Source organism: Paenimyroides marinum, from assembly GCF_900108395.1.
GTDB classification, from domain to species: Bacteria; Bacteroidota; Bacteroidia; order Flavobacteriales; family Flavobacteriaceae; genus Flavobacterium; species Flavobacterium marinum.
In genome coordinates, this window is record NZ_FNXE01000002.1 from 57,672 (window position 1) to 115,109 (window position 57,438).

Below are 57,438 nucleotides of genomic sequence, written 5' to 3' on the forward strand. Positions count from 1 at the left end.
ATTGGTGTGCCGTGATAACATATCGCCTACATTAATAACCAATTCGTCATCTGCTGCAATAGCATCAATCCATTCACCGTTGTGATTTTGCACCTGTAAACCTTTTCCCTGAGCCCCCATTAATAAAGTAATTAAATTAATGTCACCATGCGCTGCTGCTCGCACAGCATCTTTGGGTTCTTCGGTAATAGGAGGGTAGTGTATCGGTCTAAGAATAGAATTTCCGTTTTTAACGTACTGGTCAAAATAAAATTCGTCTAATCCCAAATACAATGCTAGGGCACGTAAAACATACACGCCTGTTTTTTCTAACATTTTATATGTTTCTTCGCCGGTTTTGTTAAATTCAGGAAGTTCGTTCACTATGACATTTCTGGGGTATTCTGCTTCTAACTTTGGATTGTTTTCTACATATTGACCAAAATGCCAGAATTCTTTCAGATCCCCGGTTGTTCGTCCTTTGGCAGATTCTTTCCCGAAAGAAACATATCCGCGTTGACCACCAATTCCGGGAATTTCGTATTTTTCTTTTATTTCTAAAGGAAGGCTGAAAAAAGCGCGAACTTGCCTGTACAATTTGTCAACAAGTTCATCGCTTAAAAAGTGTCCTTTTAATGATACGAATCCAATTTCTTCGTAAGCTTTACCGATTTCATTTAAAAATTTTTGCTTGCGTACCGGATCGTCCGATAGGAAATCACGCAAATTAACACTTGGTATGTTTTGCATTTTTAAAACTTTAAATTCAAAGTTACGTATTTTTACGAATAAAGTTTGAAAAATAAATTAAGCAATCGTTTTTTTGTAAGCCATAGAAATAATCTGTGAAATACTTTCTTTGATACGCTTTTCGCCGTTGACCGTATTTAGATTAATTCCACAAAATAAACTTCCGTTAATTTTTCCGTGAAGAACCAAATAGTAAATTCCTGCGACTAAAATGGCCAAAATTCCACGAATATCTACGTTTGAATCTTTAAACTGCGGATCGATGTTTTTAAAAATGGCTTCGCCTATTATTTCCCGTTCATCAGATAAGTTTCTTAAAAAATCCTTTTTTTCGCTGATTCCCCAAAGCATAATGCGTTGCAGAATTTTATCATCTAAAAGTGCTTGAAACTGAAATTGTAACAAAGCCGTCATATCGTGTTCATTCACTTCTTTAGATACGGTGGTTAGATTTTCTATAGAATCTTTTGCTTTAAATTTCCAGAAATCACGTTGGACAATGTATTCTTCCACCAAATTATCCAAACCTCCAAAATACGTCCAAACCAAACTTTTATCAAGTCCTGCTTCTCTTGCAATGGCAGATGCGTTTAATCCGGTATAACCTTTTTTTAGAAGAACTTTGCCAACAGCTTGTACCATTTTGTTTTTAGTACGCTCTTTATCTCTTATAGCCCCCGAAGTGCGTTTACGTTTTTTAGGTTCCTCTTTCATAATTTTTAAAGATTGAAAGTTAGGTATAAAAATAATAAAAAAACTGATTCGTGTAAACAAATCAGTTCTTTTCATAACAACATCCTAAATTCATTAAAATGAATTGCAATAATTCTGTGAGCGTGTTTTATAATTTGATTGAAGCAAAGATACTAATTAAATTTAATGATGCAAGTAAAAATTCACGATATGGAGAAAAAAATTTTTGGAGCCTGTTTAAATTTGTATTGTAAAAATGTTTATAGGTTATTTTTGTCTCAGAACAAGGCAAATTTTCAAAGGATAGCAGGGCTATCGTTTTAAAATTTAACGCAGTTATGACCAAAAAGGAGCATAAACAAATTATTAGATAAATTTTAAACAGGCTCTTAATCCGGTCTAATAAATAATTTTAGTAATTTTAGGCAATTTATTTAAAACCATATATGGAAGTTCAATCTCAAATTTTATCGCAAGATATACTGTTAGATTTATATAAAAAATTGCTGAAACCAAGGTTAATAGAAGAAAAAATGTTGATCTTGATTCGCCAGGGAAAAGTATCAAAATGGTTTTCCGGAATGGGGCAGGAAGCTATCGCCGTTGGTGTAACATCAATCCTTCATAATGACGAATACATTTTACCAATGCACAGGAATTTAGGTGTTTTTACATCAAGAAACATTCCGTTAAGCAGGTTGTTTTCTCAATGGCAGGGCAAAGCCAACGGGTTTACCAAAGGTCGTGATCGTTCGTTTCATTTCGGTACCCAAGAATACAAAATCATTGGTATGATTTCTCATTTGGGACCTCAGTTGGGTATTGCAGATGGTATTGCACTGGCACATAAGTTACGCAGAGAAAACAAAATAACAGCTGTTTTTACGGGCGAAGGAGCTACATCTGAAGGTGATTTTCACGAAGCTTTAAATGTTGCCGCTGTTTGGGATCTACCGGTGCTTTTTATTATAGAAAATAATGGTTACGGACTTTCAACGCCAACCCGCGAGCAATACAAATGCGAAAATTTAGCCGATAAAGGTATTGGTTACGGCATAGAAAGTCACATTTTAGACGGAAACAATATTATAGAAGTATATACAAAATTGTCTGAAATTGCAGAAAATATGCGTCAAAACCCGCATCCGGTATTAATTGAGATGAAAACATTCAGAATGCGCGGACATGAAGAGGCGAGTGGTACCAAATATATTCCGCAGGAATTGTTCGAAGAATGGAAAATTAAAGATCCTATTACTCGTTTCAACAATTATTTGACCGAAATGGGTATTTTGTCTGATGAACTAGACGCACAGCTAAGAAAAGAAATCAAAGAAGAAATTGATACGCATTGGAAAATTACGCAGGATGAAGCAGTTTTAGAAGCTGATTTGGAAACGGAGTTGAACGATGTGTACAAACCTTATGATTATCAACATTTTGAAGCCGGATCAGAAACAAAAAACATCCGTTTTATAGATGCTGTCTCCGAAGGGTTGAAACAATCTCTTGAGCGTCACCAGAATTTAGTTGTGATGGGACAGGATATTGCCGAATATGGCGGTGCGTTTAAAGTTACCGAAGGTTTTGTGAATGAATTTGGCAAAGACCGTATCAGAAACACTCCCATTTGCGAAAGCATTATTGTTTCAACAGCTGCCGGTTTGTCTATCAATAAACACAAAGCGGTGGTTGAAATGCAATTTGCCGACTTTGTTTCAACAGGTTTTAATCCAATCGTAAATTTATTGGCAAAACAGCATTATCGTTGGGGCGAACATGCCGATGTTGTTGTTCGCATGCCTTGTGGTGCTGGTTCTGGCGCAGGTCCGTTCCATTCACAAACAAACGAAGCCTGGTTTACAAAAACGCCGGGTTTAAAAGTGGTTTATCCTGCTTTTCCTGTAGATGCCAAAGGTTTACTGAATACGGCAATTAACGATCCCAATCCGGTGATTTTCTTTGAACATAAAAATTTGTATCGCAGTAAATCACAAGATGTTCCAGCAAATTATTACACCATTCCGTTTGGGCAGGCATCTTTACTTAAAGAAGGAAGTGACGTTACCGTTATTTCTTACGGAGCCGGAGTGCATTGGGCATTAGAAACGTTGGCAAATCATACAGATATTTCTGCTGATTTAATCGATCTAAGAACATTGCAACCTTTAGATTATGAAACCATAAAAAAATCGGTTCAAAAAACCAATAAAGTAATCATTTTACAAGAAGATACATTATTTGGCGGTATTGCCAGCGATTTATCGGCATGGATTATGGAAGAATGCTTTCAATATTTAGATGCGCCGGTAAAACGCGTGGGAAGCATCGAAACGCCCATTCCTTTTATGTATCATTTAGAAGAGCAATATTTACCAAAACAGCGTTTTGAAAAAGAATTATTAGTACTTTTGCAGTATTAAAATAAACACACAACAAACAATGAAAACAATAACTTCTTCAAACTTTAATTTTCCGGGACAAGTATCTGTTTACAAAGGAAAAGTACGCGAAGTTTACAATATTAATAACGATTTATTAGTAATGATTGCCACTGACCGTTTATCGGCTTTTGACGTAATCATGCCAAAAGGAATTCCGTATAAAGGACAAATCTTAAATCAAATTGCTTCAAAATTCATGCAGTTAACACAAGACATTGTTCCTAACTGGTTAATAGCAAATCCCGATCCCAATGTGGCAGTAGGTTATTTGTGTGAACCTTTTAAAGTGGAAATGGTTATTCGTGGCTATTTATCAGGTCATGCAGCTCGTGAATACGCCGCCGGAAAAAGAATTTTATGCGGTGTTGAAATGCCTGAGGGTATGAAAGAAAACGATCGTTTTCCTGAACCTATCATTACACCTACAACCAAAGCGGATCTTGGAACGCACGATGAAGACATTTCAAAAGAAGATATTTTATCGAAAGGAATCGTTTCAAAAGAAGATTATGAAGTTTTAGAAAAATATACTCATGCTTTGTATCAGCGCGGTTCTGAAATTGCAGCAGAACGCGGTTTGATCTTAGTGGATACAAAATACGAATTTGGTAAAACGAAAGACGGAAAAATTGTTTTGATTGATGAAATTCATACGCCGGATTCTTCTCGTTATTTTTATGCCGATGGTTATCAGGACCGTCAGCAAAAAGGCGAAGCTCAAAAACAATTGTCGAAAGAATTTGTCCGTCAATGGTTGATTTCAAAAGGATTTCAAGGTAAAGAAGGGGAGCAAATTCCTGAAATGACTGATGAATATATTGAAACCGTTTCAGACAGATATATTGAATTGTATGAAAACATCATCGGGGAAAAATTTGAAAAAGCAGATGTTTCAAACATTCAGGAACGTATCGAAAAAAATGTAAACGCTTTTTTGACTAATCAAACTAAATAAAAAATGAGTATCATTCCCGCATTGCAGTGGCGTTATGCTACCAAAAAAATGAATGGTGAAAAAGTTGCTCAAGATAAAATAAACAATATTTTGGAAGCAGCACGGTTGGCGCCGACCTCTTCAGGTTTGCAGCCCTTTGAAATAATTGTGGTAACCAGTAAAGAGTTAAAAGAAAAAATTAAGCCCCTTGCTTTTAATCAATCACAAATTACCGATTGTTCACATTTACTTGTTTTTGCAGCGTGGAGTTATTACGATTTAAATAAAATCAACCATTACTTTGATTATTACGAACGGGAACGTGACTTGCCCAAAGGATTTTCAGATAATTATAAAATAAATGTGGCAAAGCAGCTTACTTCAATGCCAATAGAACGTCAGTTTGAGCATGCTTCCCGCCAGGTTTATATTGCTTTGGGAATGGCACTGACCGAAGCGGGAGCCTTAGAAGTTGATTCAATTCCTATGGAAGGTTTCATTAATCACGAATTAGACAAGTTACTGAATTTAGAAGAAAAAGGTTTAAAAAGTGTGGTTATTTTACCAATTGGTTACCGGGATACTGAAAACGACTGGCAGGCAGAATTGAAAAAAGTACGTAAAACCACCGCTGATATGATTACTTTTATTGAGTAATCTGTATATTACTATGGAAACGAACAGACATAATTTTAGTTCAGGCCCCAGCATTCTACCTGATGAAGTGTTGCAAAAAGCAGCACAAGCAGTATTGAATTTTAATGATTCGGGCTTATCACTTATCGAAATTTCACACCGGGATCCTGCTTTTGTAGATATTATAAATTCGGCTCGTAGCCAGGCTTTAGAATTATTAAATCTACAAGACAAAGGGTATTCAGCGTTGTTCTTACAAGGAGGAGCCAGTTTAGAATTTGTACGTGTGGCTTATAATTTACTTTCCAAAAACGGTACGGCAGGATACATAAACACAGGAAGCTGGTCAAATAATGCGCTAAATGAAGCTTCATATTTTGGTAAAATTGTTGAGGTAGCCTCGTCTAAAGACAAAAAGTACAATTATATCCCAAAAAATATTGAAATTCCTTCTAATTTAGATTATCTGCACATTACATCGAATAATACCATTTACGGGACACAATTTAAAGAATTTCCTCAAACCGATATTCCTTTGGTCTGTGATATGAGTTCTGATATTTTTTCAAGAGTTTTAGATTTTACAAAATTTGACTTGATATATGCTTGTGCACAAAAAAATGCCGGAACATCAGGTGTAAATTTGGTAGTTGTAAAAAACGAACTATTAGAACGCATCAAAAAGCCAATCCCAAACATAATGAATTACAGAAAACATATTGAAAGAGAAAGTATGTACAATACACCTTCGGTTTTTTCTGTTTATGTAAGTTATTTAACTTTGAATTGGTTAAAAGATTCTGGCGGAGTAGAGGCAATGGAACGGAAAAACAGAGCCAAAGCACATTTGATGTATTCAGAAATAGATCGGAACAATCTATTTTTTGGCAATGCTTCGGTAGAAGACCGTTCGGTTATGAATGCTACTTTTTTTTTAAAAGACGAGAAATTAGCAACACAGTTTAATACACTTTGCTTAAAAGAAGGAATCTATGGCATAAACGGACACCGCACAGCAGGTGGTTATCGTGCATCTATTTACAATGCTATGCCAATAACAAGCGTACAGCTTTTAGTACAGGTAATGCAGTATTTTGAAGCTCATTTTGGGTAGCATTACTATTCTAAAAGCTATACCAGATTAATTACTTTTTCTTTATATACGTAGCAACTACTGCGTTATTTTCATCAAACAACTGCAATTGGTCTTTTTTAACTTTTATTGATTTTATTTTTCCTAGAGGGACACTATAAATTAAATGTTTCATTTCGTCTCCGCAATAACGCATTGTTGACATTCCTTTGTCAAAACTAATTTCGTTGTCTTTTACGTTAAATTCACCGCCCTGACCATTACATCCGTCACTGGTTCCATAGGTATTATCACTGAAAGAAAGCACTAATTCTTTTTGCTCTTCGGTAGGAATAAAATCTCGGTTTTGGCTATCTAAACGTTTTAAAACCCATGAGGTATTATTTAACGTACTCATTATTTTCTCTGACGAAGCTTTTGTTGAATCAAACATATTTTGTGAGCAACTGCATGAAACTATTCCTAAATTAAAAATTCCGATAAATCCAAATGTCAATATTTTTTTCATTGTTTTTATTTCAAATATAAGAATTTTTAAATTTGAATCTGTTCGATTTTACTTGATTATTTGCAATAGGGTGTTTTAATTATTTTGTTTACAGTTCTGTGCATTTAATTGTTTTACTGTCAAATATGGTGGTTATGTTTTTAAAATTTAACTATTAACATAAATTTTAGAATAATCAGTATAAAAGTTCGTTTTTTTTTTGATTTATTTCAGATTATTAATTGTTTGATATATTTTATTTAAACCACCACATATTCTATCAAAAAATACCATCCAGCCAGAGTAATAAACGAAATGGGAATACCGTAGCCAACCATCATATTACTCAGTTCGGGTTTCAACCCGTAGTTAGATGCTAAAATAGCTCCTGTAATCATGGGAGCCATTGCGGCTTCAATAATGCATACTTTGGTTGCCAAATCGGTTTTTCCTAATACAAAATAAAACAATCCTAAAATAATCAGTGGTACTATAATAAGCTGATAGGTTAAACCTAAAAACAAAAATTTAAAATGCCTGCCGTATGTTTTGAATTTTAATTGGTATCCAACTGATATTAGAGCGATAGGGGACACAGTAGCTGATAATTGTTTAAACGTATCGCTTAAGGCCTCTGGAAAGTCAATTTGAAAAATAACCATTAACAATCCCACTAAAAAAGCTAATAAAGGTGGAAATGAAAAAATCTTTTTAACGATAGAATCGTTGGTTCCTTTTTGATTGGAATATATTGTGGCTACTAAAACCCCAACGGTTGAAAGTGCAACGAATGTTCCGGGTAAATCGATGATGATTAAGGTATTTAAACCTTCATCTCCGTAAAGTGCCTGAACAACCGGAATGCCCACAAACGAGGTATTTCCCAATCCCGAAGTGATGATTAAACAGCCGGTAAGTTTTTTAGACCAGTTGTTAACTTTTCCTAAATAACTAAACAATAAAAACGATAATCCAAAGGTAATCCAAGCGATTGATGCGGGTAATAACAATTCCCAGCTGAGTTTAATTTTGGGTAAATAATACAATGCCATTGCCGGTAATGCCACATATAAAATGTATTGATTGAGTACAATGGCTGTGTTTTTTGGAAAATTGTTTATTCTTTGTATGACAATGCCGATAAACAGACAAAGAAAAAGTAAAATAATGCTTGACATAAATTCTAGGTACTAAAAAACCGAAAGTAATCTTTCGGTTTGGGTGTTATTTTGATATTGGTGCGCCATATAAATCAAATTCGGTGGCATCAAAAATTTCAATATCGGCAAACTCGCCGGTTTTTAAATAGTATTTTGTAGCGTCGATCAACACTTCATTGTCAACATCGGGTGAGTCAAATTCGGTTCTTCCAATAAAATGATTTCCTTCTTTACGGTCAATGATACAACGAAATGTCTGTCCTATTTTTTCCTGATTCAATTCCCAAGAAATTTGTGCCTGAATATCCATTATTTCGTTGGCACGTGCCTGTTTTACATCGGCAGGGACATCATCTTCTAATAAATAAGCATGTGTGTTTTCTTCGTGTGAATAGGTAAAACAGCCCAAACGTTCAAAACGCATTTCTTGAACCCAGTTTTTCAGGATTTCGAAATCTTCTTCGGTTTCTCCGGGATAACCCACAATTAAAGTAGTACGAATTGCCATTCCGGGTACTGCTGCTCTGAAATCTTTTAATAACTGAGTGGTTTTGGCATAAGTGGTTCCCCGACGCATTGATTTCAATACATTGTCGGCTATGTGCTGTAACGGAATATCTATGTAATTGCAAATTTTAGGTTCGCGTTTCATTAATTCCAAAACATCCATTGGAAATCCGGTAGGAAAGGCGTAATGTAATCTGATCCATTCAATACCTTCTACTTTTGCTAAATTTTCTAATAATTCGGCTAAATTGCGTTTTTTGTATAAATCTAAACCATAATAGGTTAAATCTTGTGCAATTAAAATCAATTCTTTAACACCGTCTTTGGCTAATTTTTCAGCTTCGGCAACCAATTTTTCAATAGATTGGGAAACATGTTTGCCACGCATTAACGGTATGGCACAAAATGAACATGGACGGTCGCATCCTTCAGAAATCTTTAAATAAGCGTAATTTTTGGGCGTTGTGGTTAAACGTTCGCCTAACAATTCGTGTCTGTAATCGGCTCCTAAAGCTTTTAACAATAAAGGCAAATCGGTTGTTCCGAAATATTGATCTACATCGGGGATTTCTGTTTCTAAATCTGGTTTGTAACGTTCAGATAAACATCCGGTTACAAATATCTTGTCAACCAAACCCTGATCTTTTCTGTCAACATATTCCAAAATGGTATTTACCGATTCTTCTTTGGCATTGTTGATAAAACCACACGTGTTAATTACAATAATGTTGGCATCATCATTAACGGCTTCGTGCGTAACGTCTTTACCGCTGGCTTTTAATTGCCCCATTAACACTTCACTGTCGTAAACGTTTTTAGAACATCCAAGGGTAACTACGTTGATTTTATTTCTCTTTAAAGATTTAGTTCTCATAGGTTTAAAATTGAGGATGCAAAATTACGATTTTAATTTGTATTAAACCGTTAATAATTACAATTTAAAAATTCCGCCGATCACTAAAATACTTTCTACAAAGGTAAAATCGTGTTTTGCATATTCAGACGAAATGTTAGAAACCGGTGTTTTTAAAATGTTGATATATCCTGCTTTAGCCTCGTACTGAACAAAAAAGTGTTTGAAGAACGTTACATTGGCTCCTATTTTTCCGGAAACACCGTAACCTGCCACTTTAAATTCATCGTTACGTTCTCTGCCCAAAACGGTTGCATTGGTACGTGGAAACAAAATTCCCGAACCCACGCCAGCAACTGCATTAAGTTGTACTTTATCGGTATTGTAAATACCCACAAAACGCGAAATATCTTCGGTTCGTGCTAATTCTAAATTCACGTAATTCAATCCATCGGTGTGTTCAAACTTCAAAAAATCCTCGGTTAATTTGGTATTGCCGTTTTCTAACACTTCACCGTAAGAGCCTTTGTTTGGATACGAACCGCTTACATAAGCTTCTTGATTTTGGGTCAGTACATATTTCATGTGATCAAAACCAAAAGACACACTGTATTTATCGGTAAAATAATAACCTAAACGAAAATTGGTTTGCGGAATGGTCATACGGGTAGGGTTGATGTAATCTGCGTGCCAGCCTTTGGGTTTGTCATGTGATTTGGCATTGTGTACGGTAAAATCGTAATCATTTCCCTTGAAATGGATGTCTGATGACGAATAATATCCTCGGTTTCCGCCCCAATAAATAAATATTTTTCCTTTGTTACCTGAAGTATAAGGGTTTGTTGTAACCTCTTGAGAATAGGTGTTTAATGAGAGTAACGATAAACTACCTAATATGAAAAGTTTCTGCAATGTTTTCATTTTGAAAAATTTTCGCAAAGATACAAATTAAATCCCTTTTTGAATTTCAAAAGGGATTTAATATTTATAGATTAAACAGCTACGTTATGTTCACGTAAAGCATCGTTTAGTGATGTTTTCTTATCGGTACTTTCTTTGCGTTTTCCAATAATCAATGCACAAGGAACCTGGTATTCACCCGCGGGGAATTTTTTAGTGTAAGATCCCGGAATAACTACCGAACGTTCTGGAACATATCCTTTTATTTCGATGGGAGTTTCTCCGGTTACATCTATGATTTTCGTAGATGCTGTTAACACTACATTGGCTCCTAAAACCGCTTCTTTTCCAACGCGGACACCTTCAACCACAATAGAGCGTGAACCTAAAAAAGCATTGTCTTCAATAATCACCGGTGCAGCTTGTAAAGGTTCTAATACACCTCCAATGCCCACACCGCCGGATAAATGAACATTTTTGCCAATTTGTGCACAAGAACCCACAGTCGCCCAAGTATCAACCATAGTCCCTTCATCAACATAAGCACCAATGTTTACATACGAAGGCATTAAGATAACTCCTGCCGAAATATATGCCCCATGGCGAGCGACTGCGTTGGGAACCACACGGATACCTTTTTCGGCATAATTACGTTTTAAAGGCATTTTATCGTGGTATTCAAAAATACCGGCTTCTAAAGTTTCCATTTTTTGAATAGGGAAGTACAGTACCACTGCTTTTTTTACCCATTCGTTAATCTGCCAGCCACCATCAACAGGTTCTGCAGTTCTCAATTTTCCGTTGTCAATTAAATCAATTACTTTTCTAATAGCAATTTGGGTTTCTTCTTGTTGTAACAATGCTCTGTTTTTCCAAACCTGTTCTATGGTGTTTTTTAATTCTTGCATATTAATTGTTTTTTGCAAATATAGAGTTACCTGCCATATTTTACAATCATTTAAAAAAGAATAGCGTATTAATTCTTAATTTATTCTCATAAAAAAAATCCGACTAACTCGTCGGATTTTCATTTTGTTTATTTTGATAATATGTTTGTTGCGATGCAAATTCGTTAGCAGTTTCTACTTTCTTATATGCTTCAACAATCTTTTTAACCAAGCGGTGGCGAACAATGTCTTTATCGTCTAAAAAGATAAAACCTATACCCTCTACACCTTCTAAAATACGCAAAGCTTCTCGCAAGCCCGATGTTACTTTTCGTGGTAAATCAACCTGACCGGGATCTCCTGTAATAATAAACTTAGCGTTTTTTCCCATACGTGTTAAAAACATTTTCATTTGCGAATGGGTGGTGTTTTGAGCCTCATCTAAAATCACAAACGCGTTGTCCAATGTTCTTCCGCGCATAAATGCCAGTGGTGCAATCTGTATGATTCCCTTTAACAGATAATCTTCTAATGTGGTTGGCGGCAACATATCGCGTAAGGCATCATATAATGGTTGCATATACGGGTCAAGCTTTTCTTTCATGTCACCGGGTAAGAAACCCAAGTTTTCTCCGGCTTCAACCGCAGGGCGTGTTAAAATAATCCGCTTAACCTGTTTTTCTTTCAGTGCTTTTACGGCTAATGCCACACCTGTATATGTTTTTCCGGTTCCTGCAGGACCAATGGCGAAAACCATATCGTTTTTAAAAACTAAATCGACCAGCTTTTGCTGGTTTGGCGTAGTGGCTTTGATTAATTTACCACCTAAACCGTGCACCAAAATCTCATCAGAACGATCCATTCTCTGAGGTAGGTCATCTATTATTAATCGTTCAATGATGTTTTCGTTTAGCTGGTTGTATTTTTCGTAGTATTTTAAAATTCGTTCAAATCGTGATTCAAACTGATCCAGTATTTCAGCTTCGCCATAAATTTTTATCGTTGTTCCTCTGGCAACAATTTTAAGTTTTGGATACAGTTTTTTAATGATTTCCAGATGAATATCTTGTGGACCCCAAAAATCTTTCGGGGTAATATGCTCCAGTTCTATGATTCTTTCGTTCAAAAGCTATTAGATTTAATTAAAAAAAATTAGTTTTGTATATCTCAAATCTAACAAAAAATATTAAAAAACACTAACAAAAAAATATTAATGTCAGTTATCACATTAACAACAGATTACGGTATAAAAGATCATTTTGTAGCATCGGTTAAAGGCAGAATTTTATCCGTATTGCCTTCTGTTCAGATAATTGATATTTCGCATTGCATTGATTTTTACAATATCGCCAATGCCAGTTATGTGTTGTTTGGTGCGTATCAAAATTTCAATAAAGGCAGCGTGCACATGGTTTTGGTTGAAGCCGAAATGTACGATCAAACATCGTTTTTGCTGGCAAAATTCAACGGACATTATTTTTTAACGGCAAATAACGGAACCATTACTTTATTGGCATCGCCAGAAGATCAAACTGAAATCATTCAGTTAGACATTCCTGATTTTTGTTCAGATACTGTTTCTTTGTTTACCCATGTGGCTAAGCAGATTGTTACTGAAAATAAATTTTATGAATTAGGTACCAGAATAGATTATAATGATTGTGAACTTTTGGTAGAATTGCGTGCCAAGGTTGCCGATGATGGAAATTCTATTAAGGGCTCAGTTATTTACACAGATCATTATGGCAATGCGGTTACCAATATTTCGAAAGATCTGTTTGAACGTGTTAGAAAAAACCGCAAATTTGAAATCAAGGCAAAGAGATACCGCATAAACAGAATCAACCAATTTTACGCCGACTTTAATACAGAAGCTAAAGATTTACGTGAGTATGAAGGGGATATGTTGTTTATTTTTAACGATTTAGATTTTTTGCAAATGTCTATTTATAAATCTGATTATGAGAATGTAGGAAATGCAAAAAGTTTGTTTGGTGTAACTTACCGCGACACCGTTATCATAGAATTTACCGAATAAATAAAATATGTATGTTTGTAAGAATAGTTAAAATGAGTTTTCATCAGGATAAAATTCCTGTATTTTTAGAACATTTTCACAGTGTAAAAGAACAAATACGGAACTATCCGGGTAATAACTTTTTAGAAGTGTATCAGGATAAATCAAATCCGGGAATTATTTTTACGTATTCTGTCTGGAATGATGAAACTGATTTGGAAAACTACCGCCATTCAGACCTTTTCAAAGAAGTATGGACATTTACTAAAACACTTTTTAACGACAAACCCGAAGCGTGGAGCGTTGACAAACTGGTTACTTTAGGGTAATATTAATCAAAAAAAATAAACAAAATTAAATGAAAGCAATATTATTACGCGAAATAAAATCGTTTTTTGGTTCTTTAACAGGCTACTTAGTCATTGCTGTGTTTTTAATTTTAAACGGTATTTTCCTTTGGATTGTAGATGGGCAATACAACATTTTACAAAGCGGATACAACGATTTAACACCCTTTTTTCAACTGGCACCATTGGTTTTATTGTTGCTGATACCTGCCGTTACAATGAAAACTATTTCAGACGAACGCAAACAAGGGACCATTGAATTGTTGGTAACCAAACCATTGAGTTTAAACCAAATTGTAACCGGAAAATTTTTAGGATCCTTTTTATTGGTTCTTCTGGCAATTTTACCAACAGTTTTATACATTGTTATTTTAAATCCGTACGGAATGCCTGCAGGAAATATGGATTTAGGCAGCACTACAGGTTCTTATCTGGGGTTGTTGTTTTTAATTGCAGCCTATACCAGTGTAGGAATTTTTTGTTCGTCACTGTCAGATAATCAAATTATAGCATTTATTTTAGCAGTGATTATTTGTTTTGTTTTGTATGTAGGATTTGACCAGTTGGCAGAATTAATCAAAACATCGGCAACCATCATTGAAAAAATCGGAATGAGTTATCATTTTAAAAGTATGAGTCGTGGAGTGATTGATACCCGCGATTTGATTTATTTTGTATCGGTAACATTATTCTTTTTAACAGCCACCGTATTTAACCTTAAAAACGTACGCAAATAATGAAAAAGCAGAAGAATATAAAATCGTTTTTAGGTATTGTTATAGGATTAATTGTGCTTAATATCGTTGGAAATTACTTTTTTCACCGGTTCGATTTAACTTCAGATAAGCGTTATACCTTATCAGAAACTACCAAAGCTATAGTCGGTAAGGTTGATGAACCTGTATTTATTGAAGTTTATTTAGAGGGAAATTTTCCTGCCGAAATAAGAAAACTCCAAACAGAAAGTAAACAGTTATTAGAAGAATTTAATGCCTATAACAGCAACATTAACTTTATCTTTATAGATCCGTTGGCAGATGAAAATGTGGCAGTGCAAATGGCTGAACAGCTTTTTGCCAATGGAATGAAACCCATAAATATTTCGGTAAACGACAAAGGCAAGCAATCGCAGGAAATGGTTTTTCCGTGGGCAGTTGCTACTCAAGGCGATAAAAATGCTAAAATTCAGTTGTTGAAAAACGCTATGGCAGCTTCTACCGAAGATAAAATTACATCATCTGTACAGCATTTAGAATACGCCATTACCGAAGCAATTGTAAAAGTAACGACAGAAAAATCAAAAAAAATTGCCATTATTAAAGGTATTGGCGAACCAGATGATGTGTATATTGCCGACTTTCTTCGTGCCTTGAAAGACAGTTATTTCATTGCACCTTTTACGTTAGACAGCGTTGCTGTAAATCCGCAAAAAACCTTAAAAGAATTACAGGGATATGATTTAGCAATCATTGCAAAACCAACCAAACCGTTTGACGAAAAGCAGATTCAGGTTTTAGATCAGTTTGTAATGAACGGAGGAAAATCACTTTGGATGCTGGATCAGGTGCAGGCAGATATGGATAGTTTATACAACCCCGCAGGCGAAATGCTGGTTTTGGGCAAAGATCAAAAGTTAGGTGAAATGTTGTTTAAGTACGGTATCCGTGTCAACTTTGATTTGGTGAAAGACGAAATAGGTTCGCCTATAAAACTGGCAGTTGGTCAGCAAGGCAGCGAAACGGTCTATAAAACATTTAACTGGAAATTTGCTCCGTATGTCATCAGTGAATCGAATCATCCCATTGTAAAAAACATAGAGGCAGTTAAATTTGATTTTGCTAACAGTATTGATACGTTAAAAAATAACATCAAAAAAACGGTATTGTTAGCTTCATCGCCTTATGCAACAAAAGTAGGTACGCCAAGCGTGGTAAGTTTGTCGGGAACCATTCAGGAAAAAACCGATCCCAACCAGTTAAAACCCAAACAAACCATTCCGTTGGCAGTTTTGTTAGAAGGACATTTTACATCGGTCTATAAAAACAGAATCGTTCCGTTTAAAACAGATGATTACCTGAACGATGGAAAACCTACAAAAATGATTGTGATTTCAGACGGTGATATAATAAAAAACCAGTTAGATCAGAATTATCAGCCTATGGAATTAGGTTATGATAAATGGACAAATACGTTGTATGGCAATAAAGAGTTTTTAATTAATGCGGTAAATTACTTGTTAGACGATAACGGATTGATTAATTTACGGACTAAAGAGGTGAAATTACCTTTGTTAGACAAAGAAAAAGTATATGCAAATTACAACTATATCCGTTCGGTAATTGTTGCGTTACCTTTATTGGTTTTGATATTCTTTGGAATTGTTTTTACCTACTTACGCAAAAAGAAATACACAAAATAGTGTTGAAAAATAAAGTTTTATATTCGCATTAAAAGAAATATATTTGTACAAACCGCCATAATCGGCATTAATAAGAGAAACAGATGAAATTTATTGTATCGAGCTCGTATTTATTAAAACAATTACAAGTATTGGGAAGCGTTATTAACAGTAACAACACCTTACACATTCTTGATAATTTCTTATTTGAACTTGATCAAAATCAGCTAAAAGTATCGGCATCAGATTTAGAAACCACAATGACCGCTACTTTAGAGATAGAGTCAACCAGTGAGGGTTCAATCGCGGTTCCGGCACGTTTGTTATTAGAAACGTTAAAAACATTTCCGGAACAACCATTAACTTTTACCGTTAAAGACAACAGTACTATTGAAATTAGCTCTGATTTAGGAAAGTATGTTTTAGCTTATTTACCAGGGGAAGAATTTCCTAAAGCTGAAAAACTGGAAGATCCGTCTAAAGCTGAAATAGGAGCAGAGATATTATTTACGGCAATAAGTAAAACCATTTTTGCGGCAGGGAACGATGATTTACGTCCGGTAATGTCGGGTGTATATTTCCAATTTGCACCAACAGGCGTAATTTTTGTTGCTACCGATGCACATAAATTGGTAAAATATTCAAGAACCGATGTAACCAGTTCAACCGAAGCAAACTTTATCATGCCTAAAAAGCCTTTAAATATCTTGAAAAATATTTTGGCAACGGCAGAAGCCACTGTAATGATCGAATACAACGATTCTAACGCTATGTTTAGTTTTGACAACTATACATTAATTTGTAGATTGATTGATGGGAAATACCCTAATTATGAAGCCGTAATTCCTAAAGAAAATCCAAACAAACTAATTATTTCACGTACGCAGTTTTTAAGCTCGGTACGCCGTGTGGCGATTTATGCAAACAAAACCACACATCAAATCAGATTAAAAATTGCAGGAACAGAATTAAATATTTCTGCAGAAGACATTGATTACTCAAACAAAGCAGACGAGCGTTTAACGTGTGATTATAAAGGTGATGATATGCAAATTGGATTCAACTCACGTTTCTTAACTGAAATGCTGACTAATTTACAATCAGACGAAATTCAATTAGAGATGTCGTTACCAAACCGTGCCGGAATTTTAACACCAATCGACGGATTGGACGAAGGCGAAACAGTTACCATGCTGGTTATGCCGGTAATGTTGAATAATTAAAATAAAAAAAGAGGTTTCTAAAACCTCTTTTTTTATTACATTACCCCAAAAACGCTTGCATCATCCAGATGTCTTTTTCCTGTTCGGTAATTAAATCACTCATCATAGAGTTGGTACCTTCGTCGTTAATTTCATCTGATTTGTCAAGAATTTCACGCTCAATAACCAATAAATCAGAAAGAGATTTAATAATTACATTTACAGCTTCCTCGTCTGTAGATACGTTCTTGGCAATAGCCAATTTATTATTTTTTAAATAATCTTCAAACGTGTGTAAAGGTACACCGCCTAAAGTTAAAACACGTTCAGCAATTTCGTCAATCCTTAATTGTGCCTGATTGTACAATTCTTCAAATTTTACATGCAAATCAAAAAAACGTTTTCCTCTGATGTTCCAGTGAAGTCCGCGTAAATTCTGATAATAAACCTGGAAATTTGACAATAAAGTATTTAACAACTCAATGTTTTCTTTAGTTTCTTTTTGTGGTAAGCCTAAGATATTCATAATTATTATTTTTTTATTAATTATCAAATTTACAAATAATTAACCGATATTTGTATAAATATTATTGATACTATCAATTCATTAATAGATAAAATCATTGAACATGACAATAACCCAATTGAATTATGTGTTAGCAGTTGCCGAATTTAAAAACTTTACTATAGCTGCCGAAAAATGTTTTGTTACGCAGCCTACATTAAGTATGCAAATTCAGAAATTGGAAGAAGAGCTTGAAGTAAAAATTTTTGATCGTAATAAAAAGCCCATTCAGGTAACCGAAGTAGGAAAAAAAATCGTAGAACAAGCCAAAAACATTGTAAATGAAGCCGACAGGATTCAGGATATTGTGGAACAACAAAAAGGATATATTGGTGGTGATTTTAAAATAGGTATCATTCCCACGGTTATGCCCACGCTTTTACCAATGTTTCTGAAAAATTTTATAAAGAAATACCCTAAAATTAATTTAGTTATCGAAGAACACACAACCGATGAAATCATTAACAGGTTACAAAAGGGACAATTAGATGCAGCTATTGCGGCAACTCCTTTAAACGAAGCTGAATTGAAAGAAATTGTGTTATATTATGAGCCTTTTGTAGGTTATTTTCCTGAAAAATACCGGAACAATTTAACGGAATTAACGCCCGACGACTTAAATTTAAACGATATTTTATTATTGCAAGACGGACATTGTTTTACAAACGGAATTTTAAATATTTGTAAAGCCTCTAAGTTAGAACCATCACGTAGGTTTGAACTGACATCGGGGAGTTTTGAAACATTGATTGGCTTGGCAAACGAAGGTTTGGGAGTTACATTTTTACCTTATCTGCACACTTTAAAACTAAGTGAAAATGATAAAAAGTATTTGATTGAATTTCAAAATCCAAAGCCATCTCGCGAAATAAGTTTAATTTTCCCGAAAAGCGAACTAAAAATTCACATTATTAATGCGTTGAAAAACACCATTTCGGGAGTCATAAAAGGTGCCATTGCTTTTCAGGATGTGGACATTGTAAGTCCAAAAGCAACAAAAAAATAAAGGATGAAATTTTCATCCTTTATTTTTTATACAAGTGTTAAAACTTCTCTGAAATCTGTATTGTTTTTAGTAAAATCAACAATCCATTTTTTAAGTTGCTCAATTTCAAATGGCAATAAAATATTTATGGCTTTGTTTACTTCCTTTATAAATAAATCTTTACTAAAACTAACCTTTTCCAAGACTTTGATAGTATGATTTAATTGTTCTGTCATATCTTTTTGTTTTTTATAAAAGTAAGTAAAACAAAAATGATATAAAATTTTTTTAGAGTTTTTTAACAGCTACAACCATTTCGCGTTTCCCCGGTGGACCTTGTGTTTTATGAACTTCAAAACCAATTTCTTTTAAGCGGCGGTTTACCAAACCTTTACAGGCATAAGTAACAAATATTCCGTTTGGGTTTAAAAAATCGTATGCTTTTTGTAAAATTTCAACCGACCATAATTCACTTTGATAATCATATCCAAAAACATCGAAATAAACAATATCAAATCGATTTTCAGTTGTAAAATCTTCAATTTTAGTGTGATGCTTTAAAAAACTGAAATTTACATTTACATTTGAAGGTATTTCAAAAGGAATTTCGTGAAAAGTATTCAGTGAAACAGCTGAATTTATAAAGTCATCATAATTTAAAAGACTGTATTCTTTTTCAGATAAGGGATAGGCTTCAATGGTTTCATAATAAACTTTTTTATTTTTTTCTATAGCAAACTGTAATGTTAACAAGGCATTTAAGCCAGTGCCAAAACCAAACTCTAAAACATTTATGCTGTCTTTTTTAATAAGATCAATTCCGTTCTTTATATATACATGAAGCGATTCTTGAACAGCACCGTGCTTAGAATGAAACGTTTCACCCATGCTTTTTACAAACAGCGAATGCGAACCGTCTTTTGTTATAATAATTTCCCGATCCATTTATGGTATCAATAATCTTTTAATTCTGGGAATAGGACCGCCACATTTTTTGGAATGACATTCCAGACACTGCTGTACCATTTTGTTAAAATTATCTTTTGCCTGTAAAGTATCGGCATAAATGGCTTTTTGTGCCGTAATAAACTTAAAAGCTTGTTGGGTAAAAAAAACATCTCTGTCAGAAGCATCGGTTAAAATGGCAGTATGCAGTTTGTCAAAAGCCACAGGATAATCTCCTAATTGTTCGTTGTTAATAATGCGTTCTTTTAACTGGGTGTTATAAGCGTACATTTGTTCCATTAAAGCTGCCATTTCAGACATTTCGTACATCTGAAAGTTCGATGTTTTTGTAACGGTATCCATTACAGATACCGTTTCTGTTTTCTCGTTCTTTTGTTGACAGCTTGTAAAAAAGGCAATCGAACAAAATACCGCAATTACTTTTTTCATTAATTTTCTGCAATTAATACGCCGTTTGCCATAAATCGATATTCAACTTTTGATTCTGTAATGGCATCTATTTCCTCTTGAGATTTACCGGCATCTTTAGCGTAATGTTTTAATTCGTCAACCGATGTTTCTTCAATATAAGCTTTACCTGCAATAACTGTTGTGTGATTTTCAGCTCCTTCTTTTGGAACAAAAAACGCGTAATCTTTAAATTTTACAAAGGCTTCTTTTTCATTGCCTAATTTTAAAGACATCCAACAACCTTTTTTCTTACATGTTGAAATAATTTCTGATGTAAATTTTACATCTAACGTATCAACAGGCTTCATGCTTTCGTATTTTGCCAACATTTCTTCTTTTGATAAGGCTCCATCGGCTGAAATACTATCTCCAAAAACCTGATAATTTACCTGATTTTCAGTAGTATCGGCTGTCGCCGTAGTATTTTCTTTTTTATTACACGCAAAGATTAAAGAGGTAGTTGCAAAAACTAATAGTAATTTTTTCATGATTCAAATTTTTTACAAATATAAAAATAGTTAGGTAATAATCAGGGTAATCAACTTTATTTCAATTGCTTTGGGAAGATATAAGAAGATATAATTAGAAGGTTTTCAGTAAAAGCAACATTTCTTTGTAAATTACATAAGAATAACTGTTTATAAGAGCTTTTTTTTCTAAATTTGTAAACTTTAAAACAACATAACAAATTTTTAAAGAGTAAGATCAAAAATGGATTTAAGTATTTTAAACGATTTAAAGCTAACAAAAGTGGCTGTTTCAAAAATTGATACATTCGATTTTGAAAATGTAAAATTTGGTGAAAAATTCACTGATCACATGTTAATTTGTGAATATAAAAATGGAGAATGGGGACCGGTAGAAATTAAACCTTATGCACCAATTACTTTAGATCCTTCTGCAAGAGTTTTTCATTACGGACAGGCTATCTTTGAAGGAATGAAAGCTTATAAAGATGAAAATGATGATGTGTGGATGTTTAGACCCGATCAAAATTTTGAACGTTTTAACAAATCGGCGGTTCGTTTAGCAATGCCTGTAATTGATGAAACCAGATTTATTGGCGGTTTAAGAGAATTACTAAAAGTTGAAAAAGCATGGGTTCGTAAAGGATTAGGGAACTCATTATACATCCGTCCGTTTATGATTGCCACAGAAAGCGGAGTAATTGCAAGCCCGTCAAATGAATTTATATTCTGTATTCTTTTATCTCCTGCAAAATCTTATTATTCAGGGAAAATCAAAGTGCAAATTGCAGATTATTACAGCAGAGCAGCTAACGGAGGAATTGGAGCAGCAAAAGCATCAGGAAATTATTCTGCACAATTTTATCCTACAAAATTAGCTCAGGAAGCAGGTTTTAATCAAGTAATCTGGACAGATTCTACCCATACGCATTTAGAAGAATCGGGAACAATGAACGTGTTCTTTAGAATTAACAATACACTATATACCGCCCCCACATCAGATCGTATTTTAGACGGTGTTACACGTAAAAGTTTAATTGCACTTGGCGAACACCTGGGATACGATATTAAAATTGAACCTGTACAAGTTGACACAATTGTTAACGCAGCCAAAAACGGAACATTAAAAGAGATTTTTGGTGCCGGAACAGCAGCAGTTGTCAACCAAATAGAAGGTTTTGCGTATAAAGACGATTATTACCAGTTACCCGATGTGTCAGATAAAGATTCGTATGCGTTACAGCTTAAAGAAGCACTGACAAAGCTACAGAATAAATTAAGCGACGATCCGTTTAACTGGACAACGAAATTATAATTAAAAGCTTGCATAATGCAAGCTTTTTTTATGCCGAAATTGGTTATATTTGCTTAAAAAATTATGTTTACACCCAATCAAATTATTTTTGCAATAGCATTTATCATTGTTTTTGTTATCGCAATGATTATCATGTATGGTAAAGATTTAAAAATGCATAAAGTTTATTACAAAGGTAGTTTATGGGTTTTACTGGCTTTTTTGTTGTTCATTGGAACTCTTTTTGTAATCAAAATAACTCTAAAAAACTAAACGTATGAAAATAGTAAAATATGTTTTAATTATTGCTGCACTTGCTGTAGTTTTCCTAACCGTTTATATTGCAACAGGCAAAAGTGAATATGAAATAAACGTTAAAAGAGATACGGAGTTATCAGACCAAAGATTGTTTAGATACGTGAACAATCTGCAGAATTTTGGCGATTGGAATCCTTGGAACAACACCACCGAGAATTTTAAGTTAGATTCTATTTATAAAGGAAAAAATGCACGGGTAGAATGGAATGGAAATGAAGCGTTCATTTCAAATACAATAGTGAACGATACTGTTTTCTTAAAATTAAACGTGTCTGGAAACGATTACGACACTAAAATGTTTTTTGATGAATCAAGCGGTAAAACAACTATAAACTGGAATGTTAAAGGAAGCTTATCTTTTAGTGAAAAATTCAAGATTTTCTTTCAGGGAACACCACAAAGCATCATAGCACCCACTTTTCAAGAAGGGTTGGCAAAAATTGATGGAAATATTACCGAAAGCTTAAAGAATTTTTCTATTAAAGATGAAGGATTGGCAAGTATTCCGGAAATGATTTATATTAAACAAACTGTAGAATCGGATATTGAGAATTTAGGCGACAAAATTTTCAACAGTATGGAACACATGAATAATTTTTCAAAAAACTTTGATTTAGAACCTTATGGGGCACCTTTCACTATTTTTGAGAACATAAATGTACTTTCGGGTAACGTGCGGTATTCGGTTTGTATTCCAATAAAAAACTTTTTCAGTACCGCTGAAGGAAGCGATATTGTGTGTGAAAAAATGCCTGCTTTTCACGGATACAAAACAGTATTAACAGGCGATTATATTCACAGCGACAAAGCGTGGGAAAAAGTAAAAAAGGAAATTGTTGCAAAAAAATTAACCCAACGTACCGATTTAAAACCCATTGCTATCTATAAAACATCTATTTTAACTACTCAAAAATCACATGAATGGATTACCGAATTTATCATTCCGGTAAACGAAACATTTATTCCTATTGTTGATACTCCTGCAGATTCTTTGTCAGTTGTGAGATAATTCTTAAGAGATGCAGAATACTTATTCTAAAAGATTTGACGGAATAAATCATAAAGAGAATAAACAAATCAGATAATACCTAATAAAATCTATTTAAATGAAAACCTCTAAATATTATTTAGATGTTTTCTATTGATTGAGAAGTCTAACAAAAAACTCTAACCGTTAAGTTAGAGTTTTATTTATTAAATGGTAAATGAACCGTTTGTTTTGATTTCAGGTGCCGAATTTTGTTCTTGTTCGGGTTGTTTTGGTAAATCACCTTTCATTAAGAACGAAATAACGTCTTTGTTAATGCTTTGCATGGTATCTTTAAACAATTCAAAGGCTTCAAACTTGTAAACCAATAAAGGGTCTTTTTGTTCATGAACCGCTAATTGAACAGATTGTTTTAATTCGTCCATTTTGCGTAAATGCTTTTTCCAGGCTTCATCAACAATAGAAAGAACAATGTTTTTCTCGAAATCATTAACCAATGTTTTTCCCTCGCTTTCATAAGCTTTCTGCAAATCGGTAACTACATTAATGGTTTTTATTCCATCGGTAAAAGGAACCACCATTCGCTCATAACCACCATTTTCGTGAACATTTTTAATCACTTTGAAAGCTTCAATGGCACTTTCGTCACATTTGGCAAGGTATTTTTTATAAACTACTTCGTATAACTTATCTGTTAATTCGTTTTCGTGTATTCTATTGAATTCTTCGGCAGTGAAAGGCGACTCAATTCCAAAGATTTTAATTAAATCGTATTCAAAGTTTTTAAAGTCGTTACCCACTTTGTTTCCTTCCACTAAATAATCACATAAATCAAACATCATGTTAGCGATATCTACTTTTAGGCGATCTCCGTGTAATGCGTGACGGCGACGTTTGTAAACCACTTCGCGTTGTGCATTCATAACATCGTCATATTCTAACAAACGTTTACGCACCCCAAAGTTGTTTTCTTCTACACGTTTTTGAGCACGTTCAATAGATTTAGTCATCCAGCTGTGTTGAATTACTTCACCTTCTTTCAGCCCCATACTATCCATAATTTTTGCTACACGTTCTGATCCAAACAAACGCATTAAATTATCTTCTAATGAAACATAGAACTGAGAAGATCCCACATCACCCTGACGACCTGCACGACCACGTAACTGACGGTCAACACGACGAGAATCGTGACGTTCTGTACCAATAATTGCCAAACCACCGGCTTCTTTAACTTCAGGAGTTAATTTAATATCGGTACCACGCCCCGCCATGTTTGTTGCAATGGTTACAATACCGGAATTACCTGCTTCTTCAACAATTTCAGCCTCTTTTTTATGCAATTTGGCATTCAATACATTGTGTTTGATACCGCGCATTTTTAACATTCGGCTTAATAATTCTGAATTTTCAACAGATGTGGTACCAATCAGAACCGGACGCCCCGCTTTTGATAATTCTACAACATCTTCGATCACCGCATTGAATTTTTCACGAATAGAACGATAAATTTTATCTTCACGGTCTTCGCGAGCAACAGGGCGGTTGGTTGGAATTTCAACCACGTCTAATTTATAAATCTCCCAAAATTCACCTGCTTCTGTTATTGCTGTCCCTGTCATACCAGCCAGTTTGCTGTACATACGGAAATAGTTTTGCAATGTAATTGTAGCAAATGTTTGGGTTGCTGCTTCAATTTTTACATTTTCTTTTGCTTCGATTGCCTGATGTAACCCGTCTGAATAACGACGACCGTCCATAATACGACCTGTTTGTTCGTCAACAATCATTACTTTATTGTCAACCACTACGTATTCTGAATCTTTTTCAAAAAGAGCATACGCTTTTAACAATTGTGTTAAGGTGTGGATACGTTCAGATTTTATACCGAAATCTTGAAACAATGTTTCTTTTTTCTCTGACATTTCTTCTGCAGAAATGTTCATTTTTTCGATTTTGGCAATTTCAGTTCCGATGTCAGGCATAACAAAGAAATGTTCATCCATACCTTGAGACAGTACTTTAATACCGTTATCGGTTAATTCTACCTGATTGTTTTTTTCGTTGATAACAAATAACAGACCTTCGTCAACCTTTTTCATTTCGCGGGAATTATCCTGCATAAAATGATTTTCAGTTTTTTGAAGAATTTGTTTGATACCTTCTTCTGACAAAAATTTGATTAACGCTTTGTTTTTCGGTAAGGCACGGTAAGCACGTAATAAGTTAAAACCACCTTGTTTGGTATCGCCGGCTTTAAGTAAACGTTTTGCCTCGGTTAAAAATCCGTTTGCCAATTGACGTTGTTGAGCAACCAGATGATCTACTTTAGGTTTTAATTCTAAAAATTCATGACGGTCACCCATTGGAACCGGACCTGAAATAATTAGGGGCGTACGGGCATCGTCAACCAATACTGAATCGACCTCATCGACAATAGCAAAGTTGTGTTTGCGTTGTACCAGTTCTTCAGGTGTATGTGCCATGTTATCACGCAAGTAGTCAAAACCAAATTCGTTATTGGTTCCGTAAGTGACATCTGCCTGGTAAGCCGCACGACGACCTTGTGAGTTAGGTTGGTGGTTATCGATACAATCAACCGTTAAACCGTGGAATTCAAATAAAGGCGCGTTCCATTGGCAGTCACGCTTTGCAAGGTAATCGTTTACCGTTACCACATGTACACCGTTACCGGTTAAAGCATTAAGGTAAATAGGAGAGGTAGATACCAGTGTTTTACCTTCACCTGTTTGCATTTCGGCAATTTTCCCTTGATGAATTACAGAACCACCAATCATTTGTACATCGTAATGTACCATGTTCCACGAAAGCATTTTTCCGGCAACTTCCCAAGTGTTAGACCAAATTGCTTTATCGCCTTCAATGCGAACGTGACCTTTTGTTTCAGCAAACAATTTATCTTGTTCTGTAGCGGTAACAACCAATTCGTTGTTGTTTGTGAAACGACGTGCGGTTTCTTTCACAACAGCGAACGCCTCTGGTAAAATTTCCATTAAAGCTTTCTCAGACAGCGTGTAAGCTTCTTTTTCCAAAGTGTCGATTGAAGCATAAATAGTTTCACGCTTATCAATATCGGTTGTTTTTTCTAGTTCTTCACGGTACGAAGCTATTTTAGCATCTTGATCAGAACGTGATTGTTTGATTCTTTCTTTAAAAGAAATGGTTTTTTCTCTTAATTCGTCGTTTGTTAATCCTTCAAAAGAAGAATAATACTGGTTGATTTTATCTACAATAGGGCGTATTGCTTTTACGTCTTTTTGTGACTTATCGCCTACAAACGCTTTTAAGATACTATTTATGATACTCATAAATAAGTTTATTTTAAATTAATATTCAGTGATATGGGGTTACAAAAAAAGTCTCTTAATTACCGAGACTTTTATTTGTATGTATTTTAATATTCATCCTCGTTCCAAAGATAGTCTTCATCTGAAGGATAATCTGGCCAAATTTCTTCCATTGATTCGTAGATTTCACCTTCGTCTTCAATAGACTGTAAGTTTTCTACAACTTCTAAAGGTGCACCAGTTCTAATAGCATAATCTATAAGCTCGTCTTTCGTAGCTGGCCACGGGGCATCACTTAAATACGATGCTAATTCTAATGTCCAATACATCTTGTGATAATTTTTTAGTAATTATGTGCAAAAATAAATTTTAAAATGAAAAAATCAATTTTTTTTTTATTAAATATTTCTAAATTAAAGAACGTTTGTTTTTAGAATACTTTTATTGTTTTTCAGGTATCCATTTTACCTCGTCGGCTTTCAAATCAAAAGTCAACTTTCGTGCCAATACAAACAAATAGTCAGAAAGTCGGTTTAAATACTTTAAAACCATTTCATCTGTGGGGTCAATGTCATTTAAATGCGTAGATAAACGCTCTGCTCTGCGACAAACACAACGTGCAATATGACAATATGACACGGTTGTATGTCCGCCCGGCAAAACAAAATGAGTCATTTGGGGCAGATGGCTTTCCATTTCGTCGATAGACTGTTCTAAAAAGGTAATGTCTTCTTCGGAAATTTTTGGAATATTCAATCGTTCTTTGCCATTTTTTAAAATGGCTTTTTCAGGATCGGTTGCCAAAATAGCTCCTAAAGTGAATAATTTATCCTGAATTTGAATTAATTGGTCTTTATAAACAGAAGAAATTTCCTGATCGCGAATCAATCCAATGTACGAATTTAATTCGTCAACCGTACCGTAACTTTCTATTCTGATATGGTATTTTGGTACACGTGTGCCGCCAAATAATGCGGTTGTTCCTTTATCGCCCGTTTTTGTATAAACTTTCATAATTTTTTTTCGTAAAGATACATTAAAAAAATTAGTTGTACGTTTATATATAATTGTCTATATTAGACGGTTTATTAGTAAAAAAAGTTATGAAAATAAATAATACAGAAACATCATCTAAAACATTAGGTATTGGGTTATTTTTATTGCGTTTATGTTTAGGCGGATTAATGATAGCCAACCATGGGTGGATGAAAATTATAAATTATGAGACACTGAAAACCGAATTTTTTAATTTCTTGGGATTAGGTTCAAATACTTCTTTAATATTAGCCATTTGTGCAGAAACAATATGTTCTTTACTGTTAATTTTTGGCTTATATACCCGCCTGGCATTGATTCCTTTAATTGTGACCATGCTGGTTGCAATGGGCGTACACGGATGGGAACTATTTGGAGGTGATGCAGAAATGAGCTTTTTATACCTTATTGGTTTTGTGTTTTTATTTATTGCGGGACCGGGCGAAAACAGTATCGATGCACGAATGAGTAAAAGATCATTTTATTAATAACGGATAAAAAAATTTTGTGGTTTTTGTTCTTTTCGTTTAGAAAAGACCAGAGTATGGTAAAAATCTATTACCAACGTAAAATGATTTTTATATAAAACGTTTTTTTTGACTTGATGTTTTGTGTTTAAAATAATCAATAAACTGTCGTTGTGCATTTGTTCTAAATAAGACTCACAATTTTTAAGCTTTTCTATTATAATGAGATCATAATTATCAGACGTATTTAAAGAAATATTTTGAAAATGATTTTTGATTACTGTGCTAATTTCTGTATTTAAGCACAAAACGGTTTGAAATTGAAAATATTTAATAGAAGAGAGTAGTAATCTGATAGATTTTGTTGGAGCAGTTGGGTATTCTTTTTTGTGATGATACAGTCCTTTGGTAAGGTAATTATATACATACGGAGAATGAATACCATGCTGATTGGTAGATTTTATTAAAAATTGCAGATACGAAATCACTTGATAAACCAATTAAATACCTGTCAAAGGTATTTTAAGTTTTAGAACCAAACAAGTTTAATTTTTTGTTTTAAGTACAAGATGTTAATAACAAATTACTTATAACCCGCAAATGAAATTTTCATTAAAAAAGCATTAAAATATTTGGTGCTTTTAAACAAAACGCACTATATTTGCACCGTTGAAAACAACAATGGCCTCGTGGCGCAACTGAATAGCGCATCTGATTACGGCTCAGAAGGTTACAGGTTTGAATCCTGTCGAGGTCACTATATTGGCGATGTGGCGCAACTGAATAGCGCATCTGATTACGGCTCAGAAGGTTGCAGGTTTGAATCCTGCCATCGTCACAAAAAAGCAACTCGAAAAGAGTTGCTTTTTTTATTTCTCTAAATTATTATTTACACAATTAAGCTTGATCATTGCCTTTAAATTCATTACGTTTATAAAAGTTATAATTTTTCATAGTAAAAAATATATTCTTGGGATTGTAGGATAGATTGTAAATCTCAATATCTTGTTCTCAAAACCTTTTTTACAAACTGTCTTCATTTTTTTAAATTAATCTCATTTAAAATCCAATCCAGTGCTACATCTTTATCGTTTAAAAAATCTTGTTCAGTAGGAATGGCGTATACATCAGGTATCACACCACGACCTTCTTCGTTGGTTTGTTCTGTTGGTCTTATAGTCATTAGCCCAACACGTAATTTAAGTTTTGAATAAGGAAGTTTTAATACCGGCATTACACCTGCAACGGTTCCGTTAAATGTTCCACCGGTTTCGTCACCTACAAAAACTGCCAGATTTCTGCCTTGTAAATGTGATGAGATAATTGCAGCCGCTGAAAACGTCATTCCGTCAGTGACAACGTAGGTGTTATTTTTATAATTTAACGGTTTAGGCTGAATTTTCTTAGATGATTTTAATGAAACCTGTAATGCTCCTTTTTCGTTCCTGTGTGCCGATAAACCCCTGATTGTTGAATAAACGGTTATGAACGGAGCCGCAAAAAACTTCTCTACAGGACTTTTTCCTTTAAATAAATTAAAATAAGTACCTCGTTTTGTAATAGTTGCAGGCTGTGTAAATACAAACGTGGTATCGTTTAAATACTGAGATAATTTATGAATTTCGCTTAATCGTCCGCCTGGATTTCCGCGTAAATCAATAATCAGATTTTGAACATTGTGTTTTTTAAATTCTGAAAAAATGGTATCATATACCTTAATTTTCCCCTCGCTAAAATCTCTTATTTTTAATACGGCAACCGAACTGTCTTTGGCAACAGGGTAACTGATTTCTTTAGAATATACTTTGTTTTTGCTGTTGTAGCCAAACCATTTGTATTTGTAATCTTTTTGCCGAGCCAATTTTTTTAATGCCTTCTTTTTAATTTTTTGTTCTTCTTTTGATAGTTTTGGAAGCGTATCTGTTTGAACAATTTTAGTATCGTTTAAAGTATCTTTTTCCTTTTTAGTAAGTTCTTTGTTGGCAAGCTTTTTCTTGTCTTTTTTAGACTCTTTAAACGTTCTTTTTACGGTGTGATAAAAGGCTGAATCGGCACAAACAACATTCATTTGGATACTGTCAACAAAACCTAATTCGTTAACGTAAAAAGAATTGATTCTGCGGGCAAAAAATTTAGGAATCGCCGATTGATTGTATCCATCTGATGTAAAAGTTTTTCGATATTTTTTAAATAAATCGTTCGGTTTTATCCCGTTGATAGCTACAATTTCGGTTCCAACCTGTAAAATGCTATCGGTTTTAGACCTGTTTCTTTTAATGAATAGCTTATCGTTCAGATACTCGTATTCAAAATTCTCTAACGGATTTACGGATCCTTTATATTTTTTCTTTAATGAGTCGGGCGACGTTAAAGTAACCATAGACATGCTCATGTGTCCTTGATGAACCGAAGCTACCACCGGACTTATCTTCATGTAAAATTCGTTAGGTGTTAACGGTTCTTTTAAAACCCGCGACAAGCTGTCGAACTTACGTTCTAACTCATTTTTTGAAATATACCAATACAAATCGGGGTGCATGTTTACTAATTGTTTGCGAACATAAGCCACATCTTTCTGAAGCTTTTTGGCAGTTATCTTTGTATGGTAATGTTTGTTTTGTTTATCGTGACTTGCACAAGAAACAATAATTAATGTAAGTAGTGTAAGTAGTAGTTTTTTCATATCAGGTTCAAAAAAAGCGGCTTTTGCCGCTGTTTAATCATTAACTTCTATAAAAGGATAATTTCCTAATTTTGGAGCCAGCTCTTTTGTCTTATACGCCAATTGTGAATTGTGGTTGTTAAAACAAATAATAGTAATGGTATCTTGTCTTAATGTTACATACGAAGTTTTGTTGCCACGCCACCAACCGTTGTGAAACGTGTAAAGATTTCCGTCGTTATTTTTAGGTTCCACCATTCGTATTGCCAATCCGTAATTATTAGATCCTGCTTTTTCGTAAGAATAACCTTTATACATCTGTGCTTTTAATGCCTTGCTGATGAATTTGTCTGAATACAACGCTTTGTCTAATTTTAACAGATCGCGTGCAGTGGTATAAATGTTTTTATCGCCATAAGTTCCGTCTAAATAATCCCAATGCATTTTTTGATTGTTTGCGTGATACGATTGGGTAACATTTTCTTTGTTTGATAAATTATCTAATACAAAAGTGTTGTGCATTTTCAATGGTTCTAAAACCAATTCTTTCATCGCATCTTGAAGCGATTTTTGAGTAATTTGTTCAACAATCAATGCCAGAATCACATAATTTGTATTGCTGTACGTAAAACGTGTATCGGGTTTAAAATCAAGTTTAATATCTTTTGTTTCTAATAAATTTAAAACGTCTTTATTGGTTAGCGTGGTTTTGGTATCCCAAATACCCGGTTTTGCAGTAAAATGCCCATAATATGGTAAACCTGAACGATGACTTAAAAGCAAACGAACCGTAATGTCATCATAAGGAAACCCCGGTAAAATGGTATTTACTTTCTGATCTAACGAAATTTTACCTGAATTTACCAAGCGTAAAACGGTAATTCCGGTAAATACTTTGCCTACCGATGCTACGTGCATGGGAGTTGAATCGTTTATTTTTTCTTTGTTCTGATAATTGGCATATCCCTGATAATCTTCATAAATAATTTCTCCGTTCTTGGCAACTAAAAACTGCCCCCAAAAGCTGCTGCCTCTGTTAATGCGGTTGTGATAAAAATTTTCAACAATCTCGCGGGTTTCTAATTTATACTTTGGTGTAACAGGATTAAATTTTACTTCAAAAGGTTCTTCGTCAATTAATTTGCTTTTTTTATCTTTAATAACATCGCTTTTTTTTCGAATCATTTGTGCAATATCAAAATTTTTATCGCAAGATGTAAATACACTTGAAACAAGTAAAAGCGGTAGGAATATTTTTTTCATTATCTGAACTTACTTATACGGTAACAAATATAACGGATTTAATGATTTTTTAAAACATACCGATATGTTAATTTTTAAAAAGGTAAAAAAACGTATCTTTGGAAACTATTTAAAGAACAATACTATGAGCGAAATAAATTGGCAAACTGCCATAGAATTTGAAGATATTACTTATAAAAAATGTAACGGTGTGGCACGTATCGCTTTTAACCGACCTGAAGTTCGCAATGCGTTCCGTCCTAAAACAACATCTGAGTTGTTGCGTGCTTTTCACGATGCACACGAAGATACTTCAATTGGTGTCATCCTTCTTTCGTCTGAAGGGCCTTCGCCTAAAGACGGAGTGTATTCTTTCTGTAGCGGTGGTGATCAGCGTGCCCGTGGTCATCAAGGATACGTAGGTGAAGATGGTTACCACCGATTGAATATTTTAGAGGTTCAACGATTAATCCGTTTTACACCCAAAGCTGTAATTGCCGTAGTAAATGGTTGGGCTGTTGGTGGCGGTCACTCATTACACGTGGTATGTGATTTAACATTGGCAAGTAAAGAACATGCTATTTTTAAACAAACCGATGCCGATGTAACCAGTTTTGATGGCGGTTATGGTTCTGCGTATCTTGCCAAAATGGTTGGGCAGAAAAAAGCGCGTGAGATTTTCTTTTTAGGAAGAAATTATTCTGCACAGGAAGCATACGAAATGGGAATGGTGAACGCTGTAATTCCGCATGATGATCTGGAACAAACAGCTTATGAATGGGCACAGGAAATTTTAGGAAAATCACCGATCTCGATAAAAATGTTGAAATTTGCAATGAATTTGACTGATGACGGAATGGTAGGGCAACAGGTCTTTGCAGGAGAAGCCACTCGTTTGGCATATATGAGCGATGAAGCCATTGAAGGAAGAAATGCCTTTTTAGAAAAACGCAAACCTAATTTCGATAAAAAATACATTCCATAAAAAAATGAAGACTTTTTAGTCTTCATTTTTTCTATCATCAATTTCGAGTTTTAGCAGAATCTTGGCAGTTTCGTTTTCGGCAAAAGATAAATTACCAGCCACAAAAACACCACGTTCACCACTATCAAAATTTTTAATGCCGTAAACAGTGGCTTCGTCATCAGGATTACTCATTCCTTCATATCGATAAATTTCCACAATCTCAAAATTGTTAGGCTTTTCTAAAATTTGTTTTTCTTCCACATTAAAATCGATCGTAAAGCCTTTATTTTTTAATTCTTCTAATGCCTTTTCAACTGTGGCATAATGATACATTTTTTTCATAGTATAAAAATTTTACTTTAAATTTACTAATAAAATTTTTTAGATGGAGTTAAATTATCATAAAATACAATCCAAACTTTTTTGTTTGTACTTTTGTAAAAAATAAAATTATGATGACTGTAGGAACTTTTAATACGTTAACCATTTCAAGACGAACAAATATTGGACTCTATTTAACTGATGGAACGCAAGATGTGCTTTTACCTAAAAAATATTTACCTCAATATTTTGAAATTGGCGACGAAATAGAGGTTTTTATTTATCTCGATCACGAAGAACGTTTGGTTGCTACAACTATTGAACCCTATATTTTTTTAAACGAATTTGCTCTTTTAAAGGTTAATTATATAAATGATTTTGGTGCGTTTATGGATTGGGGCTTAGAAAAAGATTTGTTTGTACCGTTTAGAGAACAGGCCCGACCAATGAGCGTGGGCAAATATTATATGGTTTATATGTATTTGGATGAAAAAACAAACCGTTTGGTGGGGTCATCAAAATTAAACCAGTTTTTAAGTAATGATGAAATAACGGTTAAAACAGGAGAAGAAGTAGATTTAATTGTTTCTCATATAACCGAAGCCGGCATTAACGTAATCATTAACGAAAAACACAAAGGATTGATGTATCAGAATGAGGTTTTTGAAGATTTTAGAACAGGCGATCGCATTATTGGATATATTAAAAATATTCGTCCGGATGGAAAAATCGATGTTTCCAGAACAAAGATAGGTTTTGATAAAATTTCTGATACTGCATCAAAAATTCTTTTTGAACTTGAGGCAAACAATGGATTTTTAGGATTAAGCGATAAAAGCCATCCCGATGAAATTAAGACCGTTTTGGGAATGAGTAAAAAAACGTTTAAGCAAACTGTTGGGGTGCTGTATAAAGAGCGAAAAATTTTGATAAAAGATAACGGTATCTATAAATTATAACGTTAAAAATTTCATAATATAAATTTTATATCTTACATTTATAAGGAATTATAAAATAAAATGTTATGAAAAAGATTTTACTATTGATTTGTACTCCAATTTTATTTTTAGCGTGCAATAAAAAAAGCGATTGTGATGAACTAAAGGGATCTTACAGTACCTTTGTTGAAGCTCGTAAAGAAATAACAAAAGCAAATTATCCTGTAAAAAAAATACAGTCAACTCCGGAAAGTTCTTGGATTAAGCGTATAGAATATTACAGCTGCAACGAAAAAGAAGGGTATTTGATTATTTATACCACACGTTCAGAAGAATATATTCATGCAAAAGTGCCTGTTTCGGTTTGGGAAGAACTGTCAACCTCATCATCAAAAGGTTCTTACTATAACATGCACATTATAAATCGTTATCCGTTTAATTTAAAGCCGGCAGCGTAAATGGTATATTAATTGTGTATGATTATATGTAATATTTTGTTTAGATGAATATTCCATTAAATTTGTACAACAATAATTTACTTAATGAAAAAATACCTACTGGCACTTTTTATGCTGCTTTTTTTAAATTCATGGAACGCACAGGCTCAAATAGAAGATACCGATTTAGAAGAATTGGTAATTGACAAGCTTTCGCGTGCCAATATTGTGGAAATCATTAAAAAAGTACGCAATCAAATGTATAACAATTATGTACAGGATAATTATCATTATCTGGTATCACATCAGGCAAGTATGAACGACAGTACCAAATTACTAAACTCACAAGTAATGTACGATGTTGTCATAAACCTGAAAAACAAAAAGATTATTAAAAGTGTTATTGACGACAAGAACAATAAAACGGTTATGGATACACTTTTTTTTAATCGATACACAGGCAACGATTCGCCTGTTTATTGGTTAACCGAAGTAGTTATCAGAAAATACGTAAATGTTCCTGAACTTGATTTTTTCAATAAATTTAAAGATTATTCTTTTGAACGCAAAAGAACCAAAGATGGACAATATGTTATAGAATTTTATTCAGACCAGTTTTATGAAGGCTATTTTCAGTACGACAGTAAATTCAATTTAAAAAAAATGGAATTCGAATTGTTAAAACCCTATGTGATAGATCACAGCCAATCAAAAAACGGAAAGGCGATGTTTGAGAAAAACTGGGTTTATACAAAAGAAAAAGTAGCTATTGTGTTTAAAACCAATCAAGAAGGTAAAAATTATATTGATGAGTTAAAAGCTTTTGAAGAAATTCAGGATTATAATTTTACGAGATTCGACTCACAAGGAAAAGTAATTATAAAAGATGAAGATCTTAATTTTAAATCAAATTTAGTATTTAAGAAAATGTAGTACTGCTACATCTATAAGAAACATTTTAAACAGGTTGCTTTTGGGCAACCTTTCTTTTTATATTTTTAAAAGATTTGATGTTCTATAATTTAATAACGTATTTTTGTTTTTCAATAAAATATAATAATGAATTACCTTTCAGTAGAAAATATATCCAAATCGTTCGGTGCACGTACCATGTTTGAAAACGTATCGTTCGGTATCAATAAAGACCAGAAAATTGCGTTTGTTGCCAAAAACGGAACCGGTAAAACCACCATTTTAAACATTATTACAGGAAACGATTTTCCCGATACCGGTCAGGTGGTTATGCGTAAAGGCATCCGCATGGAATTTTTACCTCAAAATCCTGATTTGCAAGACGAATTAACCATTGAGGAAAGCATTTTTGCTTCGGATAACGAGACTTTAAAAGTCATTGAACGCTATGAAAAGGCTTTGGAAAACATCGATGATCAGGACGAATACCAAAAGGCCTTTGAACAAATGGATATTCACAATGCCTGGGATTTTGAAACACAGTACAAACAAATCCTTTTTAAATTAAAGCTGGAGGATTTAAAACTGAAAGTAAAAAATCTTTCTGGTGGACAGCGCAAACGCCTGGCGTTGGCAATTATCTTGATTAATAAACCCGATTTGCTGATTTTAGACGAGCCTACCAACCACCTTGATTTAGAAATGATTGAATGGCTGGAAGATTATTTTGCCAAAGAAAGCATTACGTTGTTTATGGTAACACATGACCGCTTTTTTCTGGAACGTGTGTGCAATGAAATTATTGAATTAGACAACGGAAAAATCTATCAGTACAAAGGCAATTATTCCTATTATTTACAAAAGAAAGAAGAACGGATTGCATCGGAAAATGCCTCAATAGATAAAGCAAAAAACCTGTTTGTAAAAGAATTAGACTGGATGCGCCGCCAACCCAAAGCACGTACAACCAAATCAAAATCCCGTCAGGACGATTTTTACGTGATTAAAGAAAAAGCCCATTCGCGCCGTAAAGAACATCAGTTAGAGCTGGAAATAAATATGGAACGTATGGGGTCAAAAATCATTGAACTACACAACGTTTCTTTGTCGTTTAATGATAAAATCATTTTACAAAACTTTAATTATCTGTTTAACCGTGGCGAACGCATTGGGATTATTGGCAAAAACGGAACGGGGAAATCTACTTTTTTAAACATTCTTACCAAAACGCTTCAGCCCGATTCGGGTAAAGTGGTTATTGGTGATACCATTAAGGTTGGATATTATACGCAAAGTGGCATTAACCCGAAACCCGAGCAAAAAGTCATTGACATTATTAAAGAATACGGCGAATACATTCCGCTGACTAAAGGACGAACCATTTCAGCAGGTCAATTGCTGGAACGTTTTTTATTTGACCGTAAAAAACAACACGATTTTGTGGAAAAATTGAGTGGTGGCGAATTGAAACGCCTGTATTTATGTACAGTGTTGATTCAGAATCCAAACTTCTTGATTCTCGACGAGCCTACGAACGACTTAGATATTGTAACATTAAACGTGTTAGAGAATTTTCTTTTGGATTATCCCGGTTGTTTGCTGGTGGTTTCGCACGACCGATATTTTATGGATAAAATTGTAGATCACCTGTTTGTTTTCAGAGGACAAGGTGAGATTGAAGATTTCCCGGGGAACTATTCCGATTTCAGAATTTACGAGGATTCCGTAGAACCTGTAAAAGATGATGCGCCGAAAGAAAAAGTCAATTGGAAAGAAAACCAGCCTAAAAAAGCAGGGCTGAGTTTCAACGAGCAAAAAGAATTTTCTAAAATAGAACGCGAAATAAAAGATCTGGAATATAAGAAAAAACAAATCGAAGAGGAGTTTTCGAAAGGTTCTGTTTCTGATGATAAAATCCAGCAAAAAGCAGACGAACTGCAAAAAATCATTCAAAATTTAGAAGAAAAAGAAGAACGCTGGTTTGAATTATCGGCAAAAATGGAAGAGTAGTTTGATAATTACCTTGTAAAGCTAAAAAAATAACAACAAACAGCTAATTTAAATACCCGTTGTTATTTTTGCATACAGTGCTAACAATTCAGAAGCGGCTACAAACGGCGATTTTTCGTTGTTTTGTACCGCTTTTTCTTCTTGTGATAAAGCATCAGCTATGACATTGTTCTGATAAAAATTTAAAAGCAATTGTTCATTAATGGTTTCTTTTAACCAATACGCATTTTGATTATTGCGGTTGTTTTCAAAATATCCGTTTTCTTTTGTCAACGAAAAATAATTTTCTAACAGTTGCCAGACTTCTTCAATTCCTTGATTGTAAAAAGCACTTGCCAGCAACACTTTTGGCTGCCATTTAGAATCTTTTAAAGGAAATAAATGCAATGCCCGGTTAATGTCTAGTTTGGCATTTCGGGCTCGTTCTAAATTATCGCCATCGGCTTTGTTGATAATTACCGCATCGGCCATTTCCATAATCCCCCGTTTTATCCCTTGTAACTCATCGCCTGCACCGGCTAAATTAAGCAGTAGAAAAAAATCGGTCATACTGTGAACGGCAGTTTCGCTTTGTCCCACGCCAACGGTTTCTATCAAAACGGTATCAAATCCACAGGCTTCACATAAAATAATGCTTTCGCGGGTTTTTCTTGAAACACCTCCCAAACTTTTGCCCGATGCCGACGGACGAATAAAGGCATTTTTGTTTTTTACCAGATCCTCCATACGTGTTTTATCCCCCAAAATACTCCCTCTGCTAATTGAACTACTGGGATCAATCGCCAAAACAGCTACTTTTTTGCCAATAGCTGTTAAATACGTTCCAAAAGCTTCAATAAACGTGCTTTTTCCCACACCGGGAACGCCGGTGATACCAATTCTAACCGATTTATTTGCATAAGGTAAACACGATTGAATAATTTGGTGTGCTTGTTGCTGATGCATCGTATTGGTACTTTCAATCAAGGTAATGGCTTTGCTTAACGAAGGAATATCTCCTTGTAACAATTTTTGAATCAAAGCATCTGTATCCAAAGGTGCTCTTCTGAATTTTTGAATGTTCCGGATAGAATCCTGATTGATGAAATCGGGTTGCGAAATTCCTTCTACTTCGTTTAAAGATTTTTTATGTGGATGTTTTTGGTTCGGCATAATCAATCGTTTCAACAAACTTACAAAATACTTATAAAATGTAAGCTCAATTGTTAGGGTTTAAGTAAATTTGTGCTACTAATTTTTAAATGAAGATGTCAACAATAAAAACTTCGGGCGTACAAAAACCGGTTTACGCCATTTTAATCGCAATTAGTGCAGCACATTTACTGAACGATTTACTGCAAGCGGTTATTCCGGCAATTTATCCAAAATTAGAAGCTAAATACGATTTAACTTTTGCTCAAGTGGGAATGATTACGCTTTGTTACCAATTAGCAGCATCGATTTTTCAACCGGTTGTGGGAGCTTATACCGATAAAAATCCAAAGCCGTATTCGCAGATTTTCGGAATGCTTTTTACGATGGCGGGGATTGCTTTACTGGCGTATGCACCTAATTATGAAATGATATTGGTTTCGGTTATTTTGGTAGGAATCGGTTCGTCGATCTTTCACCCTGAATCTTCACGCGTTGCGTTTATGGCATCAAACGGAAGACGGAGTTTTGCCCAATCGGTTTTTCAAATAGGAGGGAATACCGGAACGGCCTTGGCTCCGCTTTTAATAGCCTGGATTGTTTTACCAAACGGGCAATTATATATTTTATGGTTTGTTGGTTTTGCAATTATGGCACAGATTGTACTGGCATACATTGCCAAATGGTACAAAAACAGACTAAAAATCGCCTCACGATCAACCAAAAAGGTTATTCAGGTGCCCGATTTATCTGCCTTTAAAATCAATTCGGCAATTGGGATATTATTGGTTCTTATCTTTTCCAAGTACTTTTACGTGGCAAGCATTACCAGTTATTTTCAGTTTTATACCATGGATAAATTTGGATTAAACGAAGTACAGGCACAGGTTTATTTGTTCTATTTCTTAATATCAGTTGCTGTAGGAACGTTATTAGGTGGAATTTTTGGAGACCGTTTCGGGCGTAAATACGTAATCTGGTTTTCGGTATTGGGTGCAGCACCGTTTACATTAGCATTGCCGTATGTAGATTTACATTTAACCGGAATTTTAATCGTAATCATTGGCTTGATTATTTCATCGGCATTTCCATCGATTTTGGTTTATGCACAAGAATTACTACCAAAGAAATTAGGAATGGTTTCGGGCTTGTTTTACGGTTTTGCTTTTGGAATGGGAGGAGTTGGATCGGCTGTTTTAGGGATTTTAATCGATGAATATAAAATTGAATATGTTTATCATCTTTGTTCTTATTTACCGTTAATTGGTATCATAGCGTATTTCCTTCCGAATATGAAGAAAATAAAATATAAAGATGCAGAATAAATTATTTAAACTAATATTTTTATTATTTAGTGTAATTCTACATACAAATTATTGTTATTCACAAGTTGATATAACCAAAGAAATAATTAACTTAAAATCTACTCATAATTTTAAAAATGATATTATCGAAGATATTTTAAACGATTTTGTAAATAGAGAAGATTTTAAAAATTGGAATAATCATTCAAAGAAAATGCTGGTTATTTCAATTAAAAGTAAAGGAAATGAACAATTTACAATAAGAATTTTTCCTAAATTAAGAGAAAAATATTATTTGAATCATTTAGAAAATGATTATAAAGGATATATAAATAGTGAGAAATATTTGTGTGTTTTTTATGGAGATGTTAATTCATTTTTAAAAAAGAAAGGAAGAAATATTTTAAGATTATTTCCTGAAAAGAGGGTTGTTAAGCAGCCTTATATTGATGATTCAGGAATCGAAATGATTGTAATTGATAATACAGAAATTTATGGAGCAGAATATTTTGTTGATAACAATAAAATTAAGTTCAATGAAATTCGTTATTTTGGAAGTATTGAATAAAGAACGTTAAATTAAATTTTTAATGATTACTACTGAAATCAAAAATAAATTAATAGAAATTGTTGGTACAACTTATGTTTTTACCGATGACGAAACCTTAAATGACTACGGAAAAGATCATACCGAAGATTTTGTTTTCCCTCCCAATATTGTAGTTAAACCTGCTTCAACTGAAGAGGTAAGTGGGATTATGAAACTGGCTTTTGAATACGAGATTCCGGTAGTTCCTATTGGTGCAAGAACGGGATTAAGCGGAGGAATTTTAGCGCTTCATAAAGGAATTGGACTTTCGTTGGAACGATTGAACAAAATCGAGAAAATCGATGAAGAAAATCTCCAAGTCATCATACAGCCCGGAGTAATTACTGAAGTGCTTCAAAACGCTGTTGCCCAAAAAGGACTTATGTATCCGGTGGATCCAAGCAGTAAAGGCAGCTGTTTTATCGGTGGAAATATTGCTGAAAATGCAGGTGGTGCCCGTGCCGTAAAATACGGTGTTACCAAAGATTATGTGCTAAACTTAGAAGTAGTGTTGCCCAACGGCGAAATCATCTGGACAGGTGCCAATACCTTAAAAAATGCCACCGGGTATAATCTTACCCAGTTAATAGTGGGGAGCGAAGGTACTTTGGGCATTGTAACAAAAATTGTTTTAAAACTCATTCCGGCGGTTCAGCACAACGTATTGCTTTTAGTGCCTTTCTTTAAAATGGAGCAGGCAGCAGCAGCAGTTTCGGCAATCTTTAAAGCAGGAATTGTGCCCAGTGCATTAGAATTTATGGAACGTGATGCGATTGATTGGACAATGAAATTCACTGAAGTTCCCGATTTGAATTTAAAACCAGAAATCGAAGCCCATTTACTGATTGAAGTCGATGGAAATTATCCTGAAGTTTTAATGAGCGAAGCAGAGAAAATTTTGTCTGTGGTGGAAGAATATGAAATTGATGAAATGTTGTTTGCCGATACGCAAGATCAGAAAAATGCATTGTGGAAACTCCGCAGAAATGTTGCCGAAGCCGTAAAACAAAATACGGTTTATAAAGAAGAAGATACCGTGGTGCCACGTTATGAATTGCCTAAATTATTGATTGGTATCAAAGCAATTGGCGAAAAATACGGCTTTAAAAGCATTTGTTATGGTCACGCAGGCGATGGCAATTTGCATGTGAATATCGTTAAGTTAGACATGCCCGATGAATTGTGGAAAAGTGAAGTACCCAAGGGAGTAAAAGAAATTTTTGAGCTGACAAAATCATTAAACGGAACCATTTCGGGCGAGCACGGCATAGGGTTGGTTCAAAAAGAATTCCTTCCGATTGTTTTTAGTGATACCGAATTAAATTTAATGTATCAGATCAAAAAAATATTCGACCCAAAAAACATTATGAATCCCGGAAAAATTTTTCCTTCAACTTACCAGCATTGATTACACACAAACATTTTCTATTGTACAAGCCTGCCGGATACCTTTCACAGTTTGTGTACGAAAAAAAGCGAGCCAAGAAAAAACTCGGAGAGCTCTATGATTTTCCTGAAGGAACGATGGCAATTGGCAGGTTAGATGAAAATTCCGAAGGTTTATTAATGCTTACAACAGATGGTAAAGTCAGCGAAGAAATACGCAGTGCCCATTACGAAAAACAATATGTGGTTCAGGTTGACGGTATGATTACCAACGAAGCGATTGAGCAATTACAAAAGGGTGTGGAAATAGGTGTAAAGGGCGAACGGTTACGTACCAAAGAATGTTGTGCAGCAATGATAGAAAAACCTGATTACATGGGCGAAGGTTACCGAATAAGAAGCGATCGCCACGGACCAACAAGTTGGATAACAATTACTTTAACCGAAGGTAAATTTAAACAAGTTCGTAAAATGACTGCAGCAGTGGGGTTTCCTACGTTGCGGTTAATACGTATTCGTATTGGCGATTGGAAATTAGAAGGAATGAAAGAGGGTGAGGTCTTGGAAATTGAGTTGTAAATGGTATATTTGATTATTATAACTAAAAAAAATAATTATAAAAACTAAACCAGCACAATGCTTTTATAGGGTATATGATGTTGGAAGGTAATTCCATAAAACAAGATCTTCGACACCTGTAATCTTTTTTAAAGTTCCATTGTTCATTAAATAATTTTGTGTTGTAATGGAACTTAAATTGCTAAAATCGTGATCGGTTATTATGATGCCTTTCGATGCTTTTTCGATGGCGATTAAACGGATTATTTTTTCTCTTAAAATGGGCAATAGCGCGTTAAGGGGTTCATCTAACAAAACAAATTTAGCAGTACTTTTTAAAAGCAGTTTTAGCTCTAAATACCTTAATTCGCCTCCTGATAATTCTGAAATTTTTGATAGATACATTGTTTCTAAAAACTCATCTTCTAAAATAGCCGCAACGGTTTCCCTGTCAAAATATAAATTCAGTATTTTTTTTACTGATAAATTCTTGGGGAGAAAAGAATTTTGTGGCAAATAAACAATCGTATCTGGTTTTTTATATGCTGTTTTAAAAAGTTGGTTATTTATCCTGATAAATTTATTATCTGCATTTTCTTTTCCAAAGATTATTTTTAAAAGCATTGATTTTCCCGAACCGTTTCGTCCAAATATTCCTAAAACATCACCTGTTCCACATCTAAGATAAATGTCAGATAGAGAAAAATTCTTATTTACATATTTTTGAATGCTGTCAACTTCTAAAACATTTTTCATATCATACAAAGTATTTTAATAAAGAACGACCATACACAATTTATCAAAAAGCAAAAAAGGACCAATTGTAGTTTGCTTAAACCGGCATTATAATATAAATAATATTCGTTTTTTCTGTAAACTTCCTTGTAAAATATCGCTGCTAAAAAACCAATAACAGTTAACGAAAATATAAAGGCACTAACCGATTTAGTCAAAAATAAAATACTTAAAGAAACCAGCAGATTGATCAGTAAAGTGCTTTTGTAAAATTGAAGCTTTAGCCGTAAAGTTCTCATACGCATTATTAGTCAAAATGATTTTTAAACAACTCATTCAAAAATACATTTTTTAAACGGTTTATTTAAGAACAGCTTATTTAATATTTAATAAAATACCTAACTTTGTTCCTTTAAAAAGTGTGAAATGAATTCATCTGCAACCGAAAATTTTAAATTTCAGCGCATCATCGCCGTTGTAGGTGTGTTACTTTTTTTAATAAAAATTTATGCATGGTACAAAACCGGCTCTGTAGCCATTTTAACCGATGCATTAGAAAGCACCATAAACGTAATTGCCGGACTTATTGGCTTGTACAGTCTGTATTTATCTTCATTACCCAGAGATCAAAACCATCCGTACGGTCATGGAAAGGTAGAATTTATATCAGCATCTATAGAAGGAGCTTTGATCAGTATAGCCGGAGTGGTAATTATTTATGAAGCTATTGGCGAATTACAAAATCCAAAAACATTAGAAAAGCTCGATTTAGGTTTAATTTTGGTTTCAATAACTGCCTTTGTTAATTATGTTTTAGGATATTTTGCCATACAAAAAGGCAAAAAAAATAATTCGTTAGCGTTGATTGCAAGCGGAAAACATTTGCAAACCGATACGTATTCTACCATTGGGATCATCATTGGATTAATCATTCTATATTTTACCAAAATTGCCTGGATTGATAGTGTCACCGCTTTAATTTTTGCAGGATTCATCATTTATACCGGATACAAGATTGTTCGCGAATCGATTTCGGGAATTATGGATGAAACCGATGAATTGCTGTTAAAAGAAGTTGTTGATTTTTTAAACGAAGAACGCAGGCCCAACTGGATTGACCTGCACAATTTACGCATTATCAAATACGGAAGTACTCTGCATTTCGATTGTCACATGACGGTTCCCTGGTATTTTAATATAGAAGAAGGTCACAAAGAAGTTGATGCTTTGGAAGATGCTGTGAAAAATCATTTTGGCGACCGTATTGAGCTGTTTGTGCATTTAGATGCCTGCAAAGAATACTCTTGCAAAATATGTACAAAAACCGATTGCCCGGTAAGACAGCATCCGTTTGAAGAAAAAGTAGAGTGGACGGTTGCTAATGTTTCACTCAATAAAAAACATAATAGTAATTTGTAGGTTTTTATTACATCACTTCGAGTAACGTAACGGAGTGAAGTGTATCGAGAAGTTAATGTTTATGAGTTCTCGGCAAACTCGAACCGACGAATACCATATGTTTTTTACTCTGATACGATTTTAATTGTAGACAAATATCCGTGCATTTGTGGCAGAAAAAATTACAGTATCAAAAACTGTTTTCGTTCTTTATCAAAAACGATATCATCGGTATCAAAAAAGCGGTCAAAAACACCCCTGTTAATTAGGTTTTCTGTTGTATTGTGATAAAAATGGTTGTCTTTTAACAGCATAATTTCATCGCTTAACTGCAATGCCAAATCTAAATCGTGGGTAGAAAACAAGATGCATTTATTGTTTTCAATACATAGCTTTTTCAACAGTTTAAACAAACGGACTTTGTGATACAAATCTAAATGGGTAGAAGGTTCGTCTAAAAAAATAAACGGCGTATCCTGAACCACCGCGCGTGCAATAAAAGTCCGTTGCAGTTGTCCGTCGCTTAGTTGCAATAATTTCCGTTCTTTTAAATCGGTAATTTCACAGTTGATCAATGTTTTGTCGATCAAAATTTCATCTTGTGGCGTTAGTTGATCTAACCAGTTGGTATAAGGTTGTCTGCCCAGTTTTACCAGTTCGTACACCGTAAGTTCCTTATTCACATTTTCATTCGTAAGAACCACGCTTATTATTTTTGCAAATTCTGCGAAAGACAACGCATCGGTATTTTTATCATCAACGAAAAGCTGTCCCGATTTTTTATCCAATAACCCGGAAATCGATTTTAACAAAGTCGATTTTCCAATTCCGTTACTTCCTAATAACGAAGTTAAAATGCCCGTTCTTAATTCAAAATTCAAATTGCTGAACAGTGTTTTATCCTTATATCCAATAGCTAAATCTTGTGCTTTAAATACATTCATAACTTACATTTTTTTCATAACGATATAAAAACCAACGGTTGCAACTAAAATCATGATACAGTTAAAAATCCAGAGGTTGGTAAAACCAAAATTTTCTGCAATATATGTTCCTATTAAAGGCGATGTAACAAATGCTGCTGAAAACGATATGCCGTTTAACCCCATATACGATCCACGGTTGGCAGGCAGCGAACGGTTAACCGCTACGGTAGATGCAAAAGGCATAACCAGAATTTCGGAAATCGAAATTAAAAAAATCGACAAATACAGTATTGCTATCATGTGCGAAGGCATCAAAATTAAAAAAGATGCACCGCAAAATAAACTGCCAATAATCATATTTGTTGACAGCGTAAATTTCTTTTCAGCAAAATGTACCAATGCCATTTCTAATACAAAAACAACAATTCCGTTAAATGCCATAAGCAGACCTATCTCTTTTTCATTCATTAAAGCAACTTTTTTATAAAAAAGGGGTAAAGTGTTCAAAATCTGAAAGAAACAAAAAGCGTAAATGGCAATGAACAGGCTGAACAATAAAAATTTACTGTCGGCATAGGCAGATTTTGTTTTGGCGATTTGTTCTGATTTATCAGCAATTATTTTTTCAGGTGCATGACCTTTTCTGTTTTTAAAATAAATAATAAATAAAATTCCGGCGGCAAAAGACATTAGGGCATTGGTATAAAACAAGAAGCTGTATGAAACCGCTGCCAAAAAACCGCCAATTGCCGGACCAATAGAATATCCCAGATTTAACGCCATACGGTTTAATGAAAAAGCCCTTGTTAAATTCTCGGGTTTGGCATAGTAAGAAACCGATGCACTGTTTGCCGGACGAAACAATTCTTTAATAAAACTCAGGAAAAATATGGCAATGCACAACGTCTCAAATGTTTTAAAAAACGGAACAATCAAATAAAACGGAATACTTAAAAACAAGCTGAATGCCTGAATTTTAAACGAGCCGAATTTATCGGTAAGCCAGCCGCCAATAAGCGATCCTAAAATAGATCCCACACCAAAAGTACTTAAAACAATGCCGGCATTTTCTAAAGAAAAATCTAAAACGGTTGTCATATAAACACCCAGAAAGGGCAATACCATAGACCCGCTCTGATTAATAAACATAACCAAAGCCAGCAGCCAGGTGGCATTAGACAAACCGTGATAGGCGCTGATATAATTTTTCCAGTAAGCTTTTAAACTGTTCATTGACAAAAGGTGCGAAACGCTAAAATTTATTGAACAACAAAAGTAGTAAGTTTTTATGTGCAATCTTTTAAAAAAACTATCTTTGTAAGGTAAATTTTATGTACTTATAAATGAAACCTAACACACAACAATTACAAGACTTGGTAACACAGGTTAGAAGAGATGTTTTACGTATGGTACACGCCGTAAATTCGGGTCACCCTGGGGGATCTTTAGGCTGTGCAGAATATTTTGTAGCACTGTATCAGGTGCTTATGGACAGAAAAGATACGTTTGAAATGGACGGAAAAAACGAAGACATCTTCTTTTTGTCAAACGGACATATTTCTCCGGTTTTTTACAGTGTATTGGCACGCAGCGGTTATTTTCCGGTAAGCGAATTAGCTACTTTCAGAAAAATTAACAGCCGTTTGCAGGGGCATCCAACCACACACAGTCATTTACCAGGTGTTCGTATGGCTTCAGGATCATTAGGGCAAGGATTGTCGGTTGCTTTAGGTGCGGCACAAGCCAAAAAATTAAACAACGATGATAAACTGGTTTATGTACTTTTAGGTGATGGTGAATTACAGGAGGGGCAAAACTGGGAAGCGTTGATGTATGCAGCTGCCAATAAAGTAGATAACGTAATTGCCACAGTTGATTTAAACGGTAAACAAATTGACGGACCTACAGATGAGGTTTTAAATATGGGCAGTCTTAAAGCTAAATTCGAAGCGTTTGGCTGGGATGTTTTAAGTATTGAAAAAGGTAACGATATCGAAGCCGTGATAGAAGGTTTAACTGCTGCGAAAGCGAAAACAGGAAACCAAAAACCGGTAATGGTTTTATTGCATACCGAAATGGGTAATGGGGTAGATTTTATGATGAATACGCATGCTTGGCACGGTAAAGCACCAAATAATGAGCAGTTAGAAAATGCGTTATATCAAAATTTAATGACTTTAGGCGATTATTAATTGAGGGTATAGCTATGAAAAAAATCTTTTTAACAGCAATCAGTATTGTATCAATTGCTGCATTTGCACAAACCAAAAATGACGCTGAATTTACAAAAAAAATAACGTATAAAATCGAAGTTTCAGAAAATGATCTTCAAGGATACGATCAAAGTGAGTACGATAAAGTAACTTACGATCATTACTTGTCTGCAAATGGTAAAGAAAGCCTGTTGTCATTTTATTATAACGACCAATCGCTTTATAGTTACAGCGGAGAATCCAATTTTTATATAAAAAACAATCAAATGATTCCGTTTACAATTAACGGAATATCTAAAACGATCAATTACAGTGCACCAAGTGCTTTTAAAATTGTTTCTAATCAGCAAACAGTTGCCAAATTAGATAAAAAGGGCACATTTAACGGATTAAGTTGTCAATATTATGCCGTTTTATCTGATCCGGAAAATAAAGAAAGTTATGATTTTTGTTTTTGTATCGATGAAAACAATAAAATAGATAATGCTTCGTCTGTTTTTCCCGATGCAAAGATTAAAGGATTGATCTTATCGGTAGAACCTAATGCAGATTCTTACAAATTGGTTTATAAATCAGTTGAAAATACCGATTTAACTTTGAATCTCGATACCAACAAGATGCTTGCAGATATTGAAGAATATCAAAACACATCCGTTGAAGATTACGCCGTTGAAACAGCCGATGCGGTAACCGAAGCCACTTATGATTATGCAGGTAGTAATAACATGTACCAGGATCCTTTATATACTTACGGATACGATGGTGCGGGGTTTGATAATTACAAACTGTATAATTACATTGCTCCTGTTTATTCGGTAACATCAAGTAGTTTGTACGATACGAAAGAATATAATTCAGGGGGAACATTTACAAGAAATCAGGTATTGAAACTTTATAAAGACCTGTCAAAAAGTATGGTCAAAAGTTTGTCGTCAACCAAGATGATTACCAAAGATGAAAAAAAGCAATTAACCGATTTCTTTAACACAAACATTAAAGCAGCAGGAACCTTTAAACCAGATGTAGCACAAGAAACAGTAACCGGAGATTGGAACGCAACCGATTTTGCCACCGCCGATACTGCCGCTATTGCAACAGATTACGATTATTCGTATTATGCGAAATACAAACCTGCATACAATAACATTTCTGTTGATGAGGTTTCTTTAGCTTATGATATTTTAGAAGCAGAAAGCTTAAAAGAAAATGCACCTGACTATTGTGAAGGTTTAAAAAATAAAATTCCGGCATTTCAAAATACCGAATTACAGAAACACGTATATAACTTAACCGGTCAAATTTGTGATTTGTACCTTTACAATAACGGCGGATATGTTGATTATACCGGAACAATTAACAGCATGCGTAAAAGTTATTTAGAAATCGAAAAATTAAGAGATTCCTTATCAAAAAAAGACCAGAAATTACTTTTAGAATTTTTAAAGAGTTTAGACTAAAATGAAAAAATATACAAATTTAGGCAGTAAAGATACCCGCTCTGGTTTTGGAGCAGGATTAACGGAATTAGGTAAAAAAAACGAAAACGTGGTTGCCTTGTGTGCCGATTTAATTGGTTCATTAAAAATGGACGATTTTAAAAAGAATCATCCCGAGCGTTTTTTTCAGGTAGGTATTGCCGAAGCCAACATGATTGGTTTGGCAGCCGGAATGACCATTGGCGGAAAAATTCCGTTTACAGGAACATTTGCCAACTTTTCAACAGGTAGGGTATATGACCAGATTCGTCAATCGGTAGCCTATTCAGAAAAAAATGTAAAAATTTGTGCTTCGCATGCCGGATTAACTTTAGGAGAAGACGGTGCCACACACCAAATTTTAGAAGATATTGGTTTAATGAAAATGTTACCCGGAATGACCGTAATCAACACGTGCGATTACAACCAGACAAAAGCGGCTACATTGGCAATCGCAGAACACAACGGACCGGTTTACCTACGTTTTGGCCGCCCGGTGGTTCCTAATTTCATTCCTGAAGACATGCCTTTTGAAATTGGAAAAGCCATTGTGCTTTCAGAAGGAACCGATGTAACCATTGTTGCAACAGGACATTTGGTATGGGAAGCATTACAAGCCGCGGAAGCATTAGAAAAAGAAGGTATTTCTGCCGAAGTAATCAATATCCACACCATTAAACCGTTAGATGAAGAAACAATCTTAAAATCGGTTGCTAAAACAGGTTGCATTGTAACTGCTGAAGAACACAATTATTTAGGAGGTTTAGGCGAAAGCATTTCAGGTGTTTTAGCCTTAAACAAACCCACACCTCAAGAATTCGTTGCGGTAAACGATGTGTTCGGAGAATCGGGTACACCAGAAGCTTTAATGGAAAAATACGGTTTAAACGCCCAATCAATTATCGAAAAAGCAAAAAAGGTTATTGCAAGAAAATAGTTGTAAAAACTGAAGCTACTTAAAAAGGTTTTACTGATCATTCAGTTAAACCTTTTGTTTTTTTGAGTTGGTGTATTTTTAATAAGAACTTTCTGTATATACCACAATAAAATCCTATTTTTGCAGCTTTAAAGAAATAAGAATGAGTTTTAAAGACGAAATTTTACGCAGAAGAACCTTTGGGGTTATTGCGCATCCCGATGCAGGTAAAACCACTTTAACCGAAAAACTGCTTTTGTTTGGTGGTGCCATTCAGGAAGCAGGTGCGGTAAAAAGCAATAAAATCAAAAAAGGTGCTACGTCTGACTTTATGGAAATTGAACGTCAAAGAGGAATTTCGGTTGCAACTTCGGTGCTTGCGTTTAACTATAAAGATAAAAAAATAAACATTTTAGATACACCCGGACACAAAGATTTTGCCGAAGATACCTTTAGAACGCTTACCGCCGTGGATTCGGTTATTGTAGTCATCGACGTGGCAAAAGGGGTAGAGGAGCAAACAGAAAAATTGGTTGAAGTGTGTAGAATGCGCAATATTCCCATGATTGTGTTCATCAATAAATTAGACCGCGAAGGAAAAGACGCATTTGATCTGTTAGATGAAGTAGAACAAAAGTTAGGTTTGAAAGTAACACCTTTGTCTTTCCCGATTGGTATGGGATACGATTTTCAGGGGATTTACAATATCTGGGAAAAAAACATCAACCTGTTTTCTGAAGACAGCCGCAAAAACATTGAAGACGTGGTAACGGTTGATAATTTAGAAGACGAAGCCTTAGATAAATTAGTAGGGGAAAAACCAGCCAATAAATTACGTGAAGAACTGGAATTGGTAGCCGAGGTTTATCCTGATTTTGACCGGGAGGCTTATATTAATGGTGATTTGCAACCAGTGTTTTTTGGCTCTGCTTTGAATAATTTCGGCGTTCGCGAATTGTTAGATTGTTTTATAGAAATTGCGCCGTCCCCACGTGCAAAAGAATCCGACACACGATTGGTACAGCCCGATGAAAATAAATTTGCAGGTTTCGTATTTAAAATTCACGCAAATATGGATCCTAAACACCGCGACCGCTTGGCATTCATAAAAATTGTTTCGGGAACTTTTGAACGCAACAAACCCTATATGCACGTTCGTTTGGGCAAAAAATTAAAATTTTCAAGTCCGAATGCCTTTTTTGCAGAGAAAAAAGAAATTGTCGATATTTCGTATGCCGGTGATATTGTTGGATTACACGATACCGGAAATTTCAAGATTGGCGATACATTGACCGAAGGCGAATTAATGAATTTTAAAGGGATTCCATCGTTTTCTCCGGAACATTTCCGCTATGTGAACAATGCCGATCCAATGAAATCGAAACAATTGGAAAAAGGAATAGACCAGTTAATGGATGAAGGTGTGGCACAGTTGTTTACATTAGAATTAAACGGACGCAAAATCATTGGAACCGTAGGAGCACTTCAGTACGAAGTTATTCAATACCGATTGGAACACGAATACGGTGCAAAATGTACTTACGAGAACTTTCCGGCGTTCAAAGCGTGCTGGGTACGTCCGGAAGATGTTAAGAACGAAGAGTTTGCCGAGTTTAAACGCGTAAAACAAAAATTCCTGGCAAAAGATAAATCAGGGCAATTGGTTTTCTTGGCAGATTCTGAATTTTCTATTCAAATGACGCAAAGTAAATACCCTACCGTAAAATTAGATTACGTTTCAGAACGGATTTTATAAAACGTTTTTAGCATTTATATTTATGAGAAACTTTCTAATTCTTTTTCTACTTTCTACAAGTATAATTCCGTCCTATTCACAAAAAGCAAACGAAAAAGGAGATAGAGCAAAACTTGTTTTGCATAGTATGCCAACAGATACCTTAATGGTAAATGTAAAAAATGCCTATCCTTTTGGGTTGAATTTTGACGTAGCCAGTTCCTACGCTGCCGGAAAAGTTTGGTTTTTTGAAAACGGAAAACGCATAAATAGAAAATCAAAAGAAATTAAATATTTAGAATTTACAGATAAGCAAGGTAAGCTTAGAAGATATACGTATGATTCGCTTTTAAAAATGAAAAACTTATCTGAAGTTGTTATTTCCGGAAAAATTAATCTTTATTTAAACATTCAATTAACAGGTGTTCTTAATAGTTCCAGAAACGCTGTTCGTTTTTTGGAAAAAGATGGAGAAATAGTAGCTCTATCAGGCTTTAATTCACAAAAGAAATTGAGAGAAAAGCTAATAGATTTTATGAAGGATCAACCTTATCTCCAGGAAAAATTAGATAATAAGAATTTAGAAGATGAAGAAGTATTATCAATCATAAGAAAATATAATACTTTATACAAATAAACAAGTCAACCCTGACAGAGTTTTTAAAGTCGTTTATCCTACAAGATCTTTTTTTGATCTTGTAGGTATAAAATAGTTAAAAATAATATTTCAAAAATCTTACATAATTTTCAAGTTACTGTAAATAAAAAACTTAATAATAAAACTCAAGTCAGGATTTTTTATTGTTAGTTTTTTAAGTTCTTTTTTCTTTTACGAAGATAATAAAACACTAAAGAGGCAATTAACAATAAAGGCCAAATATAAAGCAAGCCTAAAAAGAAACCGGGTATCCAGCTTACACCGCCTTTAATGGAATTCCACATTTTTGAACCATACGATACCGTTACGCCTGTTTCGGTTGTATGTTTGTAAAAAGTTATTTCAAGTGTACTCATAGACACTCGGTTTTGTAGGTAATTAAGTTGTCCCTGTTTTGATTCTATTTCTTCTCTTATGGCAACTAATTCTTTTTCAATTTCTAATATTTCGGAAATCTTGTTTGCTTTTTTTAATAAATCAAGGTAACGATTTTCTAATTCTTTTTTTGCTTTTAACCTAGCTTCAAGGTCTATAAATTGTTCTGTAACATCTTCAGAAGAAATTTCTTTTTGATCGAAATAAGAAATACCGGAACTTATATCATTTAATATATTTTCGAAATTTTCATTCGAAACCCTAATAACAATATTGCGCGTAATTGAATTGTAATCTTTTCCCTCGTTATCTGATTGAATTTGAGCTTTGTATTTCTTTACTGCAGTGTAAATTTTATCTGCAGTTTTTTCAAAATCTGCAGTTTCAAACCTAAGTTTGCCATTTTTAATTATTTTTTGCTCAGAGTTTTGAGAAACATCATGATTGTTAACAGGCTGTGGTTCGGGAGACTGCATTTCAACTACAGAGACTTCTTCTTTAGAAAAAGAAGCATCTTTTTTACAAGAAGTTAGTGTAAATGCTAAACATACAATTAAAATGTATTTTTTCATAAGTAAAGTTTTAGATTTTAAATATATTATTTTTCTTAATTACGAACACTTAAAATTTCGTTTATCTTTGAAATTAAAAAAAATCATGTATAAAATCATATTTGCTATTTGTGTATTGTTTTCAACAGTATCATGCAATAAAACAAAGCAAGAAGCAGTACTAACCACAAATAATACACAGGGAGATATAAAAGTTTACGGACAAACTGTTGATGACCAAACGCGTTGCACACATTATCATTCACAAGTAGATATTATTGCGATAAAGTTTAAGTGCTGTAAAAAATATTATCCTTGTTATAAATGTCATCAGGCAGCCGAAATACATACACCACAGGTTTGGAGTGTAACCGAACAAGACCAGAAAGCAATTCTTTGTGGAGTTTGCAAACACGAATTAACGATTGCAGAGTATTTAAATAGCGGTAATAAATGTACTTCTTGTTCATCTGATTTTAATCCGGGGTGTAGGTTGCATTATCATTTGTATTTTGAGAAATCTTAATTTTTCATTCCAATTAATTTTTGTTTATAGCTACTTTAAAAATATCAATAAATGAAAACACTTTTATTTTTGATGTCATTTTTTTTGAGTAATTCTATTTATTCTCAAGAAGATGTTGTTTCATATATTCAATCAATCGAAAAATATATTTATGATCACGAGCAGGATAGTTTAGAGTCTGACTTAACATTTGTAGAAGCCAGTGGTTTTATAACCAAAAAGAAATTTAAACTGTTTCGAAGAACTATTGATGGATTCAGTGAATATACTGCTTGGAATGAAAATAACAATCAATATTTTAATTATTGGTATGGAGATAATTACTTAAATAAAAGAAAACACGAAGATTTGTATTTTAGCTTGTATTTCAAGGATAACCAACTTGTAAAATATGTTAAGGAAGTTGAAAATAAAAAATACGCTTATAAAACAACAGCTTATTTTAAAGGTAAAGAATTAATTTCTGTTGAAACAAACGATCCTAATTTTAGTTTAGAAAAAATAAGAAAAGATGAAGTTAAAGCTGTTGAAATTTTGGATAGTGATATAAAATCAAGAGAAAAATATAAATAATACTATTCTAAACCTTCAAACTCGTTTCAAACGGTACACGGTGAATCAAACTGCGTCCTAACGTAACTTCATCGGCATATTGCAGTTCGTCGCCAACGGCAATTCCGCGTGCGATGGTCGATGTAATGATTTCGTAATCTTTAATCTGTTTGTAAATATAAAAGTTGGTGGTATCGCCTTCCATGGTAGAACTCAACGCAAAAATAATTTCATTAACGCCTCCGTTTTTAACTTTTTCTATTAGCGGTTGAATGTTTAACTGGCTGGGACCAATACCGTCAATGGGCGAAATTTTTCCGCCTAAAACATGATAAATTCCCTTGTAAAGCTGGGTGTTTTCTAATGCCATTACATCGCGCACATCTTCCACCACACAAATTATAGAATGATCGCGTGACGGTTTTTCACAAATTTCACACAAATGCGTATCCGACAGGGCATAACAACTTCTGCAATACTTAATTTCGGTACGCAACAAATCTAAAGCAGTTGTTAAGCTTGTCGTTTGTTCAATGGGTTGGCGCAATAAGTGTAAAACCAACCGCAATGCGGTACGTTTGCCAATGCCCGGCAGTTGAGCCATTTCGTTTACGGCGTTTTCTAATAGTTTTGAAGGAAAATCCATTCGACAAATTTAATCAAAAATCTATTCAAAAAACACAAATGCTTTTTAAACTACTCCGATAAAATGGTTACTTTTGAGAAAATTTAAAGAAATGACTCCCACTGTAATTTTAACTATTTTAATTATTTATTTCGGTGTTCTTATTGGTATTTCTCATTTTGTAAGTCGGAAAGACAGTAGCAATGCCGCTTTTTTCTCTGCCAATAAAAATGCAAAATGGTATCTGGTTGCTTTTGGTATGATTGGTACGGCACTTTCAGGTGTAACATTCATTTCAGTTCCGGGCGAAGTTGGATCTCCGGGCGGTGAACAGTTTAAATATTTTCAGTTTGTTTTGGGCAATGCTGTTGGGTTCATTGTTACCGCCACCGTTCTTTTACCTTTGTATTACCGATTGAGTTTGGTTTCGATTTACGAATATTTCGAAAAGCGATTGGGGTTTTACAGCTACAAAACCGCCGCCGCCATATTTTTAGTCAGTAGGACCATTGGTTCGGCCTTTCGATTGTATCTGGTCGTTATTGTTTTTCAACGCTTTGTGTTCGATGCGTTTGGTATCCCGTTTGCTGTAACCGGTCTGATTTCACTGGCATTGATCTACGCTTACACGTATAAATCGGGATTAAAAGCAATCATTATTACAGACACATTACAAACTTTTTTCCTGGTTAGTTCTGTTATCTTAACCATTGTTTTTATTTGTCACAGTTTAGATTTAAATGCCATAGAAGCTTTTGAAACTGTTAAAAACAGCAGTTACAGCAAGATTTTCTTTTGGGAAGATTTCGTGGGAAACCGTTTCCATTTCATTAAGCAGTTTTTAGGCGGAATGTTTGTAACCATTGCAATGACAGGGTTAGATCAGGATTTAATGCAGAAAAACCTGAGTTGTTCCAATATTAAAGATGCACAAAAAAACATGTTCACTTTTACCGGAATTTTTGTGTTGATTAACATTTTTTTCTTGGGTGTTGGTGCTTTGCTTTATATTTATGCCGATGCAAATGGAGTAGAAGTGCCTTTGGATTTTGTTACAGGAAAACCCCGAACCGATTTATTATTCCCCGAAATTGCTTTTCATCATTTAGCGTTGTTTCCGGCAGTTGTTTTTTTATTGGGATTGATTGCTGCTACTTTTGCAACCACCGATTCTGCCTTAACGGCGCTGACAACATCTTTTTGTATTGACTTTTTAGGAATGGATAAGCCTGAAAACGCAAACAACCCGAAAAATGTAACAACCCGAAAAATGATCCATTTAATTTTCTGTTTTGTTATGTTTGGAGTCATCGTGGTTTTTAATGCCATAAATGATGCGTCTGTGGTAAGCATGATTTTTAAAATTGCGTCGTACACGTATGGACCTTTATTAGGTTTATTTACCTTTGGAATGTTCTTTAAAAACAGAAAAGTACACGATAAATGGGTGCCTTTCATCTGTATATCATCTCCCTTTATCACGCTTTATTTAAGCAATCATTCGGTAACTTTGTTCAATGGATACGTTTTTGATAACGAATTAATTATCATCAACGGATTCATTACGCTGGTATTGTTGCTGGTGATTAGTTTTAAAAACAAAAAACACTTAAGCGAATAGATACATTAGCGAAACTGTAAATAAACAGGTAAATAATAAAACAACGAATGAAAAAAATATTGATCACTGGCGGCGCCGGTTTTATAGGTTCTAATTTAACAGAGTATTTTTTAAGCAAAGGCTGTTTTGTCCGTTGTTTGGATAATTTTTCTACGGGGTACAGACACAACATAGAAAGTTTTTCAACTAATAGCAATTTTGAATTAGTAGAAGGCGATATTCGTGATTTGGAAACGTGCCAAAAAGCAGTTAAGGGAATGCATTATGTACTGCATCAGGCAGCGTTAGGTTCCATTCCCCGTTCAATTAACAATCCTATCACTACTAATGAGGTAAATGTATCTGGGTTTTTAAACCTGTTGGTAGCTGTTCGCGATGAAGGTATTAAACGTTTGGTTTACGCTGCCAGTTCATCAACTTACGGCGATTCAGAAAATTTACCAAAAGTAGAAGAGCATATTGGTAAACCACTGTCTCCTTACGCTGTAAGCAAATATGTAAATGAATTATACGCGGATGTTTTTGCCAAAACATACGGTATGGAA

General features: G+C 34.3%; 58 protein-coding genes and 2 tRNA genes (2 of these 60 running past the window's edge). 35 read left to right on the forward strand and 25 right to left on the reverse strand.

Going from position 1 to position 57,438, the window contains the following annotated elements:
• Together BLW20_RS01150 and BLW20_RS01155 are read right to left on the reverse strand one after the other, a co-directional pair.
• Window positions 1-729: the 5' portion of an isopenicillin N synthase family dioxygenase gene (locus BLW20_RS01150; protein ID WP_091095479.1), read on the reverse strand. The gene continues 222 nt to the left of window position 1, outside the view; 729 of the gene's 951 nt are visible here — the first part of the coding sequence; it begins with the start codon at window positions 727-729; its stop codon lies beyond the left edge, outside the window.
• A gap of 57 nt (window positions 730-786) precedes the next feature.
• Window positions 787-1,443 carry a TetR/AcrR family transcriptional regulator gene (locus tag BLW20_RS01155; protein WP_091095648.1) on the reverse strand — a complete coding sequence of 219 codons (657 nt, stop codon included), beginning with the start codon at window positions 1,441-1,443 and terminating at the stop codon, window positions 787-789.
• Between the two features lie 425 nt (window positions 1,444-1,868).
• Between BLW20_RS01155 and BLW20_RS01160 the strand changes: the two genes are divergently transcribed.
• The 4 genes from BLW20_RS01160 to serC are packed head-to-tail and all read left to right on the forward strand — an operon-like array spanning window position 1,869 to window position 6,550.
• Complete coding sequence (locus BLW20_RS01160) at window positions 1,869-3,845, forward strand: alpha-ketoacid dehydrogenase subunit alpha/beta (protein WP_091095480.1); 1,977 nt, start codon at window positions 1,869-1,871, stop codon at window positions 3,843-3,845.
• Between the two features lie 19 nt (window positions 3,846-3,864).
• Complete coding sequence (locus BLW20_RS01165; RefSeq protein WP_091095482.1) at window positions 3,865-4,821, forward strand: phosphoribosylaminoimidazolesuccinocarboxamide synthase; 957 nt, start codon at window positions 3,865-3,867, stop codon at window positions 4,819-4,821.
• Between the two features lie 3 nt (window positions 4,822-4,824).
• Window positions 4,825-5,457, forward strand: coding sequence for an NAD(P)H-dependent oxidoreductase (locus tag BLW20_RS01170; protein ID WP_091095484.1), 633 nt, complete (start codon window positions 4,825-4,827; stop codon window positions 5,455-5,457).
• Between the two features lie 13 nt (window positions 5,458-5,470).
• Window positions 5,471-6,550 carry a 3-phosphoserine/phosphohydroxythreonine transaminase gene (serC, locus tag BLW20_RS01175; RefSeq protein WP_091095487.1) on the forward strand — a complete coding sequence of 360 codons (1,080 nt, stop codon included), beginning with the start codon at window positions 5,471-5,473 and terminating at the stop codon, window positions 6,548-6,550.
• A 31-nt stretch (window positions 6,551-6,581) separates the two neighbouring features.
• Here the strand turns inward: serC and BLW20_RS01180 are convergent, their stop codons facing one another.
• From BLW20_RS01180 to BLW20_RS01205, 6 genes are all read right to left on the reverse strand, one after another.
• A complete protein-coding gene (locus BLW20_RS01180; protein WP_091095489.1) occupies window positions 6,582-7,037 on the reverse strand; it encodes an META domain-containing protein in 456 nt (151 codons plus the stop codon).
• Between the two features lie 239 nt (window positions 7,038-7,276).
• Window positions 7,277-8,194 (reverse strand): AEC family transporter, encoded by a 918-nt coding sequence (locus BLW20_RS01185; protein ID WP_091095490.1) that lies wholly within the window; start codon window positions 8,192-8,194, stop codon window positions 7,277-7,279.
• A 46-nt stretch (window positions 8,195-8,240) separates the two neighbouring features.
• Complete coding sequence (gene rimO / locus BLW20_RS01190) at window positions 8,241-9,557, reverse strand: 30S ribosomal protein S12 methylthiotransferase RimO (protein WP_091095492.1); 1,317 nt, start codon at window positions 9,555-9,557, stop codon at window positions 8,241-8,243.
• A 57-nt stretch (window positions 9,558-9,614) separates the two neighbouring features.
• Window positions 9,615-10,457, reverse strand: coding sequence for a hypothetical protein (locus BLW20_RS01195; RefSeq protein WP_091095494.1), 843 nt, complete (start codon window positions 10,455-10,457; stop codon window positions 9,615-9,617).
• Between the two features lie 71 nt (window positions 10,458-10,528).
• Window positions 10,529-11,344: a 2,3,4,5-tetrahydropyridine-2,6-dicarboxylate N-succinyltransferase gene (locus BLW20_RS01200; RefSeq protein ID WP_091095497.1), complete on the reverse strand. Its 816-nt coding sequence runs from the start codon at window positions 11,342-11,344 to the stop codon at window positions 10,529-10,531.
• A gap of 103 nt (window positions 11,345-11,447) precedes the next feature.
• Complete coding sequence (locus tag BLW20_RS01205) at window positions 11,448-12,449, reverse strand: PhoH family protein (protein ID WP_091095500.1); 1,002 nt, start codon at window positions 12,447-12,449, stop codon at window positions 11,448-11,450.
• Window positions 12,450-12,536: 87 nt separating this feature from the next.
• Here BLW20_RS01205 and BLW20_RS01210 point away from each other — a divergent pair, with 87 nt between their 5' ends.
• From BLW20_RS01210 to dnaN, 5 genes are all read left to right on the forward strand, one after another.
• Entirely contained in the window at window positions 12,537-13,361 is an 825-nt protein-coding gene (locus tag BLW20_RS01210) for an SAM hydrolase/SAM-dependent halogenase family protein (RefSeq protein ID WP_091095502.1), read from the forward strand.
• Window positions 13,362-13,372: 11 nt separating this feature from the next.
• Window positions 13,373-13,669, forward strand: coding sequence for a putative quinol monooxygenase (locus BLW20_RS01215; RefSeq protein WP_091095504.1), 297 nt, complete (start codon window positions 13,373-13,375; stop codon window positions 13,667-13,669).
• 29 nt (window positions 13,670-13,698) lie between these two features.
• Window positions 13,699-14,424: a gliding motility-associated ABC transporter permease subunit GldF gene (gene gldF / locus BLW20_RS01220; RefSeq protein ID WP_091095506.1), complete on the forward strand. Its 726-nt coding sequence runs from the start codon at window positions 13,699-13,701 to the stop codon at window positions 14,422-14,424.
• On the forward strand, window positions 14,424-16,106 hold the full coding sequence (gene gldG / locus BLW20_RS01225) for a gliding motility-associated ABC transporter substrate-binding protein GldG (protein WP_091095508.1): 1,683 nt from the start codon (window positions 14,424-14,426) through the stop codon (window positions 16,104-16,106). Before gldF ends, gldG begins: the two co-directional genes overlap by 1 nt.
• Window positions 16,107-16,189: 83 nt before the next feature.
• Window positions 16,190-17,308 carry a DNA polymerase III subunit beta gene (gene dnaN / locus BLW20_RS01230; RefSeq protein ID WP_091095510.1) on the forward strand — a complete coding sequence of 373 codons (1,119 nt, stop codon included), beginning with the start codon at window positions 16,190-16,192 and terminating at the stop codon, window positions 17,306-17,308.
• A gap of 40 nt (window positions 17,309-17,348) precedes the next feature.
• On the opposite strand, the gene BLW20_RS01235 is transcribed toward dnaN, so the two are convergent.
• On the reverse strand, window positions 17,349-17,819 hold the full coding sequence (locus BLW20_RS01235) for a Dps family protein (protein WP_091095650.1): 471 nt from the start codon (window positions 17,817-17,819) through the stop codon (window positions 17,349-17,351).
• 97 nt (window positions 17,820-17,916) lie between these two features.
• Between BLW20_RS01235 and BLW20_RS01240 the strand changes: the two genes are divergently transcribed.
• Entirely contained in the window at window positions 17,917-18,858 is a 942-nt protein-coding gene (locus tag BLW20_RS01240) for a LysR family transcriptional regulator (RefSeq protein ID WP_091095512.1), read from the forward strand.
• Window positions 18,859-18,884: 26 nt separating this feature from the next.
• Here BLW20_RS01240 and BLW20_RS01245 read toward each other — a convergent pair whose 3' ends face one another.
• The 4 genes from BLW20_RS01245 to BLW20_RS01260 are packed head-to-tail and all read right to left on the reverse strand — an operon-like array spanning window position 18,885 to window position 20,741.
• The gene (locus BLW20_RS01245; protein ID WP_091095514.1) at window positions 18,885-19,073 is read right to left on the reverse strand and encodes a hypothetical protein; all 189 of its coding nucleotides are present in this window, start codon (window positions 19,071-19,073) and stop codon (window positions 18,885-18,887) included.
• Window positions 19,074-19,125: 52 nt separating this feature from the next.
• On the reverse strand, window positions 19,126-19,782 hold the full coding sequence (gene mnmD, locus BLW20_RS01250; protein WP_091095516.1) for a tRNA (5-methylaminomethyl-2-thiouridine)(34)-methyltransferase MnmC2: 657 nt from the start codon (window positions 19,780-19,782) through the stop codon (window positions 19,126-19,128).
• The gene (locus BLW20_RS01255) at window positions 19,783-20,232 is read right to left on the reverse strand and encodes a hypothetical protein (RefSeq protein WP_091095518.1); all 450 of its coding nucleotides are present in this window, start codon (window positions 20,230-20,232) and stop codon (window positions 19,783-19,785) included.
• Window positions 20,232-20,741, reverse strand: coding sequence for a DUF4920 domain-containing protein (locus tag BLW20_RS01260; protein ID WP_091095521.1), 510 nt, complete (start codon window positions 20,739-20,741; stop codon window positions 20,232-20,234). Before BLW20_RS01260 ends, BLW20_RS01255 begins: the two co-directional genes overlap by 1 nt.
• A 223-nt stretch (window positions 20,742-20,964) precedes the next feature.
• Between BLW20_RS01260 and BLW20_RS01265 the strand changes: the two genes are divergently transcribed.
• From BLW20_RS01265 to BLW20_RS01275, 3 genes are all read left to right on the forward strand, one after another.
• A complete protein-coding gene (locus BLW20_RS01265; protein WP_091095523.1) occupies window positions 20,965-22,035 on the forward strand; it encodes a branched-chain amino acid aminotransferase in 1,071 nt (356 codons plus the stop codon).
• A gap of 63 nt (window positions 22,036-22,098) precedes the next feature.
• Window positions 22,099-22,287, forward strand: a complete 189-nt coding sequence (locus BLW20_RS14815; protein ID WP_091095525.1) for a hypothetical protein — start codon at window positions 22,099-22,101, stop codon at window positions 22,285-22,287.
• Between the two features lie 4 nt (window positions 22,288-22,291).
• Entirely contained in the window at window positions 22,292-23,341 is a 1,050-nt protein-coding gene (locus BLW20_RS01275) for a hypothetical protein (protein WP_091095527.1), read from the forward strand.
• Window positions 23,342-23,526: 185 nt separating this feature from the next.
• On the opposite strand, the gene secA is transcribed toward BLW20_RS01275, so the two are convergent.
• From secA to BLW20_RS01290, 3 genes are all read right to left on the reverse strand, one after another.
• Window positions 23,527-26,649, reverse strand: a complete 3,123-nt coding sequence (gene secA / locus BLW20_RS01280) for a preprotein translocase subunit SecA (RefSeq protein WP_091095529.1) — start codon at window positions 26,647-26,649, stop codon at window positions 23,527-23,529.
• 86 nt (window positions 26,650-26,735) lie between these two features.
• Window positions 26,736-26,957 carry a DUF2795 domain-containing protein gene (locus tag BLW20_RS01285; RefSeq protein ID WP_014166495.1) on the reverse strand — a complete coding sequence of 74 codons (222 nt, stop codon included), beginning with the start codon at window positions 26,955-26,957 and terminating at the stop codon, window positions 26,736-26,738.
• A gap of 112 nt (window positions 26,958-27,069) precedes the next feature.
• The gene (locus BLW20_RS01290; protein ID WP_091095531.1) at window positions 27,070-27,642 is read right to left on the reverse strand and encodes a cob(I)yrinic acid a,c-diamide adenosyltransferase; all 573 of its coding nucleotides are present in this window, start codon (window positions 27,640-27,642) and stop codon (window positions 27,070-27,072) included.
• A gap of 89 nt (window positions 27,643-27,731) precedes the next feature.
• On the opposite strand from BLW20_RS01290, the gene BLW20_RS01295 reads away from it, so the two are divergent.
• From BLW20_RS01295 to BLW20_RS01310, 3 genes are all read left to right on the forward strand, one after another.
• The gene (locus BLW20_RS01295; protein ID WP_143037711.1) at window positions 27,732-28,151 is read left to right on the forward strand and encodes a DoxX family protein; all 420 of its coding nucleotides are present in this window, start codon (window positions 27,732-27,734) and stop codon (window positions 28,149-28,151) included.
• A gap of 662 nt (window positions 28,152-28,813) precedes the next feature.
• Window positions 28,814-28,887, forward strand: a tRNA-Arg gene (locus tag BLW20_RS01305).
• A gap of 7 nt (window positions 28,888-28,894) precedes the next feature.
• A tRNA-Arg gene (locus BLW20_RS01310) sits at window positions 28,895-28,968 on the forward strand.
• Between the two features lie 198 nt (window positions 28,969-29,166).
• Here BLW20_RS01310 and BLW20_RS01315 read toward each other — a convergent pair.
• A complete protein-coding gene (locus tag BLW20_RS01315; RefSeq protein ID WP_091095537.1) occupies window positions 29,167-30,813 on the reverse strand; it encodes a S41 family peptidase in 1,647 nt (548 codons plus the stop codon).
• A gap of 33 nt (window positions 30,814-30,846) precedes the next feature.
• A complete protein-coding gene (locus BLW20_RS01320) occupies window positions 30,847-32,055 on the reverse strand; it encodes a serine hydrolase domain-containing protein (protein ID WP_091095539.1) in 1,209 nt (402 codons plus the stop codon).
• Window positions 32,056-32,179: 124 nt separating this feature from the next.
• Between BLW20_RS01320 and BLW20_RS01325 the strand changes: the two genes are divergently transcribed.
• Window positions 32,180-33,019, forward strand: a complete 840-nt coding sequence (locus BLW20_RS01325) for a 1,4-dihydroxy-2-naphthoyl-CoA synthase (RefSeq protein ID WP_091095653.1) — start codon at window positions 32,180-32,182, stop codon at window positions 33,017-33,019.
• 15 nt (window positions 33,020-33,034) lie between these two features.
• On the opposite strand, the gene BLW20_RS01330 is transcribed toward BLW20_RS01325, so the two are convergent.
• Window positions 33,035-33,343 (reverse strand): hypothetical protein, encoded by a 309-nt coding sequence (locus BLW20_RS01330; protein ID WP_091095541.1) that lies wholly within the window; start codon window positions 33,341-33,343, stop codon window positions 33,035-33,037.
• Window positions 33,344-33,453: 110 nt separating this feature from the next.
• Here BLW20_RS01330 and BLW20_RS01335 point away from each other — a divergent pair, with 110 nt between their 5' ends.
• The 4 genes from BLW20_RS01335 to BLW20_RS01350 all read left to right on the forward strand — a co-directional run bounded on the left by BLW20_RS01335 (window position 33,454) and on the right by BLW20_RS01350 (window position 37,619).
• Window positions 33,454-34,281: a CvfB family protein gene (locus BLW20_RS01335; protein ID WP_091095543.1), complete on the forward strand. Its 828-nt coding sequence runs from the start codon at window positions 33,454-33,456 to the stop codon at window positions 34,279-34,281.
• Between the two features lie 65 nt (window positions 34,282-34,346).
• Window positions 34,347-34,718: a KTSC domain-containing protein gene (locus BLW20_RS01340; RefSeq protein ID WP_091095545.1), complete on the forward strand. Its 372-nt coding sequence runs from the start codon at window positions 34,347-34,349 to the stop codon at window positions 34,716-34,718.
• 84 nt (window positions 34,719-34,802) lie between these two features.
• Window positions 34,803-35,630: a hypothetical protein gene (locus BLW20_RS01345; RefSeq protein WP_091095547.1), complete on the forward strand. Its 828-nt coding sequence runs from the start codon at window positions 34,803-34,805 to the stop codon at window positions 35,628-35,630.
• A 126-nt stretch (window positions 35,631-35,756) separates the two neighbouring features.
• Window positions 35,757-37,619 carry an ABC-F family ATP-binding cassette domain-containing protein gene (locus BLW20_RS01350; RefSeq protein WP_091095549.1) on the forward strand — a complete coding sequence of 621 codons (1,863 nt, stop codon included), beginning with the start codon at window positions 35,757-35,759 and terminating at the stop codon, window positions 37,617-37,619.
• A gap of 48 nt (window positions 37,620-37,667) precedes the next feature.
• On the opposite strand, the gene meaB is transcribed toward BLW20_RS01350, so the two are convergent.
• Entirely contained in the window at window positions 37,668-38,771 is a 1,104-nt protein-coding gene (meaB, locus tag BLW20_RS01355; RefSeq protein WP_091095550.1) for a methylmalonyl Co-A mutase-associated GTPase MeaB, read from the reverse strand.
• Window positions 38,772-38,866: 95 nt separating this feature from the next.
• On the opposite strand from meaB, the gene BLW20_RS01360 reads away from it, so the two are divergent.
• The 4 genes from BLW20_RS01360 to BLW20_RS01375 are packed head-to-tail and all read left to right on the forward strand — an operon-like array spanning window position 38,867 to window position 42,608.
• Window positions 38,867-40,075, forward strand: a complete 1,209-nt coding sequence (locus BLW20_RS01360) for an MFS transporter (protein WP_397334281.1) — start codon at window positions 38,867-38,869, stop codon at window positions 40,073-40,075.
• The gene (locus BLW20_RS01365; protein ID WP_091095553.1) at window positions 40,065-40,622 is read left to right on the forward strand and encodes a hypothetical protein; all 558 of its coding nucleotides are present in this window, start codon (window positions 40,065-40,067) and stop codon (window positions 40,620-40,622) included. The genes BLW20_RS01360 and BLW20_RS01365 overlap by 11 nt, the downstream gene beginning before the upstream one ends.
• A gap of 22 nt (window positions 40,623-40,644) precedes the next feature.
• Window positions 40,645-42,051: an FAD-binding oxidoreductase gene (locus BLW20_RS01370; protein WP_091095555.1), complete on the forward strand. Its 1,407-nt coding sequence runs from the start codon at window positions 40,645-40,647 to the stop codon at window positions 42,049-42,051.
• Window positions 42,051-42,608 carry a pseudouridine synthase gene (locus BLW20_RS01375; RefSeq protein ID WP_091095655.1) on the forward strand — a complete coding sequence of 186 codons (558 nt, stop codon included), beginning with the start codon at window positions 42,051-42,053 and terminating at the stop codon, window positions 42,606-42,608. The genes BLW20_RS01370 and BLW20_RS01375 overlap by 1 nt, the downstream gene beginning before the upstream one ends.
• A gap of 63 nt (window positions 42,609-42,671) precedes the next feature.
• On the opposite strand, the gene BLW20_RS01380 is transcribed toward BLW20_RS01375, so the two are convergent.
• On the reverse strand, window positions 42,672-43,343 hold the full coding sequence (locus tag BLW20_RS01380) for an ATP-binding cassette domain-containing protein (RefSeq protein ID WP_091095557.1): 672 nt from the start codon (window positions 43,341-43,343) through the stop codon (window positions 42,672-42,674).
• Between the two features lie 405 nt (window positions 43,344-43,748).
• Between BLW20_RS01380 and BLW20_RS01390 the strand changes: the two genes are divergently transcribed.
• On the forward strand, window positions 43,749-44,741 hold the full coding sequence (locus tag BLW20_RS01390; RefSeq protein ID WP_091095561.1) for a cation diffusion facilitator family transporter: 993 nt from the start codon (window positions 43,749-43,751) through the stop codon (window positions 44,739-44,741).
• 161 nt (window positions 44,742-44,902) lie between these two features.
• Here BLW20_RS01390 and BLW20_RS01395 read toward each other — a convergent pair whose 3' ends face one another.
• Both BLW20_RS01395 and BLW20_RS01400 read right to left on the reverse strand, forming a co-directional pair.
• On the reverse strand, window positions 44,903-45,664 hold the full coding sequence (locus tag BLW20_RS01395; protein WP_091095563.1) for an ABC transporter ATP-binding protein: 762 nt from the start codon (window positions 45,662-45,664) through the stop codon (window positions 44,903-44,905).
• A gap of 3 nt (window positions 45,665-45,667) precedes the next feature.
• On the reverse strand, window positions 45,668-46,879 hold the full coding sequence (locus tag BLW20_RS01400; protein WP_091095565.1) for an MFS transporter: 1,212 nt from the start codon (window positions 46,877-46,879) through the stop codon (window positions 45,668-45,670).
• Between the two features lie 110 nt (window positions 46,880-46,989).
• On the opposite strand from BLW20_RS01400, the gene BLW20_RS01405 reads away from it, so the two are divergent.
• From BLW20_RS01405 to BLW20_RS01425, 5 genes are all read left to right on the forward strand, one after another.
• A complete protein-coding gene (locus tag BLW20_RS01405) occupies window positions 46,990-47,838 on the forward strand; it encodes a transketolase (RefSeq protein WP_091095567.1) in 849 nt (282 codons plus the stop codon).
• A gap of 14 nt (window positions 47,839-47,852) precedes the next feature.
• Window positions 47,853-49,316, forward strand: a complete 1,464-nt coding sequence (locus BLW20_RS01410) for a hypothetical protein (protein WP_091095569.1) — start codon at window positions 47,853-47,855, stop codon at window positions 49,314-49,316.
• Window position 49,317: 1 nt separating this feature from the next.
• Entirely contained in the window at window positions 49,318-50,271 is a 954-nt protein-coding gene (locus BLW20_RS01415) for a transketolase family protein (protein WP_091095571.1), read from the forward strand.
• Window positions 50,272-50,413: 142 nt separating this feature from the next.
• A complete protein-coding gene (locus BLW20_RS01420) occupies window positions 50,414-52,006 on the forward strand; it encodes a peptide chain release factor 3 (protein ID WP_091095573.1) in 1,593 nt (530 codons plus the stop codon).
• Between the two features lie 22 nt (window positions 52,007-52,028).
• Complete coding sequence (locus BLW20_RS01425; protein WP_143037712.1) at window positions 52,029-52,622, forward strand: hypothetical protein; 594 nt, start codon at window positions 52,029-52,031, stop codon at window positions 52,620-52,622.
• A 167-nt stretch (window positions 52,623-52,789) separates the two neighbouring features.
• Here BLW20_RS01425 and BLW20_RS01430 read toward each other — a convergent pair whose 3' ends face one another.
• A complete protein-coding gene (locus tag BLW20_RS01430) occupies window positions 52,790-53,590 on the reverse strand; it encodes a DUF4349 domain-containing protein (protein WP_091095577.1) in 801 nt (266 codons plus the stop codon).
• 85 nt (window positions 53,591-53,675) lie between these two features.
• On the opposite strand from BLW20_RS01430, the gene BLW20_RS01435 reads away from it, so the two are divergent.
• Together BLW20_RS01435 and BLW20_RS01440 are read left to right on the forward strand one after the other, a co-directional pair.
• Window positions 53,676-54,095, forward strand: a complete 420-nt coding sequence (locus BLW20_RS01435) for a CHY zinc finger protein (protein ID WP_091095657.1) — start codon at window positions 53,676-53,678, stop codon at window positions 54,093-54,095.
• Window positions 54,096-54,146: 51 nt separating this feature from the next.
• Window positions 54,147-54,668 carry a hypothetical protein gene (locus BLW20_RS01440; RefSeq protein WP_091095580.1) on the forward strand — a complete coding sequence of 174 codons (522 nt, stop codon included), beginning with the start codon at window positions 54,147-54,149 and terminating at the stop codon, window positions 54,666-54,668.
• 7 nt (window positions 54,669-54,675) lie between these two features.
• Here BLW20_RS01440 and recR read toward each other — a convergent pair whose 3' ends face one another.
• Window positions 54,676-55,293 (reverse strand): recombination mediator RecR, encoded by a 618-nt coding sequence (gene recR, locus BLW20_RS01445; protein WP_091095582.1) that lies wholly within the window; start codon window positions 55,291-55,293, stop codon window positions 54,676-54,678.
• A 91-nt stretch (window positions 55,294-55,384) separates the two neighbouring features.
• Here recR and BLW20_RS01450 point away from each other — a divergent pair, with 91 nt between their 5' ends.
• Both BLW20_RS01450 and BLW20_RS01455 read left to right on the forward strand, forming a co-directional pair.
• Window positions 55,385-56,893 carry a sodium:solute symporter gene (locus tag BLW20_RS01450; RefSeq protein WP_091095584.1) on the forward strand — a complete coding sequence of 503 codons (1,509 nt, stop codon included), beginning with the start codon at window positions 55,385-55,387 and terminating at the stop codon, window positions 56,891-56,893.
• Between the two features lie 47 nt (window positions 56,894-56,940).
• Window positions 56,941-57,438: the 5' portion of an SDR family oxidoreductase gene (locus tag BLW20_RS01455; RefSeq protein ID WP_091095586.1), read on the forward strand. Its footprint extends 477 nt past the window's final position; only the first 498 of its 975 coding nucleotides appear in the window; it begins with the start codon at window positions 56,941-56,943; its stop codon lies off the right edge, out of view.

What these genes read in the sequence shown, in the direction of transcription:
- gldF (WP_091095506.1), top strand. Translation starts at nt 13,699, where the DNA reads ATGAAAGCAATATTATTACGCGAAATAAAATCGTTTTTTGGTTCTTTA.
- BLW20_RS01245 (WP_091095514.1), bottom strand. Translation starts at nt 19,073, where the DNA reads ATGACAGAACAATTAAATCATACTATCAAAGTCTTGGAAAAGGTTAGT.
- rimO (WP_091095492.1), bottom strand. Translation starts at nt 9,557, where the DNA reads ATGAGAACTAAATCTTTAAAGAGAAATAAAATCAACGTAGTTACCCTT.
- BLW20_RS01345 (WP_091095547.1), top strand. Translation starts at nt 34,803, where the DNA reads ATGAAAAAATACCTACTGGCACTTTTTATGCTGCTTTTTTTAAATTCA.
- BLW20_RS01210 (WP_091095502.1), top strand. Translation starts at nt 12,537, where the DNA reads ATGTCAGTTATCACATTAACAACAGATTACGGTATAAAAGATCATTTT.
- BLW20_RS01155 (WP_091095648.1), bottom strand. Translation starts at nt 1,443, where the DNA reads ATGAAAGAGGAACCTAAAAAACGTAAACGCACTTCGGGGGCTATAAGA.
- gldG (WP_091095508.1), top strand. Translation starts at nt 14,424, where the DNA reads ATGAAAAAGCAGAAGAATATAAAATCGTTTTTAGGTATTGTTATAGGA.
- BLW20_RS01395 (WP_091095563.1), bottom strand. Translation starts at nt 45,664, where the DNA reads ATGAATGTATTTAAAGCACAAGATTTAGCTATTGGATATAAGGATAAA.
- recR (WP_091095582.1), bottom strand. Translation starts at nt 55,293, where the DNA reads ATGGATTTTCCTTCAAAACTATTAGAAAACGCCGTAAACGAAATGGCT.
- BLW20_RS14815 (WP_091095525.1), top strand. Translation starts at nt 22,099, where the DNA reads ATGTTTACACCCAATCAAATTATTTTTGCAATAGCATTTATCATTGTT.
- BLW20_RS01365 (WP_091095553.1), top strand. Translation starts at nt 40,065, where the DNA reads ATGCAGAATAAATTATTTAAACTAATATTTTTATTATTTAGTGTAATT.
- BLW20_RS01420 (WP_091095573.1), top strand. Translation starts at nt 50,414, where the DNA reads ATGAGTTTTAAAGACGAAATTTTACGCAGAAGAACCTTTGGGGTTATT.
- BLW20_RS01180 (WP_091095489.1), bottom strand. Translation starts at nt 7,037, where the DNA reads ATGAAAAAAATATTGACATTTGGATTTATCGGAATTTTTAATTTAGGA.
- BLW20_RS01255 (WP_091095518.1), bottom strand. Translation starts at nt 20,232, where the DNA reads ATGAAAAAAGTAATTGCGGTATTTTGTTCGATTGCCTTTTTTACAAGC.
- BLW20_RS01290 (WP_091095531.1), bottom strand. Translation starts at nt 27,642, where the DNA reads ATGAAAGTTTATACAAAAACGGGCGATAAAGGAACAACCGCATTATTT.
- BLW20_RS01380 (WP_091095557.1), bottom strand. Translation starts at nt 43,343, where the DNA reads ATGAAAAATGTTTTAGAAGTTGACAGCATTCAAAAATATGTAAATAAG.
- BLW20_RS01195 (WP_091095494.1), bottom strand. Translation starts at nt 10,457, where the DNA reads ATGAAAACATTGCAGAAACTTTTCATATTAGGTAGTTTATCGTTACTC.
- serC (WP_091095487.1), top strand. Translation starts at nt 5,471, where the DNA reads ATGGAAACGAACAGACATAATTTTAGTTCAGGCCCCAGCATTCTACCT.
- BLW20_RS01390 (WP_091095561.1), top strand. Translation starts at nt 43,749, where the DNA reads ATGAATTCATCTGCAACCGAAAATTTTAAATTTCAGCGCATCATCGCC.
- BLW20_RS01330 (WP_091095541.1), bottom strand. Translation starts at nt 33,343, where the DNA reads ATGAAAAAAATGTATCATTATGCCACAGTTGAAAAGGCATTAGAAGAA.
- BLW20_RS01450 (WP_091095584.1), top strand. Translation starts at nt 55,385, where the DNA reads ATGACTCCCACTGTAATTTTAACTATTTTAATTATTTATTTCGGTGTT.
- BLW20_RS01430 (WP_091095577.1), bottom strand. Translation starts at nt 53,590, where the DNA reads ATGAAAAAATACATTTTAATTGTATGTTTAGCATTTACACTAACTTCT.
- BLW20_RS01340 (WP_091095545.1), top strand. Translation starts at nt 34,347, where the DNA reads ATGAAAAAGATTTTACTATTGATTTGTACTCCAATTTTATTTTTAGCG.
- BLW20_RS01350 (WP_091095549.1), top strand. Translation starts at nt 35,757, where the DNA reads ATGAATTACCTTTCAGTAGAAAATATATCCAAATCGTTCGGTGCACGT.
- BLW20_RS01240 (WP_091095512.1), top strand. Translation starts at nt 17,917, where the DNA reads ATGACAATAACCCAATTGAATTATGTGTTAGCAGTTGCCGAATTTAAA.
- BLW20_RS01200 (WP_091095497.1), bottom strand. Translation starts at nt 11,344, where the DNA reads ATGCAAGAATTAAAAAACACCATAGAACAGGTTTGGAAAAACAGAGCA.
- BLW20_RS01275 (WP_091095527.1), top strand. Translation starts at nt 22,292, where the DNA reads ATGAAAATAGTAAAATATGTTTTAATTATTGCTGCACTTGCTGTAGTT.
- BLW20_RS01185 (WP_091095490.1), bottom strand. Translation starts at nt 8,194, where the DNA reads ATGTCAAGCATTATTTTACTTTTTCTTTGTCTGTTTATCGGCATTGTC.
- BLW20_RS01425 (WP_143037712.1), top strand. Translation starts at nt 52,029, where the DNA reads ATGAGAAACTTTCTAATTCTTTTTCTACTTTCTACAAGTATAATTCCG.
- BLW20_RS01370 (WP_091095555.1), top strand. Translation starts at nt 40,645, where the DNA reads ATGATTACTACTGAAATCAAAAATAAATTAATAGAAATTGTTGGTACA.
- BLW20_RS01440 (WP_091095580.1), top strand. Translation starts at nt 54,147, where the DNA reads ATGAAAACACTTTTATTTTTGATGTCATTTTTTTTGAGTAATTCTATT.
- BLW20_RS01170 (WP_091095484.1), top strand. Translation starts at nt 4,825, where the DNA reads ATGAGTATCATTCCCGCATTGCAGTGGCGTTATGCTACCAAAAAAATG.
- BLW20_RS01410 (WP_091095569.1), top strand. Translation starts at nt 47,853, where the DNA reads ATGAAAAAAATCTTTTTAACAGCAATCAGTATTGTATCAATTGCTGCA.
- BLW20_RS01315 (WP_091095537.1), bottom strand. Translation starts at nt 30,813, where the DNA reads ATGAAAAAACTACTACTTACACTACTTACATTAATTATTGTTTCTTGT.
- BLW20_RS01335 (WP_091095543.1), top strand. Translation starts at nt 33,454, where the DNA reads ATGATGACTGTAGGAACTTTTAATACGTTAACCATTTCAAGACGAACA.
- meaB (WP_091095550.1), bottom strand. Translation starts at nt 38,771, where the DNA reads ATGCCGAACCAAAAACATCCACATAAAAAATCTTTAAACGAAGTAGAA.
- BLW20_RS01415 (WP_091095571.1), top strand. Translation starts at nt 49,318, where the DNA reads ATGAAAAAATATACAAATTTAGGCAGTAAAGATACCCGCTCTGGTTTT.
- BLW20_RS01215 (WP_091095504.1), top strand. Translation starts at nt 13,373, where the DNA reads ATGTTTGTAAGAATAGTTAAAATGAGTTTTCATCAGGATAAAATTCCT.
- BLW20_RS01405 (WP_091095567.1), top strand. Translation starts at nt 46,990, where the DNA reads ATGAAACCTAACACACAACAATTACAAGACTTGGTAACACAGGTTAGA.
- BLW20_RS01325 (WP_091095653.1), top strand. Translation starts at nt 32,180, where the DNA reads ATGAGCGAAATAAATTGGCAAACTGCCATAGAATTTGAAGATATTACT.
- BLW20_RS01360 (WP_397334281.1), top strand. Translation starts at nt 38,867, where the DNA reads ATGTCAACAATAAAAACTTCGGGCGTACAAAAACCGGTTTACGCCATT.
- BLW20_RS01435 (WP_091095657.1), top strand. Translation starts at nt 53,676, where the DNA reads ATGTATAAAATCATATTTGCTATTTGTGTATTGTTTTCAACAGTATCA.
- BLW20_RS01260 (WP_091095521.1), bottom strand. Translation starts at nt 20,741, where the DNA reads ATGAAAAAATTACTATTAGTTTTTGCAACTACCTCTTTAATCTTTGCG.
- mnmD (WP_091095516.1), bottom strand. Translation starts at nt 19,782, where the DNA reads ATGGATCGGGAAATTATTATAACAAAAGACGGTTCGCATTCGCTGTTT.
- BLW20_RS01295 (WP_143037711.1), top strand. Translation starts at nt 27,732, where the DNA reads ATGAAAATAAATAATACAGAAACATCATCTAAAACATTAGGTATTGGG.
- secA (WP_091095529.1), bottom strand. Translation starts at nt 26,649, where the DNA reads ATGAGTATCATAAATAGTATCTTAAAAGCGTTTGTAGGCGATAAGTCA.
- BLW20_RS01265 (WP_091095523.1), top strand. Translation starts at nt 20,965, where the DNA reads ATGGATTTAAGTATTTTAAACGATTTAAAGCTAACAAAAGTGGCTGTT.
- BLW20_RS01285 (WP_014166495.1), bottom strand. Translation starts at nt 26,957, where the DNA reads ATGTATTGGACATTAGAATTAGCATCGTATTTAAGTGATGCCCCGTGG.
- BLW20_RS01160 (WP_091095480.1), top strand. Translation starts at nt 1,869, where the DNA reads ATGGAAGTTCAATCTCAAATTTTATCGCAAGATATACTGTTAGATTTA.
- dnaN (WP_091095510.1), top strand. Translation starts at nt 16,190, where the DNA reads ATGAAATTTATTGTATCGAGCTCGTATTTATTAAAACAATTACAAGTA.
- BLW20_RS01165 (WP_091095482.1), top strand. Translation starts at nt 3,865, where the DNA reads ATGAAAACAATAACTTCTTCAAACTTTAATTTTCCGGGACAAGTATCT.
- BLW20_RS01400 (WP_091095565.1), bottom strand. Translation starts at nt 46,879, where the DNA reads ATGAACAGTTTAAAAGCTTACTGGAAAAATTATATCAGCGCCTATCAC.
- BLW20_RS01320 (WP_091095539.1), bottom strand. Translation starts at nt 32,055, where the DNA reads ATGAAAAAAATATTCCTACCGCTTTTACTTGTTTCAAGTGTATTTACA.